At 69.7% G+C, this 57,671-nt stretch carries 45 protein-coding genes (2 of these 45 running past the window's edge); 26 read left to right on the top strand and 19 right to left on the bottom strand.

Annotated elements, in window-relative coordinates; all coding sequences use genetic code 11:
- The 3 genes in view from ABRP18_RS12635 to ABRP18_RS12625 are tightly spaced (each overlapping or abutting the next) and all read left to right on the top strand, a layout consistent with a single transcriptional unit that may run on beyond the window.
- On the top strand, positions 1 to 363 hold the 3' portion of the coding sequence (locus ABRP18_RS12635; protein WP_061018275.1) for a putative FMN-dependent luciferase-like monooxygenase. It extends 693 nt beyond the left edge of the window; 363 of the gene's 1,056 nt are visible here — the last part of the coding sequence; its start codon lies off the left edge, out of view; it ends in the stop codon at positions 361 to 363.
- Complete coding sequence (locus ABRP18_RS12630; RefSeq protein ID WP_193761558.1) at positions 360 to 1,001, top strand: CMD domain protein; 642 nt, start codon at positions 360 to 362, stop codon at positions 999 to 1,001. The genes ABRP18_RS12635 and ABRP18_RS12630 overlap by 4 nt, the downstream gene beginning before the upstream one ends.
- Entirely contained in the window at positions 998 to 1,606 is a 609-nt protein-coding gene (locus ABRP18_RS12625; protein ID WP_349884769.1) for an alkylhydroperoxidase domain protein, read from the top strand. The genes ABRP18_RS12630 and ABRP18_RS12625 overlap by 4 nt, the downstream gene beginning before the upstream one ends.
- Positions 1,607 to 1,641: 35 nt before the next feature.
- Here the strand turns inward: ABRP18_RS12625 and ABRP18_RS12620 are convergent, their stop codons facing one another.
- On the bottom strand, positions 1,642 to 2,586 hold the full coding sequence (locus ABRP18_RS12620; RefSeq protein ID WP_349884768.1) for an NADP-dependent oxidoreductase: 945 nt from the start codon (positions 2,584 to 2,586) through the stop codon (positions 1,642 to 1,644).
- A gap of 40 nt (positions 2,587 to 2,626) precedes the next feature.
- Positions 2,627 to 6,586: an ATP-dependent RNA helicase HrpA gene (gene hrpA, locus ABRP18_RS12615; RefSeq protein WP_349884767.1), complete on the bottom strand. Its 3,960-nt coding sequence runs from the start codon at positions 6,584 to 6,586 to the stop codon at positions 2,627 to 2,629.
- Between the two features lie 43 nt (positions 6,587 to 6,629).
- Between hrpA and ABRP18_RS12610 the strand changes: the two genes are divergently transcribed.
- Both ABRP18_RS12610 and ABRP18_RS12605 read left to right on the top strand, forming a co-directional pair.
- Positions 6,630 to 7,838, top strand: a complete 1,209-nt coding sequence (locus tag ABRP18_RS12610) for a heparan-alpha-glucosaminide N-acetyltransferase domain-containing protein (RefSeq protein ID WP_242868664.1) — start codon at positions 6,630 to 6,632, stop codon at positions 7,836 to 7,838.
- A gap of 320 nt (positions 7,839 to 8,158) precedes the next feature.
- On the top strand, positions 8,159 to 11,368 hold the full coding sequence (locus tag ABRP18_RS12605; protein ID WP_349884766.1) for a LamG-like jellyroll fold domain-containing protein: 3,210 nt from the start codon (positions 8,159 to 8,161) through the stop codon (positions 11,366 to 11,368).
- Positions 11,369 to 11,454: 86 nt separating this feature from the next.
- Here ABRP18_RS12605 and ABRP18_RS12600 read toward each other — a convergent pair whose 3' ends face one another.
- Positions 11,455 to 12,240 carry an SDR family NAD(P)-dependent oxidoreductase gene (locus ABRP18_RS12600; protein ID WP_058632388.1) on the bottom strand — a complete coding sequence of 262 codons (786 nt, stop codon included), beginning with the start codon at positions 12,238 to 12,240 and terminating at the stop codon, positions 11,455 to 11,457.
- 105 nt (positions 12,241 to 12,345) lie between these two features.
- On the opposite strand from ABRP18_RS12600, the gene ABRP18_RS12595 reads away from it, so the two are divergent.
- A complete protein-coding gene (locus ABRP18_RS12595) occupies positions 12,346 to 12,954 on the top strand; it encodes a helix-turn-helix domain-containing protein (protein WP_308431889.1) in 609 nt (202 codons plus the stop codon).
- Between the two features lie 36 nt (positions 12,955 to 12,990).
- Here the strand turns inward: ABRP18_RS12595 and ABRP18_RS12590 are convergent, their stop codons facing one another.
- Positions 12,991 to 13,743 (bottom strand): hypothetical protein, encoded by a 753-nt coding sequence (locus ABRP18_RS12590; protein ID WP_193761561.1) that lies wholly within the window; start codon positions 13,741 to 13,743, stop codon positions 12,991 to 12,993.
- Positions 13,744 to 13,845: 102 nt separating this feature from the next.
- Between ABRP18_RS12590 and ABRP18_RS12585 the strand changes: the two genes are divergently transcribed.
- The 7 genes from ABRP18_RS12585 (at position 13,846) to ABRP18_RS12555 (ending at position 21,681) form a co-directional block, all read left to right on the top strand.
- The gene (locus tag ABRP18_RS12585; RefSeq protein WP_046749735.1) at positions 13,846 to 14,682 is read left to right on the top strand and encodes an aldo/keto reductase; all 837 of its coding nucleotides are present in this window, start codon (positions 13,846 to 13,848) and stop codon (positions 14,680 to 14,682) included.
- Positions 14,683 to 14,771: 89 nt separating this feature from the next.
- The gene (msuE, locus tag ABRP18_RS12580) at positions 14,772 to 15,341 is read left to right on the top strand and encodes an FMN reductase (protein ID WP_058632391.1); all 570 of its coding nucleotides are present in this window, start codon (positions 14,772 to 14,774) and stop codon (positions 15,339 to 15,341) included.
- A gap of 34 nt (positions 15,342 to 15,375) precedes the next feature.
- Positions 15,376 to 17,178 (top strand): DUF255 domain-containing protein, encoded by a 1,803-nt coding sequence (locus ABRP18_RS12575; RefSeq protein WP_349884765.1) that lies wholly within the window; start codon positions 15,376 to 15,378, stop codon positions 17,176 to 17,178.
- A gap of 153 nt (positions 17,179 to 17,331) precedes the next feature.
- Positions 17,332 to 18,399, top strand: a complete 1,068-nt coding sequence (gene hisC / locus ABRP18_RS12570; protein ID WP_349884764.1) for a histidinol-phosphate transaminase — start codon at positions 17,332 to 17,334, stop codon at positions 18,397 to 18,399.
- On the top strand, positions 18,396 to 19,814 hold the full coding sequence (locus ABRP18_RS12565) for an amino acid permease (RefSeq protein WP_046749732.1): 1,419 nt from the start codon (positions 18,396 to 18,398) through the stop codon (positions 19,812 to 19,814). The genes hisC and ABRP18_RS12565 overlap by 4 nt, the downstream gene beginning before the upstream one ends.
- A gap of 2 nt (positions 19,815 to 19,816) precedes the next feature.
- Entirely contained in the window at positions 19,817 to 20,299 is a 483-nt protein-coding gene (locus ABRP18_RS12560) for an Lrp/AsnC family transcriptional regulator (protein ID WP_046749731.1), read from the top strand.
- 197 nt (positions 20,300 to 20,496) lie between these two features.
- Positions 20,497 to 21,681 (top strand): Cmx/CmrA family chloramphenicol efflux MFS transporter, encoded by a 1,185-nt coding sequence (locus tag ABRP18_RS12555; RefSeq protein ID WP_179515875.1) that lies wholly within the window; start codon positions 20,497 to 20,499, stop codon positions 21,679 to 21,681.
- Here the strand turns inward: ABRP18_RS12555 and ABRP18_RS12550 are convergent.
- Positions 21,636 to 23,189 carry a phospholipid carrier-dependent glycosyltransferase gene (locus ABRP18_RS12550; RefSeq protein WP_349884763.1) on the bottom strand — a complete coding sequence of 518 codons (1,554 nt, stop codon included), beginning with the start codon at positions 23,187 to 23,189 and terminating at the stop codon, positions 21,636 to 21,638. The two genes, ABRP18_RS12555 and ABRP18_RS12550, sit on opposite strands and share 46 nt — an antisense overlap.
- A 62-nt stretch (positions 23,190 to 23,251) precedes the next feature.
- Between ABRP18_RS12550 and rsmI the strand changes: the two genes are divergently transcribed.
- From rsmI to ABRP18_RS12500, 10 genes are all read left to right on the top strand, one after another.
- A complete protein-coding gene (rsmI, locus tag ABRP18_RS12545) occupies positions 23,252 to 24,079 on the top strand; it encodes a 16S rRNA (cytidine(1402)-2'-O)-methyltransferase (RefSeq protein WP_127012466.1) in 828 nt (275 codons plus the stop codon).
- A gap of 2 nt (positions 24,080 to 24,081) precedes the next feature.
- Positions 24,082 to 25,188 carry a LacI family DNA-binding transcriptional regulator gene (locus tag ABRP18_RS12540; protein ID WP_113680832.1) on the top strand — a complete coding sequence of 369 codons (1,107 nt, stop codon included), beginning with the start codon at positions 24,082 to 24,084 and terminating at the stop codon, positions 25,186 to 25,188.
- Between the two features lie 118 nt (positions 25,189 to 25,306).
- Positions 25,307 to 26,986, top strand: a complete 1,680-nt coding sequence (locus ABRP18_RS12535) for an ABC transporter substrate-binding protein (RefSeq protein ID WP_046749727.1) — start codon at positions 25,307 to 25,309, stop codon at positions 26,984 to 26,986.
- Complete coding sequence (locus tag ABRP18_RS12530; RefSeq protein WP_046749726.1) at positions 26,983 to 27,963, top strand: ABC transporter permease; 981 nt, start codon at positions 26,983 to 26,985, stop codon at positions 27,961 to 27,963. Before ABRP18_RS12535 ends, ABRP18_RS12530 begins: the two co-directional genes overlap by 4 nt.
- The gene (locus ABRP18_RS12525) at positions 27,960 to 28,874 is read left to right on the top strand and encodes an ABC transporter permease (RefSeq protein WP_046749725.1); all 915 of its coding nucleotides are present in this window, start codon (positions 27,960 to 27,962) and stop codon (positions 28,872 to 28,874) included. Before ABRP18_RS12530 ends, ABRP18_RS12525 begins: the two co-directional genes overlap by 4 nt.
- On the top strand, positions 28,871 to 30,598 hold the full coding sequence (locus ABRP18_RS12520) for an ABC transporter ATP-binding protein (protein WP_349884762.1): 1,728 nt from the start codon (positions 28,871 to 28,873) through the stop codon (positions 30,596 to 30,598). The genes ABRP18_RS12525 and ABRP18_RS12520 overlap by 4 nt, the downstream gene beginning before the upstream one ends.
- A 41-nt stretch (positions 30,599 to 30,639) precedes the next feature.
- A complete protein-coding gene (locus ABRP18_RS12515; RefSeq protein WP_349884761.1) occupies positions 30,640 to 31,809 on the top strand; it encodes a family 1 glycosylhydrolase in 1,170 nt (389 codons plus the stop codon).
- A gap of 19 nt (positions 31,810 to 31,828) precedes the next feature.
- Positions 31,829 to 33,370: a molybdopterin-dependent oxidoreductase gene (locus ABRP18_RS12510; protein ID WP_349884760.1), complete on the top strand. Its 1,542-nt coding sequence runs from the start codon at positions 31,829 to 31,831 to the stop codon at positions 33,368 to 33,370.
- Between the two features lie 39 nt (positions 33,371 to 33,409).
- Complete coding sequence (gene metG / locus ABRP18_RS12505) at positions 33,410 to 35,002, top strand: methionine--tRNA ligase (protein ID WP_349884759.1); 1,593 nt, start codon at positions 33,410 to 33,412, stop codon at positions 35,000 to 35,002.
- A gap of 3 nt (positions 35,003 to 35,005) precedes the next feature.
- Positions 35,006 to 35,899 carry a TatD family hydrolase gene (locus ABRP18_RS12500; protein ID WP_193761567.1) on the top strand — a complete coding sequence of 298 codons (894 nt, stop codon included), beginning with the start codon at positions 35,006 to 35,008 and terminating at the stop codon, positions 35,897 to 35,899.
- Here the strand turns inward: ABRP18_RS12500 and ABRP18_RS12495 are convergent.
- Entirely contained in the window at positions 35,878 to 37,164 is a 1,287-nt protein-coding gene (locus ABRP18_RS12495) for an MFS transporter (RefSeq protein WP_349884758.1), read from the bottom strand. The two genes, ABRP18_RS12500 and ABRP18_RS12495, sit on opposite strands and share 22 nt — an antisense overlap.
- Positions 37,165 to 37,217: 53 nt before the next feature.
- On the opposite strand from ABRP18_RS12495, the gene rsmA reads away from it, so the two are divergent.
- The 3 genes from rsmA to ABRP18_RS12480 are packed head-to-tail and all read left to right on the top strand — an operon-like array spanning position 37,218 to position 40,116.
- Entirely contained in the window at positions 37,218 to 38,099 is an 882-nt protein-coding gene (gene rsmA, locus ABRP18_RS12490) for a 16S rRNA (adenine(1518)-N(6)/adenine(1519)-N(6))-dimethyltransferase RsmA (RefSeq protein ID WP_349884757.1), read from the top strand.
- Positions 38,100 to 38,108: 9 nt separating this feature from the next.
- A complete protein-coding gene (mgrA, locus tag ABRP18_RS12485) occupies positions 38,109 to 39,176 on the top strand; it encodes an L-glyceraldehyde 3-phosphate reductase (RefSeq protein ID WP_058632402.1) in 1,068 nt (355 codons plus the stop codon).
- A 7-nt stretch (positions 39,177 to 39,183) separates the two neighbouring features.
- The gene (locus ABRP18_RS12480) at positions 39,184 to 40,116 is read left to right on the top strand and encodes a 4-(cytidine 5'-diphospho)-2-C-methyl-D-erythritol kinase (protein ID WP_058632403.1); all 933 of its coding nucleotides are present in this window, start codon (positions 39,184 to 39,186) and stop codon (positions 40,114 to 40,116) included.
- A 15-nt stretch (positions 40,117 to 40,131) separates the two neighbouring features.
- On the opposite strand, the gene ABRP18_RS12475 is transcribed toward ABRP18_RS12480, so the two are convergent.
- The 13 genes from ABRP18_RS12475 to ABRP18_RS12415 form a co-directional block, all read right to left on the bottom strand.
- Positions 40,132 to 40,593 carry an Lrp/AsnC family transcriptional regulator gene (locus ABRP18_RS12475; protein WP_349885358.1) on the bottom strand — a complete coding sequence of 154 codons (462 nt, stop codon included), beginning with the start codon at positions 40,591 to 40,593 and terminating at the stop codon, positions 40,132 to 40,134.
- Between the two features lie 285 nt (positions 40,594 to 40,878).
- A complete protein-coding gene (locus ABRP18_RS12470) occupies positions 40,879 to 42,549 on the bottom strand; it encodes a helix-turn-helix domain-containing protein (protein ID WP_046749717.1) in 1,671 nt (556 codons plus the stop codon).
- 124 nt (positions 42,550 to 42,673) lie between these two features.
- The gene (gene menC, locus ABRP18_RS12465) at positions 42,674 to 43,780 is read right to left on the bottom strand and encodes an o-succinylbenzoate synthase (protein WP_349884756.1); all 1,107 of its coding nucleotides are present in this window, start codon (positions 43,778 to 43,780) and stop codon (positions 42,674 to 42,676) included.
- A complete protein-coding gene (locus ABRP18_RS12460) occupies positions 43,777 to 44,679 on the bottom strand; it encodes a GNAT family N-acetyltransferase (protein WP_349884755.1) in 903 nt (300 codons plus the stop codon). Before ABRP18_RS12460 ends, menC begins: the two co-directional genes overlap by 4 nt.
- Positions 44,676 to 45,809 carry a M20 family metallopeptidase gene (locus ABRP18_RS12455; protein WP_193761998.1) on the bottom strand — a complete coding sequence of 378 codons (1,134 nt, stop codon included), beginning with the start codon at positions 45,807 to 45,809 and terminating at the stop codon, positions 44,676 to 44,678. Before ABRP18_RS12455 ends, ABRP18_RS12460 begins: the two co-directional genes overlap by 4 nt.
- On the bottom strand, positions 45,809 to 49,141 hold the full coding sequence (locus ABRP18_RS12450; protein WP_349884754.1) for a serine hydrolase: 3,333 nt from the start codon (positions 49,139 to 49,141) through the stop codon (positions 45,809 to 45,811). Before ABRP18_RS12450 ends, ABRP18_RS12455 begins: the two co-directional genes overlap by 1 nt.
- Before the next feature lie 18 nt (positions 49,142 to 49,159).
- Positions 49,160 to 50,203 (bottom strand): ABC transporter ATP-binding protein, encoded by a 1,044-nt coding sequence (locus ABRP18_RS12445; RefSeq protein ID WP_349884753.1) that lies wholly within the window; start codon positions 50,201 to 50,203, stop codon positions 49,160 to 49,162.
- Complete coding sequence (locus ABRP18_RS12440) at positions 50,200 to 52,191, bottom strand: dipeptide/oligopeptide/nickel ABC transporter permease/ATP-binding protein (protein ID WP_349884752.1); 1,992 nt, start codon at positions 52,189 to 52,191, stop codon at positions 50,200 to 50,202. The genes ABRP18_RS12445 and ABRP18_RS12440 overlap by 4 nt, the downstream gene beginning before the upstream one ends.
- Positions 52,188 to 53,186, bottom strand: a complete 999-nt coding sequence (locus ABRP18_RS12435) for an ABC transporter permease (RefSeq protein WP_058632408.1) — start codon at positions 53,184 to 53,186, stop codon at positions 52,188 to 52,190. Before ABRP18_RS12435 ends, ABRP18_RS12440 begins: the two co-directional genes overlap by 4 nt.
- A 20-nt stretch (positions 53,187 to 53,206) precedes the next feature.
- Complete coding sequence (locus tag ABRP18_RS12430; RefSeq protein WP_349884751.1) at positions 53,207 to 54,799, bottom strand: ABC transporter substrate-binding protein; 1,593 nt, start codon at positions 54,797 to 54,799, stop codon at positions 53,207 to 53,209.
- A gap of 64 nt (positions 54,800 to 54,863) precedes the next feature.
- Complete coding sequence (locus ABRP18_RS12425) at positions 54,864 to 55,790, bottom strand: serine hydrolase (RefSeq protein ID WP_349884750.1); 927 nt, start codon at positions 55,788 to 55,790, stop codon at positions 54,864 to 54,866.
- Entirely contained in the window at positions 55,787 to 57,175 is a 1,389-nt protein-coding gene (locus tag ABRP18_RS12420) for a serine hydrolase domain-containing protein (RefSeq protein ID WP_349884749.1), read from the bottom strand. The genes ABRP18_RS12425 and ABRP18_RS12420 overlap by 4 nt, the downstream gene beginning before the upstream one ends.
- 142 nt (positions 57,176 to 57,317) lie before the next feature.
- On the bottom strand, positions 57,318 to 57,671 hold the 3' portion of the coding sequence (locus ABRP18_RS12415) for a serine hydrolase domain-containing protein (protein WP_349884748.1). 993 nt of this gene lie beyond the right edge of the window; the window shows 354 of its 1,347 coding nt (coding positions 994-1,347); its start codon lies off the right edge, out of view; its stop codon occupies positions 57,318 to 57,320.

Here is a 57,671-nt window from a genome sequence, read left to right as displayed (position 1 = left end):
GCCTCGCGCACCGTGTTCGTCGCGGATGACCGCGCCGAGGCTCTGCGGTTCGCCGAGGTCGGGCTGCGTCGGGCGGCGGAGGGCTTCCGTCGGCAGGGCCAGACCATCCCCGGTGACGACATCGACGAGTTGATAGCCGCGCTCGACACGCATCTGGGCACGCCAGAGCAGGTTGCCGAGTCGCTCGCCGCCGACGCCACCCTCACCCGCGCGACAGAGGTGGCCTTCCAGGTGCACTCGGTCGATGCGCCGCACGAGCACGTGCTGCGCTCGATCGCACTGTTCGCCGACGAGGTCGCCCCGGCCCTCGGCTACGCCATCGCGGAGACAGCAAACACCGAGACGATCAAGGAGAACGCATGACCGACGACACCGTCCTCACCGACGACACCGTGGACCGGATCGTGGGGGTGACGCCGGAGCTGGACGAACTGCGCCGCCGCCGTCCGGTCACCAGAGAGCAGCTGCAGGCGAGCTTCGACGCCCTCTTCCGACCGGTCACGGTCGCGCATGTGTCGCAGGCGGAGCGCGAGCTCGTCGCAGCCTTCGCCACCGGACTCGCCGGCGTCGACGATGCGACAGCGGCGTTCTATGCCGCCCGCGCACGCGAGGCCGATCCGGAGCGGGCGGGAGCAGTGCTCGCCGAGGCAGCCGGGGCGTCGACGAGCGGTCCGTTCGGCGCCTACACCGAACTCGGCCTGCAGTCCGAGAACACGGAGGGCGAACGGTATGAGCCCGATGGTGCCGTGACCGCCGTCATCGGCGAGCGCCTCGCCGCAGCCCTCGCGCACACGCACCTGCTCGTGTTCCGGCCCCGTGAAGCGTCGGGCGCCGATCTCGGGCGACTGCTCGATGCCGGGTGGTCGACCGAGGGGATCGTCACGCTGTCCCAGCTGGTGTCGTTCCTCGCCTTCCAGCAGCGGGTCGTCACCGGACTCCGCGCGCTCGCCGCTGCAGGACTCACCGCCCAGACCGAGATCTCCGAGGAGGAGGCCGCATGACCGCCGCACAGACCGTGCTCCGGCACGACGACGCCCCGCACCCGCACGTCTTCACCCGCGGAGAGGTGGGCTGGGTCCCGCATCTCGAGCCCCTCGCGGAGGAGGAGCTGACGCCACGGCACTACGACGGACTCGTCGATGCCGCGCGGGCGAAGAACGACTACTTCCGGTTGCTGGCCCGTGACCCCGAGGTGCTCAAGGCGCGGACACTCGTCGACAAGGACATCTTCTACAACGTCGCCGAGGGTCTGCCGCGCGCCGACCGCGAGCTGGCGGCGACCGCAGCATCACGGCGCAACGGGTGCGTGTTCTGTGCCTCGGTGCATTCCCGCTTCGCCGCGCATCACAGCAAGCGGGTCGAGGACGTCGACCTGCTGCTGGACGAGGGGGTCGACGCCGATCTCGGCGAGCGCTGGAACGCGATCGTGGCCGCGTCGGTCGCGCTCACCGACACTCCGAGCACATTCGGGGAGCACGCGATCGCCCGGCTGCGGGCGGCAGGACTCGACGACCTGGAGGTCGCTGATGTCATCCACGGCGCGGCGTTCTTCAACTGGGCGAACCGCCTGATGCTGTCGATCGGTCGACCGGTCGCTCCCGCCTGACCCTCGCTAGCGGCTACAGAAGCAGCCGCTCTGCGCTACGGAAGCAGGATGATCTTGCCCGAGGCGGCGCCGGATTCCATGAGCTCATGGGCCTGCGCCGCCTCGGCGAGCGGCAGCTGAGGGCCGATCTCGATCGTGAAGTCGCCGGCGTCGAGGAGGGCGATCGTCTCGGGCAGGGCCTCGGCGCGCCAGGCGAGCTCCTGCGTGGTCAGCGGGACGGGCGAGCCGCCGGAGAACGCCCGGATGCCGAAGGATGCCGCATCCGGCCCTCGCACGATCGTCGCGATGCGCTCACGGTCGGCGACGAGCGCCAGCGACGCCTCGATCGCCTCATCGGTGCCGGCGCAGTCGAGCACCACGGTCACGGGTGACGGAGCGGCGGCTCGCACCCGGTCGAGCAGACCATCACCGTAGGCGACGGGGATCGCCCCGAGCTCGCGCAGCTGGTCGTGGCGGGCGGGGCTTCCTGTGGCGATCACGGTGGCACCCCAGGCGACGGCGAACTGCACGGCGGCCTGGCCGACGGATCCGGAACCGCCGTGCACCAGCAGCACGTCGCCCTCGGTCACTCCCAGCGACCGCAGCGACTGGTAGGCGGTGCCCGCGGGGATGCCGATCCCGGCGCCCTCGGCCGTCGTGACCGAGTCGGGGAGCTTCGCGAGCTTCTCGGTCGCGATCGCGAGCGCCGAGGCGTAGGTGCCGTTCCCGTCGCGGATGGCCACCCGGTCGCCGACGGCGAGATCGTCGACCCCTTCGCCCAGCACCTCGACGATGCCGGCGCCGTCGAAGCCGACAGGACGCGGCTCGGTGATCGGCGGGGACGGGCGCTTGCCGCCCCGCAGCTTGGCGTCGATCGGGTTCGCTCCCGCCGCCTCGATCCGCACGACGACCTCACCGCGTGCGGCGACCGGATCCGGGATCTCGATCAGGTGGAGGACAGCGGGGGAGCCGATTTCGGTGTAGACGATCGCGCGAGCCATGCGTTCAGGCTACCCGGGGTACGCGGGGCCCGGTCTCGGGTCAGCGGCCGGAGAGGACCTTCATGATGCGCTGAGGCGACACCGGCTGCGCGGTGCCCAGACGCTGTGCGAACACACTCACGCGATACTCCTCGAGCAGCCAGCGCACCTCGACGAGCGCGGGCGTCGCGTCGGGGGCGAGGGGGATGGTGCCGCCCGCGTCTTCGAACGCCTTCGCCATCCGCTCGCACTCGGTCATGCGCGCGCGGTCCTTGCCCGGCTCGCTCGCCAGAGTCTTCAAGCGGTCCAGCATCCCCTCCAGGTAGCGGGGGAAGTGCGCGAGGCGCTCGGCTCCCGCGGCGGAGACGAATCCCGGGTGCAGCAGGCCGCTCAGCTGGGTGCGGATGTCGTTCAGTGGTCCGAGCAGGGCGAGCGAGTTCTGCGACTTGATGCCGCGCTCGACGTCCCGGGACTTGGTGAGGATGCGTGCGACCAGCGACACGCAGGTGAACAGCTCGTCGACGAGCACGGCGGAGACCGCGTCCCGCACCCGGTCGAAATCGGCCTCGTTGCGCACGATCCCTTCCGGCACGAGGCTCTGGATGACCTTTCTGGCCACTGCCGCGCGGCAGTCTTCGATGAGTGCGGCCGCTGAGGGATACGGCGAGGCTGCGAGCGCCAGCTTCTCCTGGCTCGTGAGGTGCTCCTGCACGTACGAGGACGGAGAGGGGACGCCCAGCAGCACGAGCCGCAGCACGCCGTCGCGCGTCGCCGCTGCCGCCGCGTCGGGGGTGGATTCGACGCGCACCGACACGGTCTTGCCCTGATCGACGACGGCCGGGTAGCCGCGGACCACCCCTCCGGCGACGCGGGTGTCGAGCACCTCCGGCAGCTCCCCGAAAGTCCAGGCCGTGAGACCGGTCTGCTCGAGCGACGCGGCGGCGATGCGTTCGACGCCCTCGCCCGGGGTGCCGCGTTTCGCGCCGGGGGCGCCGGAGCGGGGAGGGGCGGCGATCGAGCGGGCGACGCTGCTGCGAGCGCGGTCGGAGAGCTGCGTCTGCAGGGCACGCAGATCGCGTCCGGAGCCGACCACCCTGCCGCGCTCGTCCACGGCGCGGAAGTTCATGCGCAGATGCGGGGGCACCCGTTCATCGTCGAAGTCGGAGGCGGAGACCAGTTGATTGGCGAGCGGCTGGATTCGACGGGCGAGGGCTTCCTTGAGCGTGCGCGGGGGCAGACCGCCGTGCGACTCCGGCCCCTCGTCGATGAGCTCGGCACCGAACTTCTCCGCCCAGTCGGCCGCGGGCACCACGTGGCGACGGATGGCCTTGGGGAGAGCGCGCAGCAGACCGGTCACGAGCTCGGCACGCAGGCCGGGAACCTGCCAGTCGAAGCCGCGATCCTCGATCTGGGCGAGCAGGGGCAGGGGCACGACGACGCTCACTCCGTCGTCGTCGGCGCCCGGCTCGAATCGATAGGCGAGGCCGAGCACCTGATCGCCCTGCGTCCACCGGGTCGGGAACTCGCGCTGATCCGCGCGCTCCTCGTCGTCGATCAGGTCGCTCTCGCGCATCACGAGCAGCTTCGGCGTGGCCGCCATGGCCTCGCGCCACCAGCTCTCGAACGAGCGCACATCGAAAACCTCGGCGGGGATGCGTTCGTCGTAGAAACGGAACACGGCCTCGTCGCCCGCGAGGATGTCGCGGCGGCGCTCGCGCTCCTCCAGCTTCTCGAGGCGCTTGCGCAGCTCGGCGTTGCTGCGCCAGAACGCACTCACCCTCTTGTCGATCCGCGTCGGATCCCACTCGCCCTCGACCAGCGCGTGCCGCACGAACAGCTCGCGTGAGGCGGCTCTGTCGATGCGCGCGAACTGCACGCGCCTGCGCGGGATGATCTCGAGCCCGAAGAGCGTCACCTTCTCGAACGCGACAGCGGCCCCCGCATCCTTGGACCAGTGCGGCTCGGTCACCTGGCGCTTGGCCAGATCCCCGGCGAGGGGTTCGGCCCAGGCCGGATCGATCGCGGCGACCGTGCGTGCGAACGTGCGGGAGGTCTCGACGATCTCGGCGGCGATCACCGCGCGCGGGCTCTTCTTGCGCAGCCCGGAGCCGGGGAAGATCGAGAAGCGGATACCTCGGGCTCCGCGATACTCCGCGATGCGCCGACCCTTCTGCTCCTTCGCGGGGGCGTGCGTCTTGCCGGCGGGGGCGGTGCGCTCGTCGAGGATGCCGATCTGCGAGAGCAGGCCGGAGAGCAGGGCGCGGTGGATCGCATCGGGGTCGCTGGCGCCCCCGCCCTCCCCGTCACGGTCGTTCGTCTTCACGAGGGTGCGGAGCTGGCGGTGCACATCGAACCACTCGCGCACCCGCACGTAGTTGAGGTGCTCGGAGCGGCAGAGTCGACGGAACGCGCTCGAACCGAGCGCGCGCTGCTGCTCACGCAGGTGGTTCCACAGGTTCAGCAGGGTCAGGAAGTCGCTGGTCGGGTCGACGAACCGCGCATGCAGGCGGTCGGCCTCCTCCCGACGCTCTTCTGGCCGCTCCCGCACGTCCTGGATCGTCATGCCGGAGACGATCGCGAGCACGTCGCGTGTCACAGACGAGTGGGTCGGCGAACCCGTCGAAGGGCGCCCCGCCTCGATCAGCATGCGTGCGAACCGCGGATCGATCGGCATGCGCGAGATCTCGCGGCCGATGCGGGTCAGGTGCGGGGATCCGTCCCTGCGCGACGCCTCGACGGCGCCGAGCTCGGTGAGCAGGTCGAACGCGGCCTTCACCCCACGGGAGTCGGGCGGGGTGAGGAACGGGAACGCCGTGATGTCGCCGAAGCCCAGCGACAGCATCTGCAGGATGACCGAGGCCAGCGAGGTGCGCAGGATCTCGGGCTCGGTGTACTCCGGCCGCCTGTCGTAGTCGTCCTCTGAGTACAGGCGGATCGCGATGCCGTCGCTCGTGCGGCCTGCGCGACCGGAACGCTGGTTGGCCGAGGCCTGCGAGACGGGCTCGATCGGAAGCCGCTGCACCTTGGAGCGGTTGCTGTAGCGGGAGATGCGCGCCGTGCCGGTGTCGATCACGTACTTGATGCCGGGCACGGTGAGGCTCGTCTCGGCCACGTTGGTGGCGAGGATCACCCGACGGCGCACGCCGGCCACCCTGCTGCGTTCGAACACCCGATGCTGGTCGGCGGCGGAGAGGCGGCCGAACAGCGGCAGCACCTCGGTGGGGGAGCGGTCGTTCGCGTAGGCGCCGCGCACCGCGTCCGCGGCGTCGCGGATCTCGGCCTCACCGGGGAGGAAGACGAGCACGTCTCCCGGCGGTTCACGGTCGAGCTCCCGCAGGGCGGAGACGATCGCCGACACCTCGTCCTCCGGCTCGGCAGGCGAGCTCTCGTCGTCCGCATCCTCGACCGGCCCGCGGTAACGGATCTCCACCGGATAGGTGCGGCCGGAGACCTCGATGATCGGGGCGGGGGTTCCGTCGCCGCCGGTCTCCGAGGGAGCGGCGAAGTGCTTCGCGAAGCTCTCCGGATCGATCGTCGCGGAGGTGATGATCACCTTCAGATCCGGACGCTCCGGAAGGATGCGGGCGAGGTAGCCGAGCAGGAAGTCGACGTTGAGGGAGCGCTCGTGCGCTTCGTCGATGATGATCGTGTCGTAGCGCGTGAGCAGACGGTCGCGGTGGATCTCGTTGAGGAGGATGCCGTCGGTCATCAGGGCGATGCGCGTGGCGTCGGACACCTTGTCGGTGAAGCGCACCTTGTAGCCGACGATCGTGCCGAGCTCGACCTGCAGCTCTTCGGCCACGCGCTCCGCGATCGTGCGTGCGGCCAGGCGACGGGGCTGGGTGTGCGCGATGCGCTCGCGCCCGAGCTCGAGAGCGATCTTCGGCAGCTGCGTGGTCTTTCCCGATCCCGTGGCACCGGCGACGATCACGACCTGATGGTCGCGGATGGCGTCGGCGATCTCGGCCCTCGCCGCACTGACCGGCAGCTCGGGGGGATAGGAGATCACGGGAGAAGACATAGCCCTCCATCGTATGCCGGGAATCGCCCCCTACGATCATGGGGTGATCACCGCTCTCGCTCCTGTCCAGTGGTTCCGCGAGTTCGGGCGGCCGCCGCGCATCCTCGGGCTCGACATCGCCAGAGGACTGGCGATCCTCGGCATGGCCGGAGCGCACATCGGCGAGACAGAGGCATTCGACTGGTTCGACCCCTCGACGTGGACCGACCTGGTGCACGGGCGGTCCTCGATCCTGTTCGCGGTGCTCGCCGGTATCTCGATCGCCCTGATGACCGGGCGCAGTGCCGGTCCCGACCGCGAGCGGATCCCGAGCATCCGCCTGCAGCTGATCGGGCGCGGTGCGGTGATCTTCGTGATCGGGCTGGCGCTGGAGATGCTGAACACCCCGATCGCCGTGATCCTGACGCTCTACGGTCTGCTCTACGTCGCGGTCATCCCGTTCCTGCGGTGGCGGCCCTGGCAGCTGCTGAGCGCCAGTGCGGTGCTCGCGCTGCTGGGCCCGTCACTGCTCGCCTTCCTGAACGCGGTGATGCTGAACCCCTACGGTTCCGGTATCGGATTCGTGCTCTACGGCACGTATCCGATCACGGTCTGGATGGCGCTGGTGCTCGCCGGCATGGCGTTCGGTCGCCTGCACGTCGAGCGGCTGCGCACGGCGGCGGTCGCGCTCGGGATCGGGTTCGTGCTCGCCGTGATCGGCTACGGCTTGGGCGGAATCGGTCAGGCAGCGGGACTCGCCGGGGGCTTCAGCAGCAGCTCCTTCTCCGACAGCAGCTCCTTCTCCGACAGCGGCTCCTTCTCCGACGGCAGCTCCGGCAGCGTCGTCTCCCCGCCCTCCGGGTGGGAGGGATACCCGCAGGCGCTGACCGAGACAGATCCCCTCCGCGCCGTGCTCACCGCGGTGTTCGCGGTCGAACCGCACAGCGGCGGCACCGCAGAGATCCTCGGATCGGGCGGCTTCGCGCTCGTGGTCATCGCGCTGTGTCTGCTGCTGAGCCGGCCGCTGCGCTGGGTGCTGCTGCCGCTCGGCGCGCTCGGCTCCATGCCCCTGACGGCATACAGCGCTCACGTCGTCTCCGTCGTGCTGGTGGCCGGGCCAGGAGGGTTCTTCTCGAGCAACGCCTTCTGGGCGGCCACCGCGCTCGGACTGCTGCTCCTGACGACGCTCTGGTCGATGTTCTTCGGACGGGGCCCGCTGGAACGCCTGGTCGGACGAGGGGCAGCGGCGATGGCGGCGGTGCCGCGGCGCTGATATGGCGGCGGTGCGGTGGCGCTGATCCGGCCGGCTTCGAGCGTTCCTCCGGATCGGGAGGCGCGATGTGTTACCGTGGGTGCGCAACGCCTGTCTGGCGTCTGCGACCGACTGGCATGGCTGGTCGGACTGGGGAGTTTCGAACTGGGGAGTTCACACCACCGCGTCGCGGCGATCTTTCGCCGCCTCGATGTCGTCGAGCGCGCGGGGGATGATCACGCCGCGTTCGGGACAGCATCGACTGGGGAGTCACGGTGGGGAACACGAGTTTCGGGCGACGGACACGCTTCGGGCGACAGACAAGGGGAGTCGTCGCATCAATGCTGACGGCCGGCCTGCTGATCGCGGGTCTGTCGGGTGTGGGAGCGACGGCGGCCGCCGCGGCGGATGTGCCGCCGACGATGCCGCCGCAGTTGCAGCGCGACGAGAACGTGGTGACGTCGGACCCGATCCCGACTGTGCAGATCGACAACGGCTACGTATGGGCGCAGACCACGATCGGCACCACGGTGTACGCGGTCGGCAAGTTCGACAACGCGCGGGAGCCGAAGGCGGCGCCCGGGACAGCCCTCACCGCCCGTTCGAACGTGCTGGCCTACGACATCGTCTCGGGTGCTCTGTCCTCGTTCGCCCCGACGGTCAACGGCGTCATCAAGGCGGTCGCCGCGTCTCCCGACGGGTCCCGCATCTACATCGGCGGCTCGTTCAACAAGGTGAACGGGAAGGACCGCTGGAACTTCGCGGCGCTCGATGCCAAGACCGGTGAGCTGGTCCCGCAGTTCGCGCCGTCGATCGGCGGCAGCGGCGTGTACGCCATCACGACCGACGGGTCGAACATCTACCTCGGCGGTCTGTTCACCCAGGCCAACGGCGTCGCCCGGAAGAACCTCGCGGCCTTCGACCAGAAGAACGGAGCGCTCCTGAGCTGGGCCCCGCAGGCCGACCGCCAGGTCGACGCCCTCGTCATGGACCCGGCGGGCACGAACGTCATCGTGGGAGGACGCTTCTCCGCGGTGAACGGCAGCAGCCTGCGCGGTTCCGCAGCGGTCGACAAGTCCACGGGTGCCGCCGACACCGCCTGGGGCATCTCCAAGGTCGTGAAGAACAGCGGCAGCAGCAGCAACTCCGGCATCTTCGCGCTCGCCACGGACGCGAACACCGTCTACGGCACCGGGTGGAGCTGGGCCGGCGGGGGCAACCTCGAGGGCACGTTCGCCGCTGAGGCCGGCACGGGTGCGGTGCGGTGGATCGCAGACTGCCACGGCGATCACTACGGCGTCTACTCGACCGGCAAGGTGGTCTACACGACCAGCCACATGCATTCCTGCAACACGATGGGGCTCCAGCCGCAGAAGAACCCGGCGGTGTACCAGTACGCCGAGGCCTACACGGCCGACGCGCGCGGAACCCTCTCCGCGAACACCTACTCCGGGTACGCCAACTGGGCCGGCACCCCCGCTCCGTCGCCGTACCAGTGGGCGCCCGACTTCGCGGTCGGCACCACGAGCGGCCTCGGCCAGGCGGGCCTGTCGATCACGGGCGCGGGCGACATGATCTCGATCGGCGGAGAGTTCCGCTCGGTGAACAACGGGCAGTTCGAGGGAATCGTGCGCTTCTCCACGAACCCTCCGGGTGGTGCGAAGGACGGGCCCCGGCTCTCCGACGCGGCATGGAAGCCCACGGCGGGCACCTCGCCCGTCCCCGGCAGCGCCCGGGTGTCGATCCCCACGAACTGGGACAGGGACGACCTGACCCTCACCTACGAGCTGCGCCGCGACGGTGCCACCGAGCCTGTGGCCACCGCGACAGCGGACGGCACCTGGTGGAAGCAGACGACGGTCACCCTCGACGACCCGACGGCGACCCCGGGAGCCACGCAGAGCTACACGGTGGTCGCGAAGGACCGTGACGGCAACATCGCCACGAGCGCGAGCGTGAACGCGAAGGCCACGGCGGGCACCGCCTCGGCCTACTCGAAGAAGATCCTCGCGGACAAGCCTTCGCTGTACTACCCGATGGGCAACGTCTCGAAGGACTGGGCCGGATCGAACAACCCGGTGAGCGGCACGGGAGCCTCAGCCTCGTCGTCGGGCATCGAGAACAGCGGCACCGGTTCGACAACGTTCAACGGCACCACGAACGGGCGGGTGTCTTCCGATGCGAAGGCACCGGTGTCGAGCGAGTTCTCCGCGGAGATCTGGTTCCAGACCACCACGAAGACCGGTGGCATGCTCATCGGCTCCGGAGCGGCCAAGACGGGGAGCTCCGCGAGCGTCGACCGGCAGCTGTACATGGCCAACAGCGGCACCCTGACCTTCGGCGTCTTCGCCGGGCAGGCCCGATCCACGATCGCCGGAACCAAGGCGCTGAACGACGGCGTCTGGCATCACGCTGTCGTGTCGCAGGGTGCGGCCGGGATGAAGCTGTACGTCGACGGCGAGCTCGTCGCGTCCGACGCCACGGTCACGACGGCCAAGACCGACCCCGCCTACCTCCGCATCGGGGGAGACGCGCTCACGGGCTGGCCCTCTGCTCCTTCGTCGAACTACTTCAAGGGATCGCTGGACGAGGCCGCGGTGTACCCGCTCGCGTTGAACGCCGACCAGGTGCGCTCGCACTTCCAGCTGGGCAAGGGTCTCAAAGCTCCGACGGCGGCCTTCACGGCCCAGGCGACCGACCTGACCGTCGCGGTCGACGGGTCGGGATCCACCGCAGACGGCGCAGCGTCGATCAGCGGCTACGCGTGGGACTTCGGCGACGGCTCGTCGGCGACCGGCGCGACGGCGACGCATGACTATGCAGCGGCCGGCACCTACACCGTGCGGCTGACGGTGACGGACAGCAGCGGACTGTCGGCGTCGAGCGAGAAGCAGGTCGCGGTGACGGCTCCCGTCGTGGCCGATGTCGTGGTGGCATCCGACCGGTTCGACCGTGCGGTGGAATCCGGCTGGGGCACTGCTGAGGTCGGTGGCGTATGGACGCCCATGCAGGGCAAGTCGACGGCTCTCTCGGTGGCCGACGGTGCGGGAGTGATCGACCTCGTCGCCGGGCAGACCAGGGAGATGCTGTTGGACGATGCGTCGGTGCGGGATTCCGCCACCACCCTGTCCTACACGCTCTCCGGCGGTCCGGAGTCTGGCACCGTCTACGTCGGAGCGGGTTCTCGGCGCAACGCGGACGCCGGCTACCGCGCCCTGGCGTGGCACCGCGCTGATGGGGCGACGTGGGTCGTGATCCAGCGCAACGGGACGGCCATCGCGAGCGCCGCTGTGCCGGGGCTGACCTGGAGTGCCGGCACCGTGTTCCATCTGTCGACCGAGACGACCGGGTCGTCCTCGACCACGATCCGCGCCAAGGTGTGGGCCGACGGGCAGCCGGAACCGGCGACGTGGCAGGTGTCCGCGAGTGACGCGACCGCGGCGCTGCAGAGCGAGGGCTCGCCCTCGGTGTTCTCCTACCGGGCCGGCACCGCGACCGGCACGAACGTCGTGCGGGTGAACGAGGTCAAGACCACCCGGATCGGTGGCTGAGCAGCCGCTGGGCTGAGCGCAGACGCAGAGGGGGCACCGGCATCGGCCGGTGCCCCCTCTGCGCCTCTCAGAAGTCTTCGGACCTCTCAGAAGTGGGTGCCGCCGTCGATGCGCACCTCGGTGCCGGTGATGAAGGCGCCGTCCTCGCTCGCGAGCATCGCCACGACACCGGCGACCGATTCCGGTCCGGCGAAACCCTCGCCGATCGCGGGTGCGAGCTTCATGAACAGGCTCATGTCGGCGTCGGCGGGGAGGCCGGGGCCGTTGCTCTGGTTGCTCCGTCCGGACCCGTCGGTCATGCCGGACGAGATCGACCCCGGCTGCACCGCGGTGAAGCGGATACCGCTCTTCGCGTACTCCGCTGCGAGCGCATGGGTCATCGACTGCACGCCGCCCTTGCTGGCCGCATAGGCCGCCATGTAGGGGTGTGCGAATCCGGCTGAGGTCGAGCTGAAGTTGACCACGGCGGCCGAGGAGCCCTCCTGCAGGGCGGGGATCGCCGCGCGGATGACGAGGAACGTGCCGACCAGGTTGATGCGGATGACCTGCTCGAACTGGTCGAGCGTCGTCTCGTGGGTGTGCGAGGAGCGGAGGATGCCGGCAGCGTTGACGAGCACGTCGAGTCCGCCCAGAGCGGCAACGGCTTCGGCGACGCCCGCGGCAACGGAGGCCTCGTCGGCGATGTTCATCGTGACGGTGGTGAGGCGTTCGGCGAGCGGCCCTGCCTTGGCGACCGTGTCGTCGAGGCCTTCGGTGCTGACGTCGGCGGCGACGACGCTGCCGCCTTCACGGAGCATCCGCAGCACGGTGGCCTGGCCGATGCCCGACCCTCCTCCGGTGACGAGAGCCCGACGTCCTTCATAGCGGTTCATGATCTTCCCTTCGTGACGAGTACTGGCAGGATATGCCTGTTTGGCATGTTGTGCCACCTAGTCCCAACCTGCCGGTGCGCGGATCTGTTCCCGTACGCTGTGACGGTGGAGACGTCGACCCTCACCGAGCGCCGCAAGGCCGCGACCGAGCGCGAGATCGCTGCCGCTGCGGCCGCGTTGTTCGCGGAGCAGAGCGTGGCGGGCGTCACCGCAGAGCAGATCGCGGCGCGTGCGGGCGTCTCGGTGCGGACGTTCTACCGCTACTTCGCACGCAAGGAAGACGCGATCGCCCCGATCCTCAGCGTCGGCGCGCAACGGTGGCAGGAGGCCTTCGCGCAGGTCGGAGAGGGGGCTCTGGGTGAGCAGATCCCGGCCGTGATCGAGGCGCAGCTCGCCGAGGGACAGTCAGGTGCGGGCATCGCCGACGGGCTCGAACTCGACACGATGCTCGGCGTGCTCCGCGGACTCGACGACGATTCCGCGATGCGCGACGTGTGGCTGCGTGTGAACGATGATTCCGAGCGCAGGTTGCGTGCGATCCTTCAGGAACGCGGCCTCGCCGTGTGGGATGCCGCATTGCTCGCCGCCGTCGCGACCGCCTCGATCCGTGTCGGGCTCGAACAGTGGGCGACGGATCCCGACGGCCCTCGTCCCGCCGTGCGCGCAGTCGACGCCTTCCGGTCGATGTCGCAAGGGCTGAGCGGACTCGATTGACGTCGTCCGCTCACCGGCCCGTGCGCGGCGCCGTCGCTACACGGGCAATGCCAGATACAACCGGTAGGCGGCCTGACCGGCGAAGCTGTCCGCGGCGTTCGCGGGCGCTTCGACGAGGTACAGGCGCCCGGGAGCATGCGGACGCGATTGCGCGTCGAGGTGCCACACCACCCGGCTGATCGTCGCTCCCTCGAAGTCGTATCGGGTGCCGGACCCGTCATCGAAGACCTGTTCCGTGTAGGTGGGGTCGCCGATCCTGCTCCGGATGTCGATGGCGGCCTGTGCTGCCTCCTCGTCGGAGGCGAACTGCAGCACGGTCAGCGTGGCGCGTCCGGTGTCGGAGCTGAACACGGCGGTCGTGGCGTCGCGGGAGCCGAGGTCGTTCGGAGTATCCGTCCACTCGCCTTCGAGCTTCCAGTCGCCGGCAGCGGTTCCGACCTCCGTCGAGGCCGCGGCGCACAGCTCACCGCACCCCGATGTCGGAAGGGCAGGGGGTGGCGTCGTGGTCGGGGTGGATTCCGGTGTCGCCGATGTCGATGGTGCCGTGGTCGACTGTCCGCGTCCCTCGCCGATCTCGGCGCGCAGACCGGCGGCGAGAAGGAGATTCGTCCCGATGGTTCCGAGAAGGAGGAAGGCGGCGACGACGATGACCAGGATGACGATGGTCCGACTGCGCCTCTTCGTCGCTGTGACGACCCGTGTCTCATCCTCGTCGGGATCATGCGTCTCGGCCGCGGGCGGCGGGGGCGGGAGATACTCCTCATCGCCGGACGTGTCGCGTTCATTCATCGACCTCAGCCTACGGAAGTCGGTCGGGCACTGCGGCGACCGCACCGACTTCTTTCGTCACCGGCCGGGTCCACCTGTCATCACAGGTCATAGGCTGGAGACATGACGATTCCTGCACTCGAACTGAATGACGGCAACTCCATCCCCCAGCTGGGCTACGGCGTCTTCAAGGTGCCGCCGGCAGAGACCGAGAAGGCGGTGAGCGAGGCTCTGGAGATCGGCTATCGCCACATCGACACCGCCGCGATCTACGGCAACGAGGAGGGCGTGGGTGCCGCCATCGCATCCTCTGGCATCCCCCGTGACGAGCTCTTCATCACGACGAAGCTCTGGAACGACCGTCACCATGACGACGAGCCCCGCGCCGCCATCGGCGAGAGCCTCGAGAAGCTGGGTCTCGAGAAGGTCGACCTGTACCTGGTGCACTGGCCCACCCCGGCCAAGGACGACTACGTGCACGCGTTCGCGAAGCTGATCGAGCTGCGTGAGGAAGGTCTCACCCGCAGCATCGGCGTATCGAACTTCCTGGTCCCGCACCTCGAGCGCACCGTGAAGGAGACGGGCGTGGTCCCGGCTGTGAACCAGATCGAGCTCCACCCCGCGTACCAGCGCCGCGATGAGGTCGCCTGGGCCGACGCGAACAATGTGCGCATCGAGGCGTGGGGTCCGCTCGGCCAGGGCAAGTACGACCTGTTCGGCATCCCGGCCGTCGCGGATGCCGCAGCCGCGCACGGGGTCACCCCGGCGCAGGCGGTGCTCCGCTGGCACCTGCAGAAGGGCATCATCGTGTTCCCGAAGTCGGTGCGCGCCGAGCGCCTGCGCGAGAACCTCGACGTGTTCGGCTTCGAACTGACCGACGCCGAGATCGCCGCGATCGACGCCCTCGACCCGCTCGACGGTTCCGGCCGCGTGGGCTCGCACCCGGACGAGGTCAACTGACCCTCTCGGGGAGACGGAGCCTCCGGGCCTACATGACGCCCCGTGTCGCCTCGCGCGACACGGGGCGTCGTCCTGAGTACCGTCGAGGCATGACAGCTCCGTACCGTGTCGTCGCCGTGTCGGGATCCCTGCACGAGCCCAGCAAGACGACCGCCCTCGTCCGCGCGATCACGGCCGCCATCGCCGAGCGCGCCGACATCGAGTCGCAGCTCATCGAGCTGACGCAGATCGGACCGGGGCTGGCCGGCGCGTTGCAGCGTGACCAGCTGCCGCCGGAGGTCGAGGCGCAGTTGCAGGCGATCGAGTCCGCCGATCTGCTGATCGTGGGCAGCCCCGTGTATCGGGCGTCGTTCACCGGGCTCTTCAAGCACCTGTTCGACTTCGTCGGTCAGTACGACCTGGTGGGAAAGCCGGTGCTGCTCGCCGCGACGGGCGGCGGCGAGAAGCACGCGCTCATCATCGAGCACCAGCTGCGTCCGCTGTTCGCGTTCTTCCAGGCGCTCACCCTGCCCCTCGGCGTCTACGCCAGCAACACCGACTTCGACGGCTACGAGATCACCTCCGAGGTGCTCGAAGCCCGCATCGCTCTGGCAGCCGAGCGTGCGCTGCCGCTGGTGGGGTACGCGGCCTCGCGTCCGGTCGAACTCCTCGTCGGCTGACCGCAGTCGCCACGCGCGGCGTAGCGTGGAGGCTATGACCAATCGGCTCGCGGACACCCTCAGCCCGTACCTGCGCGCGCACGCCGACAATCCGGTCGACTGGCACCCGTGGGGTGAGGAGGCCTTCGCGGAGGCCCGGCGGCGGGACGTGCCGCTGCTCATCTCGATCGGCTATTCGACCTGCCACTGGTGTCACGTGATGGCGAGGGAGTCTTTCGCCGATCCCGTCACCGCGGCGCTCATCAACGAGGGCTTCGTCGCCGTCAAGGTCGACCGTGAGGAGCACCCCCAGGTCGACGGTGCGTACATGGCGGCGGCCTCGGCCTTCACGCAGAACCTGGGTTGGCCGCTGACGGTGTTCGCCACGCCGCGCGGACGCACCTTCTACGCCGGCACGTACTGGCCGCCGGAGGCCCGTGCGCCGATGCCCGCCTTCCGTGAGGTCCTCGCCGCGGTGCGGGAGGCCTGGACGCTCCGTCGCACCGAGGCCGAGGAGTCGGCGGATGCCGTGACGGACGCACTCGCCCGAGCAGCGGAATCGGCGCCATCGGACGTCCCGGATGTCGTTGCGATCACGACGGCGGCGGAGGCGATCGCGCAGCGGGAGGACCGCCAGTTCGGCGGCTTCGGCGGCGCGCCGAAGTTCCCCGTCGCCACCACACTGCGGTTCTTGCAGCATCCCCTCGTGCGAGAAGGTGCGCCGGAGGCATCTGCCGCTGGTGCGCGCGCGCTCGCCGCGATGGCGGCCTCCGACCTTCGCGACGCCGACGGCGGGTTCTTCCGCTACGCGACCGGGCGCGACTGGACCGTGCCGCACTACGAGCGGATGCTGACCGACAACGCGCAGCTGCTCGACATCGCTCGTGACGGGGGAGACGAGCCGACCGTGCGAGGTATCGCCTCGTTCCTGACGGGCGTGCTCCCGCGCGACGGAGGCGGATTCGGCGCGGCGCAGGATTCCGAGTCGACGATCGACGGCGTGCGCTCCGAGGGCGGGTACTACCTCCGCCCGGTGGCCGAGCGCGCGGACCTGGAGCCCCCGGCAGTCGACGGCAAGGTGATCACCGGATGGAACGGACTCGCGATCGGTGCCCTCGCCCGCGCCGGAGCCGCGTTCGGAGAACGGGCGTGGATCGACGCGGCCGCCGCGGCTGCCGACCACGTGCTGCGCACCAATCGGGACGCCGAAGGCGCTCTCGTGCGTGCGTCGCTGGATGGACGGGCATCGACTGCCGTCGCGACCGCCGCCGACCTCGGCCTTCTCGCCGACGGCCTTTTCGCGCTCGCGCTGGCGACCGGCGAGACGGACTGGGCGATCACGGCGCGTGGCATCCTCGACGACGTCCTGTCGGGAGCGGGAGGCGACGACCCCCTGCTCTCGGCGCAGGGCATCGCGACCTCGCCCGATCAGACCGACGGCGATCTGCCGTCGGATGCCGCGGCGATCGCGAGCGCCGCCCTGACCGCGTGGTGGATGGGCGCGGGGGATCGGTATCGGGAAGCGGCCGTGTCGACGGTGAGCGCGCTCGCGACCAGGTCGCTGGAGCAGCCGTTCGCCCACGGCACCCTGCTGCGGGTGGCCGCCGGCCTCGCGGCTCCGCCCCGTCAGCTCGTCGTGGTCACCGGGGAGCCGGACAGTGCGCTCGCCGCCGCAGGCCGAGGCGCCGACGCCGAGGTCGTCGCCGTGGTCACCCCGGACCAGGCGCGGGCATTCGCGGATGCCGGGTTCGAGCTGTTCGAGGGCAAGGACACGTCGACGGACCGCGCCTACGACTGTCGGGCGTTCGTGTGCCGGCTGCCGGTCAGCGATCCTGCCGAGGTGTCGGTCGCGCGCTGACCTTCACACTGTGCAGTGTGTCCAGCCCATCCCGAGGGACGGGCGCTCGATTGCGCGAGATGCGCAGCTTCCGGTGCGCCGATTGCCCAGTGGTGGGATTCCGTTCTAGTGTTGCGCGACACCTCACCCGATCACAGCAAGGACGCTCTGACGATGCCCCTTCCCACTCGCGCCGGACTCGACGCCGTTCCCGCTTACCGTCAGGGGCGCTCCGCTCCGGCCGGTGCGTCCAAGCTCTCCTCGAACGAGTCCCCGCACCCGCCGCTCCCGTCGGTCGTCGAGGCCGTGCGTGAGCGCCTCGACGGAATCAACCGCTATCCCGATATGAGTGCCGCGAAGCTGCGCGAGCGACTCGCCTCCCGCTACGGTGTCGACGTCTCCGAAGTCACCGTCGGTGCGGGGTCGGTGGAGATCGCGGCGCAGCTCATCCACGCGGTCGCCGGTGACGGCGACGAGGTCATCTTCGCGTGGCGGTCGTTCGAGGCGTATCCGTCGCTCGTCCGCATCGCCGGGGCGACGCCCGTCCCGGTGCCGCTCGACGCGGACCACGCTCACGACCTCGACGCGATGCTGGCGGCGATCACCCCACGCACCCGCCTGATCTTCGTCTGCAATCCGAACAACCCGACGGGCACCGTCGTGAGTGCCGACGAGTTGGAGCGTTTCGTCGCGGCGGTGCCGCACGACGTGCTCGTGGTGATCGACGAGGCCTACGTGCACTTCGACCGCGCCGAGAGCAGGGGAGCCGGCATCGAGCTGTTCCGACGTCACCCGCACGTGGCCGTGCTGCACACGTTCTCCAAGGCCTACGGGCTCGCCGGGCTCCGGATCGGCTACGCCATCGCGCCGGCCGCCGTCGCCGAGAACCAGCGCAAGGTGGCGGTGCCGTTCGGTGTGACCGACCTCGCCCAGACCGCTGCCCTCGCGTCCCTCGACGCCGAGGAGGAGCTCGCGACGCGTATCGACGAGGTGGTCGCCCAGCGCGACCGCCTGCACGACGTGCTCACTGCCGCCGGATGGCCCGCCGTCCGCTCGCAGGCCAACTTCGTCTGGGTGCCATCCGGGGACCGCACACCGGAGCTCGAACGACTGCTCCAGGAGGGCGGCGTGGTCGCACGCGTCTTCCCCGGCGAGGGCGTCCGCATCTCCTCGGGCTCCGTGGAGGACATCGATCGGGTGCAAGCCGCCCTCGAGACCGAGCTCGCCGAGGTGAACGCATGACCGATGGACGCGTGACCAACGATCCCGTGACCGAGGTGCCCACCACCACGACGACCACCAAGGGTCTGCACCCGGGGCTGACGCGCCGTCAGATCTCGATGATGGGACTCGGCGGCGCGATCGGCGCCGGCCTGTTCGTCGGCTCGGGCCAGGCGATCAGCATCGCGGGGCCCGCAGTGCTGGTGTCGTACCTCGTGGCCGGCGGCATCGTCGTGCTCGTGATGGCGATGCTGGCCGAGATGGTCGCGGCGAGGCCGAGCTCCGGTGCCTTCAGCTCGTACGCGCAGAAGGCGATGGGCCGTAGCGCCGGCAGCGCGGTGGGCTGGCTGTACTGGATCCAGCTGGTCGTGGTGATCGCGGCCGAGGCGACGGGCGCCGGCGCGATCGTGGCGAACTGGACCCCCGGGATCCCGGCCTGGGTGTGGGTGCTGATCTTCGTCGTGGCGCTCACGGCCGTGAACCTGTTCGGCGTGCGCAACTACGGTCGCTTCGAGTTCTGGTTCGCGGCGATCAAGGTCGCGGCGATCATCGCCTTCCTCGTGGTCGGGGTGTGCGCGATCGTCGGCCTCATCCCGGGCGTGCCGGGTACCGGCATCTCGAACCTCGTCGACAACGGCGGGTTCGCCCCGAACGGCATCGCGGGCATCGCCGGTGCCCTGCTGATCGTGGTCTTCGCGTTCGGCGGCACCGAGGTGGTCGCCATCGCCGCCGCCGAGTCGAACGATCCCGCGCGCAACATCCGCCGCATCGTCCGCGAGGTGCTCGTGCGCATCATGGTGTTCTACGTCGGGTCGATCTTCGTGATCGTGGCGGTGCTGCCCTGGAACGATCCTGCGGTGAAGGCCGGCCCGTTCTCCGCGGTGCTCGAGACCCTGAACGTACCGGGAGTCGGCCTCGTGATGGACCTGATCGTGATCATCGCGCTGCTCTCGGCCATGAACGCCAACATCTACGGTGCCTCCCGCATGGCGTACTCGCTGGGGGAGCGGGGCCTTGCTCCGCTGGCTGCGACCCGGACGAGCCTCAAGGGCGTGCCGTTCGTCGCGGTGCTGGCCTCCGTCGCCTTCGGGTTCGTCACGGTCGGACTCAACTGGGCGTTCCCCGACGTCGTGCTGCCGGCCCTGCTCAACGTGGTCGGCTCGACGCTGCTGGTGATCTGGACCGCGACCGCGGTGGCGCAGATCATCCTCCGCCGTCGTGCGGACCGCGCAGGCGACGAGATGCCGATGCGGATGTGGGGCTTCCCCTGGCTGTCGTGGCTGTGTCTGGTGCTGCTCGCCGCGGTGATCGCCCTCGCGATGATCGATGAGGCCGCCCGCATCCAGTTGCTGCTGACACTCGGGCTCACCGCCGTGCTCCTGCTCGTCGCACGCGCGACCAGGAGCGTGGCGAGGCCCGGCGTCCCGCGGGAGTGACGATGCGCATCGATCGCCTCGACGCCCAGCTCATCCGACTGCTGACGGAGTCGCCGCAGCTGCCGATCCTGGAGTGCGCGCGGCGGCTCGGCATCGCGCGGGGAACGGCGACGAGCCGACTCGCGCGCCTGCACGAGGGCGGGGTGATCGAGGCGATCGTGCCGCGCATCGATCCGGCCGGATTCGGATACGGTGTCGTCGCCTTCTGCCTGGTCGAGATCGATCAGAAGGTCGGGCATGACGAGGTGGCGACGGCGCTGGCCGACGCCGTCCCAGAGATCGTCGACATGCACACCGTCACCGGAGCGAGCGACATGCAACTGCGACTGGTGGCGCGCGATGCCACGCAGTTGCAGGAGGTGCTCGACCGGGTCGCCCTGGTGCCGGGGGTCGCCCGCACCGCGTCGTCGATCGCGATGCGCACGCACCTCTCCGGTCGGGTGCTCCCTCTGGTCGAACACGTCGCGGCGGACGAGATGCCGTAGCGCGGTAGAGTTCGAGCATGTCGAGTCCCGAGTCAGACGAGTCGGGGGCCGTCGGTCACACCGCCGGCCCCGTGCGCCGATAGCTGCGATCCCGTAGCTGCGCCTCCCCTCCGCGGAGGCGCCTACTGGTGCATCCCCGGATGCCGGCCGTGGTGACGAGAAGCCCCCTTCTTGATCTCTCACCTCGGAGTACTGCCATGCCCTCTGCTCTCTACCTGCTCGCCCTTGCCGTCTTCGTCATGGGCACGTCCGAATTCATGCTCGCGGGTCTCCTGCCCGCGATCGCCGCCGATCTCGACGTCTCCGTCGGCACCGCGGGTCTGCTCACCTCGGCCTTCGCGGTCGGCATGGTGGTCGGCGCGCCGATGATGGCGGCCTTCGCACGCCGATGGCCGCCCCGACGCACGCTGGTCGCGTGTCTCGTGCTGTTCGCCGTGTGCCATGTCGTCGGGGCGCTGACCCCGATGTTCCCGGTGCTGCTCCTCACCCGTGTGCTCGCGGCGCTCGCCAACGCGGGCTTCCTCGCGGTGGCCCTGCGCGCGGCCACTGCCATGGTTCCGGCCGATCGGAAGGGGCGGGCGCTGTCGATCCTGCTCGCCGGCACGACGGTCGCCACGGTCGCGGGAGTGCCGGCCGGCTCCCTGCTCGGTTCGGCCCTGGGGTGGAGGGCCACCTTCTGGGCTGTCGCCCTCCTGTGCGCTCCGGCGATCATCGGCGTCGTGCGCGGCGTCGCGAACTCGGTGGGCTCAGCGGAGCAGGCCGCAGCCTCACCGCGCCTCCGCGCAGAACTCCGTCAGCTGGCGACGCCGATGCTCCTGCTGCCCATGGGCATCGGTGCGCTGATCAACGGTGGCACCTTCGCGGCTTTCACCTTCCTCGCCCCCGTCGTCACCGAGGCGGCGGGTCTTGCGGAGATCTGGGTGTCGGCGGCGCTGGTGCTGTTCGGTATCGGTTCCTTCCTCGGCGTGGCGCTCGCGGGCCGGCTCTCCGACCGGCGTCCCGGGCTCGTGCTCTTCGTCGGCGGACCGCTGCTGCTGACGGGCTGGGTCGGGCTGGCGGCGTTCGCCTCCGCCCCGGCTGCGCTCCTCGCGCTCGTCTTCGTGCAGGGCGTGCTGTCCTTCGCCGTCGGGAGCACGGTGATCACCCGCGTGCTCTACGCCGCATCGGGTGCGCCCACGATGGGGGGCTCGTACGCCACGGCGGCATTGAACGTCGGCGCGGCCGTCGGTCCGGTGCTCGGTGCGGTTGCACTCAGCGCGGGGTGGGGGCTGCTCGCCCCGATCTGGGTCGCGTCAGGCCTGACAGCCGCGGCTCTCGCGATCCTGCTGCTGACGCGTCACACCCAGCCGGGCAGCCAGTTGTGCAGCAGCCAGAAGTCGTAGGGCACACTCATCCCGGTCCACAGCGGCAGGAAGAACGCCGACACCAGCACGACGAAGGCGAGGAAGATCATCACGGTGCGCTCGCCCGACTGTCGACGGTGCAGCGGATCCTCGCGCTTCCCGGCGATGATCCGCAACGTCATCGCGAGGGCGATCACCAGGAACGGCATCATGACGACCGTGTAGAACTGGAAGATCGTGCGCTCGGGGAACATGAGCCAGGGCAGGTACGTCACAGCGAGACCGACCAGGGGGATGCTCAGCTCCGGGCCCACGGGCTGCTTCGTGATCCACCCCCGCACGAGGCGGTACACCAGGTAGATCGAGGCCGCGACGCTCGCGTACCAGATGAGGGGATTCGGGATCGCCGAGATCACGCCGATGCAGTGGTCGGTGCCGCATCCCGTGGGGTCGGAGTCGACCCAGACCGCGGTGGGGCGCAGCAGGAACGGCCACTCCCATGCGGCGCTCGCATACGGGTGCCCTCGGGTGAGACCGACGTGGAAGCCGAGCATCGACTCGTGGTACTTCCACAGGGCGATCAGCGGGTTGGAGTCGCTCTGCCGGTCGTACCCTCCGGCCGTCACGAGCCATCCGGTCCAGCTGACCAGGTACACGGCGAGAGCGGGGAAGACGAGCAGCACGAACGAGACGGGACCCTGGCGGAACGCGGCGGCAGTCGGCCACAGGACCACTCCGGCGCGGCGCCGCGCCAGCGCATCGGTGATGACGACGTAGAGGCCGAAACCCGCGAGCACGTACAGGCCCGACCATTTCACGGCCGAGGCCGCCCCGAGCGCCAGCCCTGCGGCGACGAGCCAGGGGCGACGCCAGAGCACCGGCCCCCAGAACGGGTCGGGACGCTCGGGGTCTCGCCTCTCGAGCACGGGGATCGTCCGCTGCCGGTCGATGATCACGAAGAGCACGCCCAGCAGGACGAAGAAGGTCAGGATGCCGTCGAGCAGGGCGATGCGGCTCATCACGATGCTCAGACCGTCGATCGCGAGCAGCGTCCCCGCCACGCTCGCGACGACGACGGAGCCGCTGAGGCGGCGGGCGATCAGGTAGACCAGCAGCACCGATGCGGTGCCGAGTACCGCGGTGGCGAGGCGCCATCCCGCGCTGTTGTCGGGTCCGCCGATCGCCATGCCGAGCGCGATGAGCCACTTGCCGAGCGGGGGGTGCACGATGAACGCGCCCTGCTCGGACAACGGCAGCTGCTGCAGCGTGACGAACGCATCGTTGGCGTTCTCGCCCCAGGTGCCCTCGTAGCCCAGGGTCCACAGCGACCAGGCGTCTTTGACGTAGTAGGTCTCGTCGAAGGCGAGCTGGTGCGGGTGGGCGACGTTGATCAGGCGCAGGAGCGCGGCGATCGCGGTGATGACGAGCGGCGCGAGCCAGCGGATCGCGCGACCCCAGTCGGGATCCAGCAGCAGACGATCGCGGAGCTGCCCGTAGCGCGTCGACCGCTCGGGGGGAGCGGGGAGCAATGGTTCGGGCGCGGTCACCGGTCCAGCCTAGACAACGTGCCTTCTCGTTCCGCTGCATCGCGCCCGCCTAAGCTGGGCGGGTGATCATCCTCGCCGCCACTCCGATCGGAAATCTCGGCGACGCGTCTCGCCGCCTCGTGGAGGTGCTGGAGAACGCCGAGGTCGTCGTGGCCGAGGACACCCGAACCACGCAGCGACTGCTCAAGGCGCTGGAGATCGACAACAGACCTCGCCTGATCGCCCTGCACGACCACAACGAGAAGCAGAAGGCGGCCGAGCTGGCGGCGCTCGCCGCGGAGACCGACATCGTCGTGATGAGCGATGCCGGGATGCCCACCGTGAGCGATCCGGGATACGGATTGGTCGCCGAGGCCGTTGCCCAGGGCGTGACGGTGACCGCGATCCCCGGGCCGAGCGCGGTGCTGATGGCACTGGCGATCTCAGGCCTGCCCACCGATCGCTTCACGTTCGAGGGCTTCCTGCCGCGCAAGCCGGGGGAGCGGCGTTCGACTCTTCGCGCCCTGGCTGCCGAACCCCGCACCATGGTCTTCTTCGAGTCGCCCGCACGTCTGGCCGGTGCGTTGACGGACATGGGAGCCGCGTTCGGCGACGAGCGGCGCATCGCCGTGTGTCGCGAGCTCACGAAGTTCTACGAGGAGGTACGCCGCGGCACTGCGCCCGAACTCGTCGCGTGGGCGGAGGACGGCGTCAAGGGCGAGATCGTGATCGTGGTCGAAGGGGCCTCCCGCCGAGACGCCTCTCCGGAAGACGCCCTCACCCAGGTGCAGACGCTCGTCGCGGACGGCGTCCGCCTGAAGGACGCCGCCTCCGAGGTCGCCGCCCTCACCGGTCTCTCCTCCCGCGACCTCTACCAGGCGGCTCTCGCCGCTCGCTCCGGAGGAGTGTGACCGTGAGCAAGGCGGCGACCGTGTACGACGTGGCCGATCGGGCCGGCGTCTCGATCGCCACGGTCTCGCGCGTGCTGCGCTCGCCGGATGCCGTGCGTCCGGTCACGCGGGAGCGCGTGCTCGATGCGGTGACCGCCCTCGGGTACGTCCCCAGCGGCAGTGCCCGCGGACTCGCCGAACGCCGCACCGGCGTGCTCGGGCTGTACTTCCCCGGCTTCGACGCCGCGGAGGATGCCCCGCCGCTCGACGCGCTCTCCGCCGCTGAGGAACACGCGCCTCCCTTCGCGATCGTCCGCGATGAGACCGAGTCCGACGGCGGGCACACCTCGATGCTGTTCCTCGACGAGGTGCTGCGCGGCGCCGAGCTCGAAGCATGGAAGCAGGGTTTCGTACTGATGGTCGGTGTCGGCCGCGATGATCCTGACCGTTCCACGGTGCGGGACATGGCTGGTCGGGTCGACGGCCTCATGGTGCTCGCGAGCAGCGTGCCGGACGACGTTCTGGCGCGACTGGCGCGACGCATCCCCGTGGTGGTGCTCTCCGGCCCGCCGCGCGGAGATCACTACGACCACGTGACGGTGAGCAACGCCGAGGCCATGGCGGAGCTGACCCGGCACGTGCTCGGGCAGGTGGGAGACGGGCGGCTCGCCTTCCTCGCGGGACCGGCGGACTCTCCCGACGGTCTGCAGCGCTGGGACGGTTTCGCCGCCGCGGTGGCGGGGGCGGGGCGGAGCCTCGACGACGTGATGGTGCTGCGCGGCGACTTCACAAGGGCGTCTGGTCGGAGGGCGGCCGAGGAGCTTCTCGCCACGGGTACGCCGGCCGCGCTGATCTCGGCGAACGATCAGATGGCGCTCGGAGCGCTCGACGTCTTCCGCGGAGCGGACGTCCACGTACCGGACGACATGCTCGTGACGGGCTTCGACGGCATCGAGGCCGCTGCCCTGTCGCAGCCCCCGCTGACCACGATACGTCAGCCGATGATCGATCTCGGACGCGCGGCCGTGCAGGTGCTGGCCCGCCGCCTCGAGCACGCCGAGGCGGAGCCCGTGGTGGCCCGTCTGCCGCTGCAGATCCTGCTCCGCGAGAGCTCGCAGCGCCCCGTCTGACCGGCCGGAAACGCTCGCCGCGCCGGTGTCAAGGGGTTGCGATCTCAAAATGTATGCGCTTACAATCTGGAAGGCGGCGTCGGTCGCCGGTCATGACAGAGACGACATGAGGTGGCAGATGTCAGAGGGCACAACGCCGAGAGGGCGCGTGATGCAGCGCTGGCGCAGAGCGGCGATCGTGGGCCTCGCGGCCGTGGCGGTCGCACTCAGCGGCTGCAGCATCCAGATCACATCCCAACCCGATCCCTCGATCGGTGCCGACACGATGCTGATCAATGCCGACAAGGGCAACCCGTTCTTCACGAAGAACTTCAACCCGTATCTCACCAACACGCGCACCGCGTCCCGGTGGATCTACGAGCCGCTCATCCTGATCAACCCGCTCGACGGCACGCAGAACCCCTGGCTCGCGTCCGAATGGACGCAGCCCGACGCCCGCACCATCGTCATGACGATCCGCGATGGCGTCACCTGGAGCGATGGGGAAGACCTGACGCCCGAAGACGTGGCGTTCACCTTCCAGCTGCTCAAGGACAACCCGTCCCTCGACATCAAGGGTGCGTGGCAGCACCTCGACAGTGTCGACACCTCGGGCGACGATGTGGTGCTGCACCTCAAGACCGAAGACGCCCCCTCGCTATCGATCCTGGGCCAGACCATGATCGTCCCCGAGCACCTCTGGGCCGACGTGAAGGATCCGGGCACATACCGCAACGAGAACCCGGTCGGCACCGGTCCGTTCGTGCTCGGCAACTACAACGACCAGCAGTACTCGATGGACAAGAACCCCGACTACTGGCAGGCCGACTCGATCGAGATCGAGCACATCATCCTCCCCGCCACGAACTCCCAGCTCGACACCGTCACCCGCGGCTATGACTGGGCCTACTCCTTCATCTCCGACGTCGAGGGCACCTGGGGCGCGGCGAGCGAGCACAACAACTGGTGGTTCCCGCCGGGTGGCGTGATCGCGCTCATGCCGAACCTGGAGGTGGCGCCCTTCGACGACGTGAACGTGCGCCGGGGCATCGCTCTCTCGCTCGACCGCGACGAGATCGCCGAGACGGCATCGGAGGGCTACATGAAGCCGGCCGGTCAGACCGGACTCATCCTGCCCAACCAGCAGCAGTACCTCGATCCGAGCATCCCCGACCAGGGCATGATCACGCAGGACAGGGACGCAGCGCTCGCCGCCTTCGCCGAGGCGGGGTACACACTCGACGGCGACCGGCTCATCGGGGCCGACGGCCAGCAGCTCGAGTTCGCCCTGACCACCGCGAACGGCTACTCCGACTGGACGCGCGCGGCGCAGACCGTGCAGAGCCAGCTCGCCGCGGTCGGCGTGAAGGTCACCCTCAAGCTCCCGCAGCCCGCGGGCTATCAGAGCGCGATCAGCAACGGCGACTTCGAGATGGCCATCGGCGGCATGGGGAACGGCGACATCTACCAGGCGTACAACAACCTGCTCTCCAGCGAGTTCTATGTGCCGTCCGGCGAGGCCACGGCGAACAACTTCGAGCGCTACAAGTCACCCGAGGTCGATGAGCTGCTGGCCGAGTACCGCGAGACCGTCGACACCGCTCGCCAGACCGAGATCGTCAAGGAGCTGCAGCGCATCGTCTACGACGAGATGCCCGTGATCGGCCTCTACTACGGCGGCATCTGGGGCCTGTTCAGCGATGCCAAGTTCACCGGCTGGCCGAGTGAGGAAGACCCGTACATGATCCCGCAGAACTACGACTCCGCGCCGCTGGGTATCTTCACCCGGCTGGAGCGAGTGCAGGAGGACGACAAGTGAAGTACGTGCTCCAGAAGTTCGGCCTGTTCGTGCTCACCCTGTGGGCCGCGGTCACCCTGAACTTCTTCCTGCCGCGGATGATGCCGGGCTCCCCGGCGGATGCCGCCATCGCCAAGCTGTCCCAGAACGGGCCGGTGTCGGATGCGACGCGTGCCGCCATCGAGGCGCAGCTGGGTGTTCCGACCGGGTCGCTGTGGGATCAGTACATCGCCTACCTCGGTCAGGTCGTGCGGCTCGACTTCGGCGTTTCGTACACGTTCTACCCGCAGTCGGTGTCGAGCATGGTCTCCACGGCCTTCCCCTACACGATCGGGCTGGTCGGCATCGTCACCGTGCTCGCGTTCGTGATCGGCACGCTCATCGGAGTGATGGCCGCCTGGCGCCGAGGGACGTGGCTCGATTCGCTGCCCACGCTGACCGGATCGTTCCTGAGCACGTTCCCCTATTTCTGGACGGCGCTGCTGCTGCTCTTCTTCTTCGGGTACGTGCTGCACTGGTTCCCGACGACCGGCGCCTACTCCGCGACGACGACCCCTGGCTTCACGTGGGAGTTCCTCGGTGATCTGATCAGTCATGCGTTCCTTCCGGCGCTGACGATCCTGCTCACCTCGCTGGGCGGCTGGATCATCGGGATGCGCAACGCCATGATCAACACCCTCGGCGAGGACTACATCACCTTCGGTGAGGCGAACGGTCTGCGGGGGCACACGATCGCCCTCCGGTACGCGGCCCGCAACGCGATCCTGCCGAACCTCACGGGCTTCGGGCTCACGCTCGGCGGTGTGGTGGGCGGATCGATCCTCGTCGAGCAGGTCTTCGGCTATCCCGGCATCGGATACCTGCTGTTCAACGCCGTGATCGGGCAGGACTACCCGCTCATGCAGGCGCTCTTCCTGATGATCACCGTGAGCGTGCTCATCGCCAACTTCCTCGTAGACATCCTCTACGGGGTTCTCGACCCGAGGACTCGCCGATGACCTCCACCATGAACGTCAAGATCCCCGCCGAGCGCATCGCCGCGCCCAGCCCGTGGCGCGCCTTCGGACGCATGGTCGCCACGCTCTGGAGCAACGGCAAGGCGCGGCTCGGGCTGTGCATCCTCGCCTTCTTCGTGCTGGTGGCGGTGTTCGCCCCTCTCCTGGCCCCGTACGGCGCGAAGGACAACGGCTTCGAGCGCAACGCCGATGCGTCGTGGGCGCACTGGCTCGGCACGACCGCTGCCGGGGAGGACGTGCTCAGCCAGCTCATCTACGGCGCACAGGTCAGCCTCCTGGTCGGCTTCGCCGCCGGAATCCTGTCCACGATCGTGGCCGTGCTCATCGGCCTCAGCTGGGGGTACATGCGAGGGTTCCTCGGCGAGGTGATCGGCTTCATCGTCAACCTCTTCCTCGTGATCCCCGGCCTGCCGCTCATGATCGTGATCGCCGCCTACCTGCAGAACGGCGGCATCCTGATGATCATCGCGGTGATCGTCGTGACCGGTTGGGCGTGGGGTGCGCGTGTGCTCCGCAGCCAGACGCAGTCGCTGCGGGGGAACGATTTCGTCACCTCGGCGCAGTTCTCGGGCGACAGCAGGACGCGCATCGTGTTCCGCGAGATCCTGCCGAACATGACCTCGATCATCGCGGGCACCCTCTTCGGTGCGGCGACTGCGGCGATCCTGGCGGAGGCGGGGCTGGAGTTCCTCGGCCTCGGCGACTCCAGCATCGTCAGCTGGGGCACCATGCTCTACTGGGCGCAGAACTCCAACTCGCTGCTCACCGGACAGTGGCTGCTGCTGTTCGCCCCCGGTCTGTGCATCGCCCTGCTGGCGCTCAGTCTGACACTGATCAACTTCGGCGTGGACGGCATCTCCAATCCGCGCCTGCGAGAGGGGAAGGGGCGATGACCGCCATGACGGAGAACATCGACATGCGCGAGAACGACATCCTGCTGGACGTGCAGAACCTCTCGGTGGAGTACGCCTCGCCGGGGACGACGCCGGTCACCGCGGTCGAGGACGTCTCGTTCTCCCTCCGCCGTGGGGAGTTCGTCGGACTGGTCGGCGAATCCGGCTCAGGGAAGTCCACGCTCGGATTCGCCCTCACACGACTGCAGAAGCCGCCGGCACGGATCAGCGCAGGACGCATCCTGTTCGGAGGACGTGACATCCGGGAGCTCGACGCCGAGGAGCTGCGCCGTCAGCGTCAGGGTGGGTTCGCGATGGTGCTGCAGTCGGGCATGAACGCGCTCAACCCGGTGCGCACGATCGGCAACCACTTCCGCGACATCTTCGCTGCGCACGGTCACGTGCCGAAGGACGCGCGCGAGGCGAGGACTCAGGAGCTCGTGGGCAAGGTGGGCCTCGATCCCTCGGTGCTCGCACGCTTCCCGGGCGAGCTCTCCGGCGGCATGCGCCAGCGCGCCTCGATCGCCCTCGCCCTGTCGCTCGAACCGCAGCTGATGGTGTTCGACGAGCCCACCACCGCGCTCGACGTGCTGGTGCAGCATGCCGTGATGGACACGATCAAGGACCTGCAGCGGGCCGAGCGCTTCACCGCGATCCTGATCAGCCACGACCTCGGCATCGTGCTGGAGGCGACGGACCGGGTGATGGTGATGCACGAGGGGCGCATCGTCGAGGACGCCAGGAGCATCGACATCCTGGAACGCCCGAAGGACGAGTACACGCGGATGCTGCTGAGCCACTACGCCGACCCCCGGGCCGAGAAGATCGAGATCCCCGGATTCCTCGACGCGGGCACCCGGCGTCGTGAGGGACGTTCGCGCACCGACGTCACCGAGACCCTGCCGACCGTGTCGTCGCGCGACACCCGTCGGGCGGATGCGGCGATCGTGGTCGAGGGCGTCTCGAAGCACTACCCGGCACCGCGTCGCGGACAGAGCGCCGTCACCGCGGTCGACGACGTGTCGTTCCGGCTGGAACCGGGGGAGTCCCTCGCCCTGGTCGGCGCATCGGGTTCGGGCAAGTCAACCATCGCCAAGATGCTCACCGGCGTCGAGAAGCCCACCTCCGGCACCGTCCGCTTCGGGGACACCGACGTGGCGACGCTCAAGCGCCGCGGTCTGCGCGATCTGCGCAAGGACGTGCAGATGGTGTTCCAGGATCCGTACGCGGCGCTCAACCCGCTGCACACGGTCGAGTACGCCCTGACCCGGCCGGTCGTGAACTACACGAAGCTGCGCGGTCCGGAGGCCAGAGCCCGGGTGTTCGAGCTGCTCGAGACCGTCGGCCTGACTCCCGTCGAGCAGTTCGCGGCCAAGCTGCCGCACCAGCTCTCCGGAGGACAGCGACAGCGCGTGGTGATCGCCAGGGCGCTCGCGAGCGACCCGCAGGTGCTGATCGCCGACGAACCGGTCTCGATGCTCGACGTATCGCTCCGCGCCGGAGTGCTGGCGCTGCTGGAGGACCTGCGCGAGCGGTGGGGCATCAGCATGCTCTACATCACGCACGACCTGCTGAGCGCGCGTCTCGTCACCGAGAACATCCTCGTGCTCAACAGCGGCCGAGTGGTCGAACGCGGTGAGACCTCGCAGGTGCTGCAGCATCCGGAGGACCCGTACACGGTCGAACTGCTCGACGCCGTGCCGAACCCCGCCCGCGCCCGCTGACGCGCGGACGACGCCTGCAAGAAAGAGAGAGGAGCGCATCCGTGCTCACATTCCCCGACGGCTTCCTCTGGGGTGCCGCGACAGCGGCCCACCAGGTGGAGGGCAACAACACCACGAGCAACTGGTGGGCGATGGAGCATGCTCCCGACTCGCCCATGGTGGAGCCCTCCGGTGACGCTGCCGACCACTTCCACCGCTACCCGGAGGACATGCGGCTGCTCGCCGAGGCGGGGCTGAACTCCTATCGCTTCTCGGTCGAGTGGGCGCGGATCGAGCCGGAGCGCGGGTTCATCTCGCGGGCGATGCTCGACCACTACCGCCGCATGATCGACACGGCGCGTGAGAACGGACTGGACCCCACCGTCACGCTCATGCACTTCACGGTGCCGCAGTGGTTCCAGAAGGACGGCTTCTGGCGCGCGGACGACGCGGTGGATCTGTTCTCCCGCTACGTCGAGACCGTGCTGCCGATCCTCGACGGCGTCGACTACGTGTGCACGATCAACGAGCCGAACATCGCCGCGATGCTGGCCGGGGGAGAGGACGCCGCGAACCTCGTCGCCTACGGCCTCCCGAACCCCGACCTCGCCGTGGCCGACACCCTGCTGGACGCGCACCACCGCGCGTCCGAGATCCTGCATTCGGTGCCGGGAGTCAAAGCCGGATGGACGATCGCCACACAGGCGTTCCACTCCACAGGTGAGCCCGGAGCCGACGAGATGCTCGCCACGTACGGCGATCCGCGCGACCACTGGTACCTGGAGCAGTCGGCCGGAGACGACTTCGTCGGCGTGCAGGCATACACCCGCACCTTCATCGGCCCGGAAGGTCCGCGTCCGGTGTCGGACGACGTCGAGACGACGCTCACAGGCTGGGAGTTCTTCCCCGATGCGCTCGAACTGGGCGTGCGCAGCGCGTGGGAGCGCAGCGGTGGGGTACCGATCCTCGTGACGGAGAACGGCATCGCGACCTCCGACGACACCCGACGCGTCGCCTACACGCAGGGAGCGCTGGAAGGCCTGCACCGCGCGATCGCCGACGGCATCGACGTGCGCGCCTACCAGCACTGGAGCGCGCTCGACAACTACGAGTGGGCCAGCGGCTTCCGGCCCACGTTCGGGCTGATCGGCTTCGACCACGAGACCTTCGAGCGGTTCCCGAAGCCCTCCCTCGCCTGGTTGGGAGAGGTCGCGCGGCGCAACGGGCTCTGAGCGGGGTTACCCTCGGGTCATGACGAACGCGCAGCACGCGACGAGGGACGACACGCTCCGCTCGGCTGCGGCCGGACTGAGCGCGTCGTTCCTCGCCGTCGGGCTGGCAGAGCTCGTCGCCGCTGTGGTCGAGCCGAGTGCGAGCCCGTTCGCGGTGATCGGGAGCGGACTCATCGACCTCGCACCGAGCTGGGCGAAGGACACCGCGATCGCGCTGTTCGGCACCGGCGACAAGGTGGCGCTGATCGTGGGCATCGCTCTCGTGCTCGTGGTCGTCGCCGCCCTCGCCGGCATCCTGGAGCGGCGACGGTCCGGTATCGGAGCGGTCATCCTCGGCGCACTCGGTGTGCTCGCGGTCGTGGCCGCGATGATCCGTCCGGGCGCTGGACCGTTCGCCTGGCTCCCGGGTCTCGTCGCCGGACTCGTCGCGGTGGTCGTGCTGCGTCTCCTCGTCGCTCGACTGCGTCCGGTCGCGGGCCTTGCGCCCGACGGTGAAGACCGCAGGCGGTTCCTGATGTGGACCGCCGGAGTCGCCGCAGCGGGTGCCGTCGCCCTCATCGTCGGTAATGTCGCGCGCGGAGCGAGCCGATCGATCGAGGCGGTCCGCGACGCCCTGCGGCTGCCGAAGGCGGCACGTGCGGCAGCGGCAGTACCTGCCGGTGCGGAGCTGGCGATCCCGGGCCTCGCTCCTGTCGTGACCCCGAACGCGGAGTTCTACCGCATCGACACGGCACTGATCGTCCCTCAGGTCGACCCCGCCGACTGGTCGCTGCGCATCCACGGCATGGTCGATCGCGAGGTGCGCATCACCTGGGACGAACTGCTCGCCATGCCGCTGCAGGAGGCGGACGTGACGCTCGCCTGCGTGTCGAACGAGGTGGGCGGATCGCTCATCGGCAACGCGCGCTGGCTGGGGCTGCCGATCCGCGAGCTGCTCGCGCGTGCGGGCGTCGACGCGGAAGCGGACATGGTGCTCTCCACCTCGGCAGACGGCTTCACGGCGTCGACGCCGCTCGAGGCGCTCACCGACGATCGGGACGCTCTGCTCGCGATCGGCATGAACGGCGAGCCGCTGCCGATCGAACACGGCTTCCCGGTGCGGATGGTGGTGCCGGGGCTGTACGGCTACGTGTCGGCCACGAAGTGGGTCACGCAGCTGGAGGTCACGAGGTTCGACCGCGCCACGGCGTACTGGACGAGCCGGGGGTGGTCCGATCACGGGCCCATCAAGCTGCAGTCGCGCATCGACGTCCCGCGCCGCGGACAGTCGATCCCGGCCGGGGACGCGGTGATCGCGGGAATGGCGTGGCAGCAGCATGTCGGGGTCGCCGGGGTGGAGGTGCGCATCGACGAAGGGCCATGGCGCAGGGCGGATCTCGCCACCGCGATCTCCGCCGACACGTGGGTGCAGTGGAGCCTCGAATGGACCGCCGAGAGCGGTTCGCACACCATCGAATGCCGGGCGCTGAGCGCCGACGGTGAGACGCAGACCTCGGATCCGGCCGCCCCCGCACCCGACGGTGCGCAGGGATGGCACCGCATCGACGTCTCCGTCGCCTGAGCGCGAAACCACCTCTCGTGCGGCACCTAGAATTGCTCCATGCCCGCAGGCGATTCCTTCTACATCACCACGCCCATCTACTACCCCTCCGACGTGCCGCACATCGGTCACGGGTACACGTCGGTGGCCGTCGACACCCTCGCACGGTGGCACCGCCAGGCGGGCGATGACACCTGGATGCTGACGGGCACCGACGAGCACGGTCAGAAGATGCTGCGCGCCGCCGCGGCGAACGGGGTCACTCCGCAGGAGTGGGTCGACAAGCTCGTCAGCGAGAGCTGGTTCCCGCTGTTGGAGACCCTCGACGTCGCGAACGACGACTTCATCCGCACCACGCAGGAGCGGCATGAGACGAACGTGCAGACGTTCTTCCAGCGCCTGTACGACCGCGGCTACATCTACGCGGGCGAGTACGAGGCGCTCTACTGTGTGGGCTGCGAGGAGTTCAAGCCGGAGTCGGAGATCGTCGACGGCACCGGACCCTTCGAGGGCCTGAAGGTCTGCGCCATCCACTCGAAGCCGCTGGAGCTGCTGCAGGAGAAGAACTACTTCTTCAAGCTCAGCGAGTTCCAGGACCGGCTGCTCGAGCTGTACAAGACCCAGCCCGACTTCGTGCGCCCCGACTCGGCGCGCAACGAGGTCGTGTCGTTCGTGAGCCAGGGCCTCAAGGACCTCTCGATCTCCCGCTCGACCTTCGACTGGGGAATCCCGCTGCCGTGGGACGAGTCGCACGTCATCTACGTGTGGGTCGACGCGCTGCTCAACTACGCCACGGCCGTCGGGTACGGCTCCGACGAGGAGACCTTCGAGCGCCGCTGGCCGGCGTACCACGTGGTCGGCAAGGACATCCTGCGCTTCCACGCCGTGATCTGGCCCGCGCTGCTGATGGCGGCGGGACTCGACGTGCCGAAGGGCGTCTTCGCGCACGGCTGGCTGCTGGTCGGCGGCGAGAAGATGTCGAAGTCGAAGCTCACCGGCATCGCGCCGACCGAGATCACCGATGTCTTCGGCTCCGACGCGTACCGCTTCTACTTCCTCTCCGCGATCGCCTTCGGCCAGGACGGCTCGTTCTCGTGGGAGGACCTGTCCGCTCGCTACCAGGCCGAGCTCGCGAACGGCTTCGGCAACCTCGCCTCGCGCACGACCGCGATGATCGAGAAGTACTTCGAGGGTGTCGTGCCGCCGGCGGCCGAGTACACCGAGAAGGACCTCGCGATCCAGAAGATCGTGGCGGATGCCGCGTCGAACGCGGATGCGGCCATCGCGAACTTCCGCATCGACGAGGCGATCTCGGCGATCTGGACCATCGTGGACGCGCTCAACGGGTACATCACCGCGAACGAGCCGTGGGCGCTGGCCAAGCAGGCGAACAGCGGCGACGAGGAACAGCGTGAGCGTCTCGCCACCGTGCTCTACACCTGTGCCGAGGGGCTGCGTGCGCTCGCCGTGCTGCTCTCGCCGGTGATGCCGCAGTCGACGGAGAAGCTGTGGATCGCCCTTGGCGCCGCCGAGACCCTGGGCCGTCTGCAGGACCAGCCGATCCGCGAGGCCGGAGCCTGGGGCGTGCTGCGCCCCGGCACCAGCGTCAACGGCCTGGCGCCGCTGTTCCCGCGGGTGGAGTCCGCGGCCTGAGCGATGTCGGGTACGTATGTGCAGCGCCGTGACGGTGACGGACGCAAGGATCTGAGGTATCCCGCCGCGCCCGAGCCGCTGGCCGTTCCGGTGTACGACAACCACGCGCACCTGGAGATCGTCGACGGCGACGAGCCGCTGAGCCTCACCGAGCAGCTCGACCGCGCGGCGGCCGTTGGCATCGCCGGCGTCGTGCAGGCCTCGGGCGACATCGAGTCGTCCCGGTGGGCGGTCGAGGCCGCGGAGTCGGATCCCCGCGTCCTGGCCGCCGTCGCCATCCACCCGAACGATGCCCCGACGTACGCGGAAGAGGGCCTGCGGGGTGGCGTGGGCCTTCACGAGGCCATCGAGGTGATCGACGAGCTCGCCGCGCACCCCCGCACCAGGGCGATCGGCGAGACGGGACTCGACTTCTTCCGCACAGAGCCCGAGCGCCGCGCGCCGCAGTTCGCCTCGTTCGAGGCGCACATCGCGCTCGCGAAGAAGCACGGCATCGCGATGCAGATCCACGACCGCGACGCGCATGAGGCCGTGCTCGAGACGCTCTCCCGTGTCGGCGCCCCGGAACGCACGGTGTTCCACTGCTTCTCGGGCGACGACGCGATGGCCCGCCTCTGCGCGGACGCCGGTTACCACCTGTCGTTCGCCGGCAACGTGACGTTCAAGAACGCGCAGAACCTGCGGGATGCGCTGAAGGTGACGCCGCTCGATCGCATCCTCGTCGAGACGGATGCCCCGTTCCTCACCCCCGTGCCGCTGCGGGGCCGCCCGAACGCGCCCTACCTCGTGCCGATCACCGTGCGTTTCATGGCCGCCGAGCTCGACATCGAGGTCGACGAGCTGTGCGCCCAGCTGGCCGAGAACACCCTGCGGGTCTACGGCTCGTTCGCCGACTGAGTTTCGGGTTCCACGTCTTCGGGCCCGGTCACGGCGACGGGCTTCGCGCTCACGATCTGCGAGATCGGCTTCCACACCAGCAGCAGGGTGAGGGCCGCCCCGACGAAGGCGAACCACCAGGGCGCGGTGAGTCCCCACACCTGGGCGATCACGCCGCCGAGCGCCTGCCCGACGACCATGCCGCCGAACACCCCGACCATGTTCACGGAGGCCACCCGGCCCTGCAGCTCGGCGGGCACCAGACGCTGTCGCACGGTCGTGGAGATCGTGCCCCAGACGAACGCGTACGCCCCGAAGAAGAACATGATGATCAGCGCGACCCATCCGGCGGTGGTGAGGGCGAACGCCAGGTGCATGAGCACCTCGAGCGACAGCACGACACGCATCAGGGTGGCGAAGGAGACGTGTCGCTCCAACCAGCCGAAGCTGAGCGTCGCGAGGATGCCACCGGCCGCCGACGCGGTCGTGAGGGCGCCGTAGCCCACCGCGCCCATCTGCAGGTGCTCCGTCGCGTAGAGCACGAGCACACCCCAGGGCGCCGCCCAGGTGATGTTGAACACCAGGATGATGAGCACCAGCGTGCGCACGGGCGGGTTGCGCCACAGCCAGCGGAGCCCCTCGGCGATGTCGGTGTGCACCGGCGTGTGCTCGTCGGTCGCGCGCGGCGGCACCGGGGTGCGAGCCATGCGGGAGATGAGCACGACCGCGAAGCTGACGCACACGACTTCGAGCAGGAACGGCCAGGCGGTGCCGGCGGCGAACAGGAAGGCGCCCAGCGGCGGACCGGCGAACTGGTTCGCCACCAGGTATCCGGCCTGCAGGCGTGCATTGCCGATGCCGAGGTCGGCGGGCTTCACCAGCATCGGCAAGAGCGTGCTGCCCGCCGTGTCGACGAAGACCTCGGCGGTGCCGTAGAGGAAGGCCACAGCGAGCACGATCCAGATGTTCGCGACGCCGGTGATCAGGAAGACGCACAGTGCGAGGAGCACGACAGCCCTGGCGGCGTTCGCGAACATGACCAGGCGGCGTCGGTCGAAGTGGTCGGCGATCGCTCCCGCATGCAGGCCGAACAGGAGCCAGGGGAGGAACTGCAGGATCGCGCCGGCCGCCACCAGGATCGGCGACGAGGTCATCGATGCGATCAGCAGGGGAGCGGCCGCGAGCGCGACGCCGTCACCGACGTTGCTCGTCCACGACGACGCGAGCAACCATCGGAAATCGCGGCCCATGCGACGGGGCGCGACGAGTTCTCCGAGGGAAGGCACCAGAGAAGACTACTGAGGAGGGGCGACATCGGAGTGTGGGGGAGAATGGGGGGATGACCGTCACCCTGCTCGGCGCCTCCGAGATCCGCCGCCTCGCCGCCGAGCTCGACGTCACCCCGACGAAGAAGCTCGGCCAGAACTTCGTCACCGATGCGAACACCGTGCGCAAGATCGTGCAGGCCGCCCGTGTGCAGCCGCACGAGCGCGTGGTCGAGGTCGGTCCGGGTCTCGGCTCCCTGACGCTGGCGATCCTCGAGACCGGCGCCTCCGTCACGGCCGTCGAGATCGACCACCGACTCGCGGACCGGCTCGCGCAGACGGCCGCCGAGCACGGTGTCGAGGCCGACCGCCTCACGGTCGTCGATGCGGATGCGCTGCGCATCACCGAGCTCCCCGGCGAGCCCACCGTGCTGGTCGCCAACCTCCCCTACAACGTCTCGGTGCCGGTGCTGCTGCACTTCCTGGAGAACTTCGCGTATCTCCAGCGCGGCGTGGTGATGGTCCAGGCCGAGGTCGCCGAACGGCTGGCCGCGAAGCCGGGCTCGAAGATCTACGGCTCGCCCAGCGTCAAGGCCGCCTGGTACGGCGAGTGGAAGCTCTCCGGAAACGTCTCCCGCCAGGTGTTCTGGCCGGTGCCGAACGTCGACAGCCTGCTCGTCGGCTTCGACCGGTCCGAGGGTGAGCGCGGCACGGAGGAGGAGCGCCGTCGCACGTTCCAGATCGTCGATGCGGCCTTCAACCAGCGCCGCAAGATGCTGCGTCAGGCACTGTCCGGGATCTTCGGCAGCTCGGCTGCCGCCTCGGAGGTGCTGACCGCCGCCGGTGTCGCACCGACGGCTCGGGGCGAGGACCTCACGGTCGAGGACTACCAGCGCATCGCGCAGCACGCTCCCGCGCTGGACGTGCTCTCCGACGATGTCGCTTCCACCCAGTAATCTGGCACCGTGACCGACTCCCCCCGCTTCCGTCCCGATGTCCCCGAGCTGCACCGTCCGTATGCCGCGGACGAGAGCCGCTACCAGCAGTTCGCCTACCGTCAGGTCGGCACGTCCGGCCTGTACCTGCCCCCGATCTCGCTCGGGCTGTGGTGGAACTTCGGCGACAACATCCCGCTCGACAACCAGCGCGCACTGCTGCGCCACGCGTTCGACCGGGGCATCACCCACTTCGACCTGGCGAACAACTACGGCCCGCCCTACGGCTCCGCCGAGAAGAACTTCGGCCGCATCTTCGCCGAAGACCTCCGCCCCTACCGCGACGAGCTGATCATCTCGTCGAAGGCCGGCTGGGACATGTGGCCCGGCCCGTACGGCGACTTCGCGAGCCGCAAGTACATCCTCGCGAGCGCCGAGCAGTCGCTGACGCGGATGGGCCTCGACTACGTCGACATCTTCTACTCCCACCGTGTCGACCCGGTCACCCCGATCGCCGAGACGGTCGGCGCGCTCGACACGCTCGTGCGCCAGGGCAAGGCCCTGTACGTCGGTATCTCCTCCTACAGTGCGGAGCGTACGGCCGAGGCCGTGGCCGTCGCCAAGGAGCTCGGCACCCCGCTCGTCATCCACCAGCCCGCGTACTCGATCCTGAACCGCTGGGTCGAAGACGGACTGACCGACACCCTGGAGCAGTCGGGCCTCGGCGCGATCGCGTTCACCCCGCTGGCTCAGGGCCTGCTCACCGACAAGTACCTCGGAGACGGCACGGCCGAGCGAGCGCAGAAGCGCGGCTCGCTGCCGGAGGGCCGGCTCACGGACGAGGCCGTGCAGACCCTGCGTTCGCTGAACGAGGTCGCTCAGGGGCGCGGCCAGTCGCTCGCGCAGCTCGCACTGCAGTGGACCTTGCGCAGCCCCGTCGTCGCCTCGGCGCTGATCGGCGCCTCGCGTCCTGAGCAGCTGGATGAGAACATCGCGGCCGTGAACGGTCCCGACTTCACGACCGAGGAGCTCGCCCGCATCGACGAGCTCGCCGGCGCCATCGACGTCAACCTGTGGGCGAAGTCCTCGGAGCTGTGACCCGATCATGAGCCATGCCGCGTTCGCCGATTCCGTGCACGTGCGCGCCCCGGGGAAGATCAACGTCTTCCTCGGGGTCGGCGGCCGGCACGACGACGGCTATCACGCGCTGGCGACGGTCTTCCAGGCGGTCTCGCTCTACGAAGACGTGATCGCGCGCCCCGCCGACGACTTCTCTGTGACGGTCTCCGGAGTGGAGGACATCGAGTCCGTGCCGCTGGACGACCGCAACCTCGCGATGCGCGCGGCCAAGCTGCTCGCCGTCGCGGTGGATCATCCGGGCGGGGTGGCGCTCGAGATCCGCAAGAGCGTGCCCGTCGCCGGCGGCATGGGGGGAGGGTCGGCGGACGCGGCAGCCGCCCTCGTGGCGTGCGATGCGCTGTGGGGTACCGGGCTGTCGCAGGCCCGACTGCACGACCTGGCCGCACGTCTGGGTGCCGACGTGCCGTTCGCGCTGCACGGGGGAACGGCTGTGGGCACGGGGCGGGGAGACCAGCTCAACCCGGCACTCGCCCGCGGACGCTTCGACTGGATCCTGGTGCCCAGCGAGCAGGGGCTGTCGACGCCCGTGGTGTACGAGCGCCTCGACCTGCTGCGCGAGGACGAGGGCGCCCTGGCCGACGACCCGCAGCTGTCGCTGGACGTGCCCATCCCCGTGCTCCAGGCGCTGCGTTCGGGGGACCCGGCCCAGCTCGCCGACACCCTGTTCAACGATCTGCAGGCCGCGGCGCTGTACGAACGGCCCGACCTCGCCGAGACGATCAGCCTCGGGGTCGCCGCCGGTGCGCTGCAGGGCATCGTGTCGGGCTCGGGGCCCACGATCGCGCTGCTCTGCCCCGACCCTGAGACGGCGCAGGACGTGCAGTCGTCCCTGCGGGAGAACGGGCTCGACCCGCTGCACGTGCACGGCCCCGTGCCGGGTGCCCGCATCATCGGCTGAGGATCGCGTGCCGGCTCAGTCGGCTTGCAGGAGCGCGCTCACCCGATAGGGGATCACTTCGCGCAGGAACAGGCTCGTCGACGTGCGGAGAATGCCGGGGCACAGCCGCACGACCTCGGCCACGCGGTAGAGGTCGTCGGGGTCCTTCGCGACGACACGCAGCAGCAGGTCGGTGTCGCCGGCGGGAGCGAAGCACTCCAGCACCTCGGGGACGCGACTGAGCGCATCGATCGCGTCCGTGATCTGATGCTGATCGAGTTCGACCAGGATCGAGGCCGCGACACCGCGCCCGAGGGCCTGCGGCAGCACTCGCGAGCTGTGCGCACGCAGGTATCCTCCGGATTCGAGGCGATTCAGTCGAGCGTGCACGGTGCCGCGGGCGAGGCCGAGATCCTGGGCGATCAGGGCGACCGGACGGCGGGGGTCACCGTCGAGCACGGTGAGGATCCTGCGGTCGGTCGCGTCGAGGTTGGCCATTTCGATCACCGTCGCCTTCTGTGCGGAGTCACGATTGATCGGATCGTTCAATCAGAAATCACTCTATGGTCTGAATGATTGCATTGTGGTCAAATCGGTGTCAGATACGCACGATGTCGGTCACGAGCGGACATCACGCGCACCCGAACGACAGGCCACGAGCCTCACGACCAGGGTGCAGAGGGCGACGGGCCACGAGCCTCGACCGGCCCCGTCCCTGCAGCCGCCTCGTTCAGCAAGGGGGCGGGGCGGGCGCACTCTCCGGATGTCAGGGCCGTCTGCGTCTCAGTCGCGGGGGACCAGCAGCCGCAGCTGCACCATGGCCGAGAACCGGGCTTCCGGGTCGGCGAGGTCGAGTCCGCTGATCTCCGACAGGCGACGCAGCCGGTAGCGGAACGTGTTGGGATGCGTGTAGACGCGGGCTGCGGCGACGGCCACATCTCCGAACGCGTCGAGCCAGGCGCGCAAGGTCTCCACCAGGTGCGTCCCCTTCTCCCTGTCCTGCGCCAGCAGCTGCGCGACCGGACCGGTGGGCTGATCGCCCCTGGCGCGGACGAGGTCGGCGAGTTCGACCAGCAGCGCCTCCATCTGCACCGAAGTGAACCGTGCGACCGGTTCGCCGGAAGGCGCCTGACGGACCACGCGCAGAGCTCGGTCGGCATTCGCGCGCGAGGAAGGGATGTCTGCGACCGCCTCCGCCACCGTGCCGACGCCGATGCGAATCTCAGCGGTCGCGCCGAGCCGGCCCAGGAAGTCCGTGGCGACGCGCGCGGCGCGGCTGTCCGCGTCGGGATGCTCCGATCCGGGATCGGCATCGCCCTGCTCTGGGCGGATCCCGACGACGGCGTACACGACATCGCCGATCACGGCCACAGCCGAGCGGAGGTACACGGCCCCCAGGTGCACGGCGAACGCGTCGGCGATCCGCTGCCTCTCCGCGACACCTCGTGCCCCGGCGGAGGGCTCGTCGTCGATGTCCTCCGTGGCGGACACGGCGAGCACGACGCACCGATGATCGCTCAGGCGCAGACGAGCCGTCGCATCCGCAGCCCCCGGCCCTCCCTCCAGGATCGTGGAGAGCAGGTCGGCGCGCAGTCGGCGCTCCACGTCGGCGCCGGCGCGCAGACGCAGCATGTGCAGGGCCACAAGCCCGGCAGAGTCCTTCAGCGCTCGCACGCGGTCGGGCGAGAGCGGTTCCTGCACAGCCGCCCAGATGGATCCGAGGATCTCGTCGCCCGCACGCACGGCCAGCGCCACGCGAGGGAACGACGGCAGACCCTCGGTGTTGGACACCGGTCCGACGTGGATCGGATCCTCGCTGCGGTACAGCTCCTGGAAGACGCCGCGCTCCTCGAGCTGCCGCGCGAACCGTTCGGGAACCTGCCGACCGAGCACCGTCTCGATGCGCGCCGGATCGGCCTCGTGCTGGCGACCCGAGAACGCGACGACCCGCGAGTTGCGGTCCTCGATCGTGACCGGTGCGTTCAGCAGTGTGGCGATCGCGTTGGCGAGGGCGAAGAGGTCGCCGGAGGGCATGCCGCCCAGCGTCGTCGTTCCCTGATCGCCGACGTCACCCTCGGCGATGAGCGAGCGCAGCATGGCAGCCAGTTGCGCCCACGACGCCCCGCGGGTGAGCGCGAGCACCGGGATGCCCGTGGCCTCGGACGCATCGCGCACCGGTTGTTCGGCCCGCACCGGAGCGCGCAGCACGAGGGCGGAGGCGTGCTGGGCAGCAAGGTTCTGCAGGAGTTCGGCGATCTCATCGGGATCGCTCAGCCCGACACCGAGCACGAGTGCCCCGCGCATCGGCATCGCGTCGTCGAGGACGTCGTGGATGACCACGGTCTCGATCTCGGCCTCGTCGTCGACGGCGCCGCTCACCACCTCGAGCAGGGTGGTGCCGAGGTCTTCGATGACCCGGCCGAGGCTGGCGCGGGGCCTGGTCGTCACGGACATGAGCACAGCGCCCAGGCTAGGGGGCGACCACGGGTGGGGGAGCTGTGGGGCACGACGAAATCGTATCGACTCTTGGTCGATCTCGACAGGATCGTCGTGCCCCGCACGGGCCGTCAGCCCGCTCTCAGAAGGTGATCCACTCGGTGCGGATCGTCACCGCATCCAGCGCTTCCAGATCAGGGATGACCCCGATCCCCGGGCCGGTCGGCACCGTGAGCGTGCCGTCCTCGACGACGAACGGCTCGGTGATGTCGTGCGCGTAGTACCGTCCGGATCCCGAGGTGTCGCCGGGCAGGGTGAAACCGGGGAGGGCTGCGAGGGCGACGTTCGCCGCACGCCCGATCCCGGTCTCGAGCATGCCGCCGCACCACACCGGGATGTCGTTCGCCGCGCACACGTCGTGGATGCGTCGTGCCTCCAGGTACCCGCCCACACGGCCAGGCTTGATGTTGACGATCGAGCAGGCGCCGAGGGCGATCGCGTCCGCCGCGGCCCTGGCCGACACGATCGATTCGTCGAGGCACACCGGGGTGGTGATCGCCCGGGCGAGCTGCGCGTGTCCGAGAAGGTCCTCCTCGTCGAGCGGCTGCTCGATCAGGAGCAGGTCGAACGGATCGAGCTTGGCGAGGTGCCGCGCATCACCGCGGTGGTACGCGGTGTTCGCGTCGACCTGCAGCAGCACGTCGTCGCCGAAGCGCTCGCGCACTGCACGCACGGGGTCGATGTCCCAGCCCGGCTCGATCTTCAGCTTGATGCGCACGTAGCCTTCGTCGAGGTAACCGCCGACGGCGTCGAGCAACTCGGGGACGGAGTCCATGATCCCGACGGACACGCCGCAGTCGACGCGCTCACGCACTGCTCCCAGCTCGCGCGAGAGCGGAACTCCGGCGGCCCGCAGCTCGGCATCGAGGATCGCCAGCTCGACCGCGGCCTTCGACATGCGGTGACCCTTGAACTTCGCCAGGGCCGGGGCGACGCCGCTCGCATCGAGGTCCTCGACCTGCGCGAGCGCGGGCAGCAGGAACCGGGTGATCACATCGACGCTCGCCTCCACGTACTCGGAGGAGTACAGCGGGTCGTTCATCGCGACACCCTCGCCCCAGCCCTCCGCCTCGTCGGTGACGGCGCGGACCACCAGGGCCTCGCGCACGGTCTGCACGCCGAACGACGTCCGGAACGGCGACACCAGCGGCATCTCGATCACGCGCAGCTCGAATCCGGTGAGCTTCATCCCTGTTCTCCTCTGTCGATGGTGTAGGCGCCGGAGCGGTCGAACGAGAGCACGCGCCCTCCACCCTCCAGCGATAATCCGAGCGTCTCGCGCAACGCCAGACGCCATGCGGTCGCCCGTGCGGGTTCGGTCAGGCGCAAGGTCTCGATGTCGCGTGGCAGCGCCACCCGTACCAGGCGCGCGTCGGTGCGATGCCGCAGCGGCCCGAGGTCGCCGCCCACGCTGAGCAGCGGCTCGACGGACATCTCCTCGGCGTTGATCTCCTCGGTGTCGATCTCCACGATCTCAGGCACCGGCTCCCCGTGACAGGCGGCGACCACCCTGGGGTCGCGCACGTACCAGGTCACGAGCATCCGATCGGTGTCGTCCGCCCCGTTGAGCGCATCGGCCATGTGTCCGTAGAAGTTGCGGTGATACGACGTCGGGGTCGCGGCGAGCTTCACGAGGTTGAAGTGCGCATTGCGGCTGATGAGGGGATCGAACGTCCAGGAGATCTCGTCCAGACCCTCCTCGAGCGCCCACGCGCGCTGGTGCACCTTGAGGGCGAAGCCGACGCTGCGACCGCGCATCCGCGAGGAGACGCCCGCGATGTGGCTGTGCAGCGCACGCTGCTCGGGAGCGGCGAAGAAGCCGAAGCATGCGCCGACGAGCTCGTCGTGCTCGAATGCTCCGCCCACGTAGCTGCCGGCCTTCGACAGCGCCCGCAGCGTCTCGACGTTCACGGGGGAGGCTTCGCCCTGCTTGGTCCAGATGCTCTGGAACAGCTCGGCGACCAAGGTGAAGTCGTCCACATCCTCCAGCAGGCGGATCTCCACCCCCGCTTTCGACGCGGCGGCGTTCGCGGCATCGGCGGCTTCCTCCGGCGACGCGGGGAAGGCCGCGGCGTCCGTCAGGCTCATGCCCGTCCTCCGTTCCGCGCCGGCGTGCGTTCTCTGACGGCGAGGATCAGCTCCTGCAGCAGCACGATACGCTCCGGGATCAGTGCGACGATCACGTGCTCATCGTCGGCATGGGCGCCGCCGCCGACCGCGCCGAGCCCGTCCAGCGTCGGCACCCCGAGCGCGGCGGTGAAGTTGCCGTCGGACGCGCCGCCGACCTCGACGCCGTGGAACGGAGTGAGACCGGCACGCTCGGCGATCTCGAGCGCCAGCGCGAACAGCGGTGCCGAGGATTCGGGCTCGAGTGGCGGACGATTCGCACCGCCGTCGACGCGTACGGAGGCACCGGGGACGGTGGCAGGGATCGCACGGAGGGCGGCATCCACCCTGTCCTGCTCCGCGACCGTGCGCACGCGCACGTCGACGGCGAACTCCGCCTCGGCCGGCACCGTGTTGGTGGTGCTGCCGGCGCGCAGGAGCGTGGGCGTCACGCTGGTCCCCACCGACTGGTCGCCGAGCCGCGCGATCGCGAGCACGAGGTGGGCCGCCTCGACGGCAGCGTTCACCCCGCGCTCCGGTTCGAGCCCGGCATGGGCGGCACGCCCCGTGACATGCACACGGTAGAGCGAGACGCCCTTGCGTGCGATCTTCACGGCACCGCCGTCGGCCGAGGCCTCGAGCACGAGCGCCGCAGCGCAGCCGATCGCCTCCTGCTCGATCAGGGCGCGCGAACTCGGAGAACCGAGTTCTTCATCACCCGTGATCAGGATGCTGATGCCGGTGCGATCGGACAGTGCGGCGACGGCATGCAGCGCCATCACGACGCCCGTCTTCATGTCGAAGCATCCGGGTCCGCGGAGCACACCGTCCTCGGCGGTGAACGGCAACCGCCGCAGCGAGCCGAGCGGCCATACCGTGTCGTGGTGGCCGAGGAGCAGCACGACCGGATCGCCGAATCGCCAGCGCAGATGCGTGCGCCCGTCGATGACGATGCGTTCCGGGGCGACCCCCAGCAGCCTCTCACCGAGGGCGGCGACGACGTCGGCGCTGCGGGAGACGGCTTCGAGGTCGTCCGACGGCGACTCGCAGGAGACGAGGGTCTCGATGTCGGCGAGGACCAGGTCGAGGTCCGCGTCCGCCTGCACGCGCATCACGACACCTTCGGCGCTGCGCGCACACCGTGGTGCAGGTAGCGCTCGCCGCTGGGCAGGGAGTAGAAGACCACAGCATGCCACCCCTGCTCGCCCTCCGGTCGCATCACGAACTCGCCGTGACGCACCGGGACCAGAGGGTGCTCCTGCACCGGATCGGGGAGGAGGGCGGCGAGCGGGCCGTTGAGCGTGGTGCGCATGCGCAGGCCCTCGTCGTCGCGGAAGATCTCGGTACGGACCCCTGAGCGGTCGTAGATGCCCTCGAACTCGGAGAAGTCGTCGGCGAACGGCTCCGCAGGCGGGGTGAGGCCCGCCGGCACGTGCACATCCGCGAGCTCGGAGAAGATCTCGTCGAACAGTTCGGCGTACAGGTCGTGCGTGTTGCCGCCGTTGGTGAGCATCGTCACCGCGAGCTGCTCGTCCGGCAGGATGCGCAGGAACGCCGCCTGGCCGATGGTGTTCCCGTCGTGGCCGTAGAGTCGGCGCCCGTCCCAGTCGAACAGGATCCACCCCACGCCCCAGGCATCGCCGAGGGAGTACGGGTCGGGCATGTCGACCTCCCGCTGCTGCATCCGTCGCACGCTCTCCTCCGACAGCACCCGTGTGCCCTCGGCTGCGAGTCCCCCCGTGAGGTGCATGCGGGCGAAGGCGAGCACGTCGGCGGTCGTGGAGTTCACCAGTCCCGCCGGACCCATCGCGCGCGGGAGCATCCAGGCAGGGGCGAGGGTCGGTCCGTCATCACCCACTTCGGTGTGGCCGCTGGCGGCACGGAACATGATGGCCTCTTCGGGGAGCGTGCAGGAGTGCGTGAGACCGAGGGGCGTCATCAACAGGTCGCGCATCGCCTGGTCCCAGCTAGTACCCGTGATCTTCTCGATCACCCGACCGGCCAGCACGAATCCGGAGTTGCAGTACGACATCGTGGCACCGAGCGGGTGGTTCTGCGCGATGCCGTCGAGCAGCGCGACGTACTTCTCCAGGGTGTCGTCTCCGCGGCCGGTATCGGTGAACACGTCGCCGTCGATCCCGCTCGTGTGGTTGAGCAGGTGACGCATCGTCACGGTGCGGGTGACCTCGGGATCCGACGAGGCGAACTCCGGGACGTACTCCACGATGGGGGTGTCGAGGTCGAGCCTGCCCTCGTCGACGAGCTTCATCACCACCGAGGTGGTCCACACCTTGCTCATCGAGCCGATCTGGAACACCGAGTCGTCGGTGGTCTCGATCCCCGTGCGCACGTTGAGTATGCCGTGGTGCGCATACACGGGCTCCTCCCCGAGACGGAGGATGCCGAGGGTCGCCCCGGGAACCTTGTGCGCCTCGGCCAGGGCGCTCAGTCGCTGCTGCCAGTGCCGGGCGTCGAGTCGTGCGCGCACCGGCTTCCCCGCTGGCGGGGCGTACTGCTCCACCCAGTCGATCACCCGCTGCGAGAAGTCGGCGCGGTGCGACGGCGGACCGGAGAGCACGAAGAGGTGCGAGCCACCGGGGTAGAGCACGAGACGGGTCGGCACCCCGCGCTCGCGCAGCGCCGTGAACCACTGCTCCGCCTGACCCACCGGGCAGCGGTCGTCGGCTGCGCCGTGCAGGATCAGCGTCGGCGTCTTCACCTGATCGACCCGCGTGAACGGCGACTGCGCGGAGATGCGCTCCTCGTCGCGCCACGGCAGACCGCCGTTCTCCTTGGAGGAGAGGTAGTGGCCGAAGTCCGACGTGCCGCCCATCGAGAACAGGTCGGTGACGACGCCACCGGCGACAGCGGCGGCGAAGCGGTCATCGCGCGAGGTGAGGAAGCACGTCATGAAGCCGCCGTAGCTGTAGCCCGTGACGGCGAGGCGCGCCGGATCCGCGACGCCTTCCGCCACGAGAGCGTCGATCGGCTCCAGGAAGTCGTTCGCGTCGTTGACTCCCCAGCCGCCGGACACCGCCGAGAAGAACGCGTCGCCGTAGCCGTCGCTTCCTCGGGGGTTGACGGTCAGGACCGCCCAGCCGCGTCGCGTGAGCACCTGGTGATAAGGGTGGGCGATGTCCGCTGCCCCGTTCCAGGCGTTGTGCGGCCCGCCGTGGATGTCGAGCAGGAGCGGGAGCGGGCCAGCGGCGTCGGGGTCGCGGCGCAGCCAGCCGGTGACGACCGTGCCGTCGGAGATCGTGAATCGGCGCTCCTCCGCGGGCACGAGCTCGAACTCGGGAGTGCCGTAGTCGGTGAGGGTGCGCGCCGTGCCGTCGGAGAGGTCCAGGAGCGAGACATCGCCGAACGACTCCGGTGTGGCGAGCACGATCGCGGCGGACGATCCTGCGACCGACAGCCCCGAGACGTTCGCGGTGCCGTCCACGAGAGGCGCGGCACCGGAGCCGTCCTGCGCGACCCGGTACACGTGCGAGTAGCCGTTGTCGCGAAGGCAGAACACGATGTCGCCGTCCTCCGTGAACTGCGGCATGCCGCCGGGGTAGCCCGGACCACCGGGCATCACGTTGCGGTCGAGGCCGGCGGTGAGGTTCCGCGGGTCTCCGCCGTCGACGGGGAACAGCAGCAGGTCCGCGTTGCCGACCTTGGTGTCGGTGCGTCCGGCCGCGAGCACGTGGCGACCGTCGGGGGTCCAGCCCACCGCCGTCGCCTGCACGTCGGCGGCGCTGACCTGCACCGGGGGGCTGTTCGGGTCGGTGGACGAGCACACGAGCACGGGGATCCGCATCGTCAGGTCCGCATCGTCCTCGACGCTCGCGGAGTAGGCGATGCGGGTGCCGTCCGGCGACCAGAAGGGCTCGGAGGCGTGCGAGCGTCCATGCGTGAGCACGGTGATCTTCCCGGAGGCGACGTCGAGCACGTGCAGCTGCTGCACGAGAGTGCCGAGGTTTCCGGCGCCGTCCGCCTTGTATCCGAGACGGTCGGTGCCGGTCGGAGCCGAACGACGGGCCAGGATGGTGTCCTTGTCCTCGCCGGGGAGGGCCGCACTGTCGACCGGGGCGGTGAAGGCGATGCGGGCACCGTCAGGGCTCCAGGCCGCGGCGCCGGCGCCGAGGGGGAGAGCGGTCAGACTGCGGGCCTCACCTCCGCCTGCAGGGAGGACCCAGAGCTGCGCGGGTCCGTCCTGTGCCCGCAGGAACGCCAGCTGCGCGCCGTCGGGGCTCCACACGGGGGCAGAATCCCCTGTGCCGTGCGTCAGCGGGGAGGGGGCTCCGCCGGAGGACGCCACCTGCCAGAGCGCGCGGGTGTCGCGGTCGCCGTCGCGGTCGGTCGTCCGCAGCACGTAGGCGATGCGGGTGCCGTCCGGAGACAGCGCGGGCTGCTCCGGTGTGCGGACGGAGAGCAGGTCGTCGACGGTGACGCGGTTCATGAGAGCTCCAATCGATGGTCAGTTCACTGTGTCCGCTGAGAGCGGGGACGGTGTTGTGGTCGCGGCCGAAACCAGGGGGATGCTTTGGGAGGTGGGCACAGTTCCGAGCGCGAGGTCCGCGTGCGTGCCGGCGAAATGGCATGCGGCTCCGGCTGAACCGGAGGGCAGGGGAGGATCCGCGGTCACGCAGATCTGACGATCGGGTCGTGCCGCGGGACCGATCGGGCACCGCGGGTGGAACCGACATCCGCGGGGAGGCGCATGCGGGTCGGCGGGCTCCACGTCGACCGGGGCGAGCGGGTCGACCGCCAGCAGGTCGCCGTTCCTGGTGGGCGCCGCCTGCAACAGGTCCCTCGTGTACGGGTGCTGCGGGTCGGCGAGCACCTGCTCGGTGGGGCCGAACTCCACGATCCGCCCGAGATACATCACGGCGACGTGGTCGCTCAGATAGCGCACGACCGAGAGGTTGTGCGAGATGAACAGCATCGTGAGGTCGAGTTCACCGCGCAGCTCCCGCACGAGGTTCAGTACCGAGCCCTGCACCGACACATCGAGCGCCGAGGTGATCTCGTCGGCGATCACGACCTCCGGCCTCGCGGCAAGGGCTCTGGCGAGGGCGATGCGCTGTCGCTGACCGCCGGAGAGCGCTGCCGGAAGAGACGGGGCGCGGTCGGCGTCCAGGCTCACCAGGTCGAGCAGTCTGGCGACCTCCGCGCGTCGGGCAGCGGTGCCGCGGATGTCTCGGGGGAGCGCCTCGGCGATGGACTCGCCGATCGTCATCCGGGGGTCGAGTGAGGAGAACGGATCCTGGAACACCATCTGGATGGGGCGCCGACGACGGAAGCTCCGCACATCCGCACCGTCGAGCGTGATCGTTCCCTCGCTGATCGGCGCGAGGCCGATCGCCGCGCGAGCCAGCGTCGATTTGCCCGACCCCGATTCGCCGACCAGCCCGACCACGGAGCCGGACGGCACGACGAGGGAGACGTCGTCGACGGCCGTGAGACCGGCGCGGTGCGTTCCGTAGCGCACGCTGACCCGATCGAATCGCAGTTCGCTCATCTCAGGACCGTCTCTTCCTCTTCAGTGCTCGTCTCGTCAGCAACCGTCTCGTCAGCAACCGTCTCGTCAGCAACCGTGGCGATGGCCACCGGCACCGGAGCCTCGCCGTCGACCGGGTGCCAGCACGCGACCCGGTGTCCCGCTGCGTCGGCCACCAGTTCGGGGTCGCTCTCGCGGCAGAGATCGGTGGCGAGGGGGCACCGGGCGGCGAACGCGCATCCGACGGGGAAGGCCCCTGGCGCCGGCGGGCGGCCGGGGATCATCTTGAGCGGCTCGCTGCGGTCGGCGTCGAGCTCGGGTACGACCTCGAGCAGTGCCCGGGTGTAAGGGTGCCTGGCGTCGGTGTGCAGGGTCGCCGCGGGCAGGTCTTCGACGATGCGGCCCGCGTACATGACGAGCACCCGGTCGCAGGTCTGCGCGACCACGGCGATGTCGTGGCTGATCAGCAGGATCGCGGCATCGGTGTCGCGCCGCACTCCCGCGAGCAGCTGGAGCACCTGTCGCTGCACCGTCACGTCGAGCGCCGTCGTCGGCTCGTCGGCGATGATCAGCCGCGGGTGGTTCATGAGACCCATCGCGATCATCGCGCGCTGCCTCATGCCGCCGGAGAACTCGTGCGGGTACTGGTGGGCGCGGCGGGCGGCCGCGGGCACCCGCACCGACTGCAGGCGCTCGATCGCCCGGTCCATGGCCTGCTTCCGCGTGATGTCCTGGTGCTCGGAGGCTGCCTCGGCGAGCTGCGATCCGATGCGCCTGGTCGGGTTGAACGACGTCATCGGGTCCTGGAAGACCATCGCGAGCGACGTGCCCAGCAGGCTTCGCACTGCCCGATCCGTGCTGGTCAGCAGCGGAGTGCCGCAGAAGTCCAGCTGCGCGGCGGCGACATGGCCGGGACGCTCGATGAGCCGGGCTGCGGCGAGGGCGGTCAGGCTCTTGCCGGATCCGGATTCGCCGACCACGCCGATCGCCTCGCCGCGCGACACGGTGAACGAGACGCCGCGCACCGGGGTGACCCACCCGGCGGCCGTGGGGAAGGAGACGCGCAGGTCGTCGACGAGGAGCACCACTTCTTCACCGTCGACCTGCGCGGGCTTGCTGGCATCGAGTCCGGTCGCTCCGGGGAGCGCGACGGCGGGAAGGCGATGGCGGCGCCGAGCCGACCGTCCGCCCAGGGCTGCAGCCGCCGTCTCTCCGAGGAGGTTGAAGGCGAGGCCGGCGATCACCACGGCCACGGCCGGTCCGAGCGCCGCCGCGGGGTTGAGGTAGATGCGGTTGAGGCCCTCGCCGAGCAGGCGGCCCCAGTCGTACTCCGGCACCTGCACGCCCAGACCGAGGAACGAGAGTCCGGCGAAGGCCAGCAGTGCCGAACCGGCCGCGACGGTCGCGTTCACGATGAGAGGCTCGCCGATGTTGGGCAGGATGTGGCGGATGAGGACCCGCAGGCGCGAGACTCCGGCGACCCGGGCGGCGGAGATGAAGTCGCGACCGGCGATCGCCGCCGACAGGGTCTGGGTGAGACGGGCGAACTGCGGCGCCATCGCGAAGCCGATCGCGAGCACGGCACCGGTGGAGCCGACGCCGAAGATGACGGCGAAGAACAGGGCGAGGAGGAGGCCGGGGAAGGCCACGGCGATGTTGACGAAGCCGACGATCGGGCGTCCGACCCATCGGGGGAGCACCGACGGTGCCGTGCCGAGCAGCGTTCCGGCGACCACGCCGATGACCACCGCGACCACGGCGAGCACCACAGAGAGTCGGGTCGCGACCAGTACGCGGGCGAGCACGTCGCGGCCGAGGGCGTCGGTTCCCAGCAGATGCTCCGCGCTCGGTCCCTGCGTGATCGCGGTCGGGTCCACCTGCTCGGCCTGGGCGCCCCAGATCATCGGGGCGAAGATCGCGCCGAGCGTGACGAGCAGGATCAGACCGAGGGCGGTGATGCCGAGGGGCGAGCGGACGATGCCGGACCATGCCGTGCGTGCGGACATCATGCCTCCCTGATGGTGGAGCGAGGATCGAGGAGCGCGAGGATCACGTCGATCACGAGGTTCACGACCAGCACCCCCACGCCGTAGACGAGCACGATGCCCTGCACGACCGAGTAGTCCTTGGTGAGGATCGACTGCACGATCATGGTGCCGAGCCCCGGCCAGGCGAAGACGTTCTCGACCAGCACGGTGCCGGCGACCATCCCCGTCAGGAGCAGTCCGGTGAGGGTGAGGGTCGCGGTCATGGCGTTCGGCAGCGCATGGCGGGAGTAGATGCGGCGCGGGGCGAGGCGCTTGGCCCGCGCGGTGCGGATGAAGTCCTGGCCGAGCACGGAGAGCACCTCGACCCTGATGATGCGTGAGAACACCGCGATCGGGCCGACCGCGAGCGCCACGACCGGCAGCACGAGCGCGAACGGAGCGGTGTTCCCGGCGACGGGGAACCACCCGAGCGACACCGCGAATACGTACACGAGGCCGACAGCGAGGAGGAACTCGGGGATCGCGGCGAGGATGACCGAACCGGTCGCGAACGCCAGCTCCAGCCCGCGTCGGCGACCGCCGCGGGTGGCGACGGCCATGGTCACCCCGAGCGGGACCGAGACCAGCAGCACGAGCACGACCGCGAGCAGGGCGAGCTGGAGAGTCGCGGGGAGCCGGGTGGCGATGATCTCGGAGACGGGCTGGCTGGTGATCATCGAGGAGCCCATGTCGCCGGTGAACAGCCCCCCGATGTAGCGGAAGTACTGCACGATGAGCGGCTGGTCGAGGCCGAGAGCCGCGCGCCGGGCCTCGACGAGCTCGGCCGGGGCGTTCAGCCCGAGCGCCGCGCGCACCGGGTCGCCCGGCACGAGGTGGATCATGAGGAAGGCAGCCGTGACCAGCACCCACACCGAGAGCAGGAACTGCCCTCCGCGCCGGACCAGGAAGGACAACCAGGGGTTGTCCGACCGGGCGGATCTGATCAGTATCGCCTGCGTGGCGGTGGTGCTGGCCATCGGCTGTCTCCGGTCTCCGATTACTCGTACATGCGGATCGACGTGGGGTCGATGCCGTCGCCCTCGGTGAACGTCGCCTTGGTCGCGAAGGTCGACCGGTCGATGTTCGCGTACGGCATGACACTGGTCGTCGCGTACAGGGCCTGCTCGGCGGTGCCCCAGTCGTCGCACCCTTCGCTGCCGGCCTTCGCGGATGCCGCGGTGACGGCCTCCGTGTACTCCGGATTGTCGATCGAGGCGAAGTTGGTGCCGTTCGGCGGCGTCGGGCCCGAGTAGAACGGCACGAGCATGCTCGGCAGCGAGACGGTGAGCGGCGCGGCCGAGATGTCCCAGTCGCCCGTGGAGAACAGGGTCTCGCTCAGCGTGGGCGAGTCCACGGCGGCGACCGTGATGTCGACGCCCAGCTCCTTCCAGGCGGCCTGGGCGAGCTCCGCTGCGGCGTTGCCGGCGTCGCCGAGCTGCGAGGAGTAGATCATGCGCAGGGTCAGCGTCTCGCCGTCCTTGGTGCGCACGCCGTCGCTGCCGGCCTTCCACCCCGCGTCGTCGAGCGCTGCGGCTGCGGCCTTCGCGTCGAATTCGGGCATGAAGCCCTTCAGCACGTCCGCACGGCAGGGGTTCGGCGACACGGTCACGAGCCCGGTGGGCACGCTGGCGGATCCGCTGCCGAGAACCTGGCGCATCTGGTCGAGGTCGAGTGCCTCGAGCAGCGCCTCGCGCACGGCCTGGTCAGCGGTGGGGCGTCCCTCCGCCTGGTTGAAGATGAACTGTCCTGCCGGGGTCGGGATCTCGGTGTGGAACAGCCCGGCGTCCTTGAGGCGCTTGTTGTCCGGACCGATCACGAGGGCGGCGTTGACCTCGCCGGAGAGCAGCAGGTTCGTGGCGGTCGTCTCGTTCGGGATGACGCGGAAGACCACAGAGTCGGGGAGCCCCTTCTGCTTCGGGTCCCAGTCGTCGGGGCCCCAGGCGAAGTCGTCGCGACGGGTCAGCGTGTACTGGCTGTTGGGGACGACTTCGGCCATGGTGAACATGCCGGTGGCCCCTTCGCCCTTGGCGAGCGCATCCGGGTCGTCGATCACCGATCCGCAGACGATCGAGATGCTGCCGATGTTCTCGATCAGGAACGAGTCCGGTCGTCCGCTGGTGACGGTCACCGTGCCGGCGGTGTCGTCGCCCACGGCACTGGTGCCCGGCTGCACCTGCAGCCCGACCAGGGGCGAGCCGTTGGCCGGGTCTCCGATGTGGGTGATGTTCGCGGCCACGTCGGTGGCCGTGAGCGGGGTGCCGTCCTCGCACGTGAGACCGTCACGGAGCGTGAAGGTCGCGGTCGTGGTGTCCGCCTCCCAGGAGTCGGCGAGGCCGGAGGCGATGCTGCCGTCCTCCAGCACCTCGACGAGCCGCGCGTACAGGAAGCGGTCGATCGAGCGCGCGACGGACATCACGGTGACGAAGGGGTCGAGGCTGCCGGGATCGGTGGAGATCACCGAGGTGAAGGTCTTGCCGTCGGCGAGCACGCCGTCCGTGGCATCCCCGCTGGGCGGGGCGCCTCCGGCGCAGGACGTCAGGGCGAGCGCCGCAGCGCCGAGCAGCGCGACCAGCGGGGTACGAGAACGCATCAGAAGCCTCCAGCAGTGTTCGGGATGGTGCAGGTGGGTGGTGCAGGGGGATACGGGTCGGGGATCAGCGCGCGCGCAGGTCTTCGACGGCGGCGAAGGCGGCGCGTCCGATCGAGGCGTCCACGAGCGGCTGTCGGTCGCTGAGCGATGCTGCTCGAGTGAACACGGCCACCGCGTACTGACGGCCGTCGGGGTAGGTGACCACACCGGCTTCGTTGCGCCAGGTCGGGAGTGTGCCGGTCTTCGCGGCGATGCGCACCTCGGCAGGGAACCCGGAGGTGAGTCGGTGCGGCCAGATCTGCAGTGCCATGATGTCGCGCGCCTGACGACAGGCCTCCGGTGCGGCGGCGGCGTCGGTCCACAGCGCGTTCAGCACGGCGGTCACCTCGCGCGGCGTGGAGTGCGACGTCCGCAGCGGCTGCACGGCGTCGAGGGCGAGGATCTGCTCCGCGTTCGCTCCGGTCAACAGGTCGTCCAGGTCGCTGTCGGCCGCGCCGCCGAGGTCGGCGACCACCGAGGCGAACAGGTCTTCGCAGCACCCCACGAGCTGGGTCTGCCGCAGCGCGAGGTCGGAGATGACGCGATCGATGGCCTCTGCGCCCAGGCGGTGGTAGATGACGTCGGTCGCCGCGTTGTCGCTCATGGTCATCATGTTCAGGGCCAGATCGCGCCAGCTCATCTCCACGTCGTCCGCGAAGCCGGCCGTGCCCACCCCTCCGATGCGGTAGCGCGCCGTCACGGTCGTGCGCGCCGCGGGGTCGAGCTCTCCCGCGGCGACCGCGCGGACGAAAGCGGTCAGCACCAGGATCTTGAAGACCGAGGCGAGCACCACCGGCTCATCGGCGCCAACGGTCACTTCAGGACCGCCCTCGACACCGATCTCCCTGGCATGGAGGAAGCCCGTGGCTCCTGCCTCTGCGAAGATCTCGGCGATCCGTCGTTCGACGCCCGTCGTGTCCGTTTCCGGTACGGCGGCCGCGATGCTGCTCATGCGTCCACCCGGCGGTCGGCTCGTCCGGTGTGCAGGTACAGAGCACGTCCGCTGCCGTCGTCGCCGACGAAGGCGTGCGGCATGCGCATCCCGTTCTGCGCTTCGCGGGGGAGCAGGGTGTCGCCGGCCCAGCCGATCAGCTCGACGGGCTCCGGCGCCGGCCCCAGTTCGGCGAAGATCCCCTTCATGGTGCGTTCCAGCCAGATGCGGCCATCGTCGTCGACCCGCACGGTGGAGTCGGAGACCGACGACGAGTACGTGCCGAGGATGCGCTCGAGGTCGATCGCGACCGGGGAGTCGGGGATCGACGGCAGCTCCGGGACCGTGACCCCGGCGAGGGCGGCAAGCACCTTCGATGTGATGGCATGGTACGCATCGACCGTGCGTCCGCCGTTCGTGAGCACCGCCACCGCGACTCCGGCGCCCGGCACCATGCGCAGGAATGCGTTCTGGCCGATCGTGCCGCCGTCGTGGCCGATCACGGGTCCGCCGTCCCAGTCGAAGATCTCCCAGCCCAGACCCCAGGCGTCGCCCATCAGGCCGAGTTCGGGCAGGTCGACCTGCCGTTCCTGCATGGCCAGCACGCTCTGCTCCGAGAGTACCCTGGTGCCGTCGGCGGCGACGCCGCCGTCCAGATGCATGCGGGCGTAGGTCACCAGGTCTCGCGCCGTCATGGCGAGCATCGATCCCGCGGGGGCGTTCGAGCGCACCAGGCTCCACACCGGCGCCGGCACGGGCTCGTCGCTGCCCTCCGCGGGGATGTGCCCGAGCGCCGCGCGGAACATGATCGCCTCCGCGGCCGTGGTGGCGACGTGAGTGAGCCCCAGGGGAGCGGCGAGGTGGGTACGCAGCGCCTGATCGTAGGACGTGCCGCGCAGCACTTCGACGATGCGGCCGAGCACCACGAACGCGGCGTTGTTGTACGAGAACCGCTCGCCGGGAGCGAAGAGCTGCGGGGCGTCGGCGATCGTCGCGAGGTACTTCTCCACCGCGTCGTCGCCCACCCCGGTGTCGTTGAACAGGTCGCCCTCGAACCCGCTCACGTGGCTCAGCAGCTGACGAGGGGTGATCGCGCTCGCCGCCGTGTCGTCGCCGATCGTGAACTCCGGCACCACCTTGCGCACCGGGGCGTCGAGGTCGAGCAGACCCTCGTCGACGAGCTGCATGATCAGCGTGGCCGTCCAGGTCTTCGTGATGGACCCGATCTGGAAGACCGAGTCCTCGTCGGCTTCGACGCCGGTGTTGCGATTGAGGATCCCGGCTGCGGTGGTGAAGATCTCGCCACCGGCCAGGATCGCGACGGATGCGGCAGGGATATGCGCGTCGGCCAGCATCGTGGGAAGGTTCTCCCGCACCCAGCTGCCGATTTCGTTCAGGTCGGACACGTGCGCTCCTCTTCGTCGAGTAGGCCGTCGTCTTCGGGCGACGGCGATGGGGCCGAGACTATTCGGGCGATCCGACGCCTCGTTGGTTCCCGGCGACGAGACTTGCGCAGACCTTGGTGCGGCCGGACGAACGTTCCCCGAGTCAGCGCCGCCGCACGGCGCGCAGACCCACATGGAGCAGTTCGGGGCCGCCTTCCGTCTCGTCGAGGAGACGACCGACGGGCTGGGCGGCATCCGTGATCAGGGCGCCGTCGGCACGCACACGCAGTCGCAGGGGCGGCCGCGGAGGGATGCCGAGCGCGGCGATGTCCGCACGCAGCACCATCGCGAACTCGAGAGCATCACCCGCGCGGGTCACGTCGTAGTGCCACTGCCCGGCGTCGTAGATGCCCACCACGTCGTCGAGCCTGTCCGCGGGGCCGAGCTCGACCTTCTCCGGCGCCTTCTCGATGCCGCGAAGGTTGCGGAAGCACCAGTCGACGACGGCCGTCCCCAG

The sequence above is a fragment of the Microbacterium sp. WHRI 7836 genome (assembly GCF_040223885.2).
Taxonomy (GTDB): Bacteria; Actinomycetota; Actinomycetes; order Actinomycetales; family Microbacteriaceae; genus Microbacterium; species Microbacterium oxydans.
This window is presented reverse-complemented; position numbering and strand designations above follow the sequence as displayed.

Coding starts and splice junctions, on each gene's coding strand:
- ABRP18_RS12475 (WP_349885358.1), bottom strand. CDS start 40,593: ATGGCCAACCTCGACGCGACCGACCGCAGGATCCTCACCGTGCTCGAC.
- hisC (WP_349884764.1), top strand. CDS start 17,332: ATGCCCCTTCCCACTCGCGCCGGACTCGACGCCGTTCCCGCTTACCGT.
- ABRP18_RS12625 (WP_349884769.1), top strand. CDS start 998: ATGACCGCCGCACAGACCGTGCTCCGGCACGACGACGCCCCGCACCCG.
- ABRP18_RS12460 (WP_349884755.1), bottom strand. CDS start 44,679: ATGAGCCTGACGGACGCCGCGGCCTTCCCCGCGTCGCCGGAGGAAGCC.
- metG (WP_349884759.1), top strand. CDS start 33,410: ATGCCCGCAGGCGATTCCTTCTACATCACCACGCCCATCTACTACCCC.
- ABRP18_RS12500 (WP_193761567.1), top strand. CDS start 35,006: ATGTCGGGTACGTATGTGCAGCGCCGTGACGGTGACGGACGCAAGGAT.
- ABRP18_RS12575 (WP_349884765.1), top strand. CDS start 15,376: ATGACCAATCGGCTCGCGGACACCCTCAGCCCGTACCTGCGCGCGCAC.
- ABRP18_RS12435 (WP_058632408.1), bottom strand. CDS start 53,186: ATGGCCAGCACCACCGCCACGCAGGCGATACTGATCAGATCCGCCCGG.
- ABRP18_RS12520 (WP_349884762.1), top strand. CDS start 28,871: ATGACCGCCATGACGGAGAACATCGACATGCGCGAGAACGACATCCTG.
- hrpA (WP_349884767.1), bottom strand. CDS start 6,586: ATGTCTTCTCCCGTGATCTCCTATCCCCCCGAGCTGCCGGTCAGTGCG.
- msuE (WP_058632391.1), top strand. CDS start 14,772: ATGACAGCTCCGTACCGTGTCGTCGCCGTGTCGGGATCCCTGCACGAG.
- ABRP18_RS12555 (WP_179515875.1), top strand. CDS start 20,497: ATGCCCTCTGCTCTCTACCTGCTCGCCCTTGCCGTCTTCGTCATGGGC.
- ABRP18_RS12430 (WP_349884751.1), bottom strand. CDS start 54,799: ATGCGTTCTCGTACCCCGCTGGTCGCGCTGCTCGGCGCTGCGGCGCTC.
- ABRP18_RS12525 (WP_046749725.1), top strand. CDS start 27,960: ATGACCTCCACCATGAACGTCAAGATCCCCGCCGAGCGCATCGCCGCG.
- ABRP18_RS12445 (WP_349884753.1), bottom strand. CDS start 50,203: ATGAGCGAACTGCGATTCGATCGGGTCAGCGTGCGCTACGGAACGCAC.
- rsmA (WP_349884757.1), top strand. CDS start 37,218: ATGACCGTCACCCTGCTCGGCGCCTCCGAGATCCGCCGCCTCGCCGCC.
- ABRP18_RS12630 (WP_193761558.1), top strand. CDS start 360: ATGACCGACGACACCGTCCTCACCGACGACACCGTGGACCGGATCGTG.
- ABRP18_RS12565 (WP_046749732.1), top strand. CDS start 18,396: ATGACCGATGGACGCGTGACCAACGATCCCGTGACCGAGGTGCCCACC.
- ABRP18_RS12605 (WP_349884766.1), top strand. CDS start 8,159: ATGCTGACGGCCGGCCTGCTGATCGCGGGTCTGTCGGGTGTGGGAGCG.
- ABRP18_RS12560 (WP_046749731.1), top strand. CDS start 19,817: ATGCGCATCGATCGCCTCGACGCCCAGCTCATCCGACTGCTGACGGAG.
- ABRP18_RS12425 (WP_349884750.1), bottom strand. CDS start 55,790: ATGAGCAGCATCGCGGCCGCCGTACCGGAAACGGACACGACGGGCGTC.
- ABRP18_RS12455 (WP_193761998.1), bottom strand. CDS start 45,809: ATGCGCGTGCAGGCGGACGCGGACCTCGACCTGGTCCTCGCCGACATC.
- ABRP18_RS12480 (WP_058632403.1), top strand. CDS start 39,184: ATGAGCCATGCCGCGTTCGCCGATTCCGTGCACGTGCGCGCCCCGGGG.
- ABRP18_RS12450 (WP_349884754.1), bottom strand. CDS start 49,141: ATGAACCGCGTCACCGTCGACGACCTGCTCTCCGTCCGCACACCGGAG.
- ABRP18_RS12600 (WP_058632388.1), bottom strand. CDS start 12,240: ATGAACCGCTATGAAGGACGTCGGGCTCTCGTCACCGGAGGAGGGTCG.
- ABRP18_RS12535 (WP_046749727.1), top strand. CDS start 25,307: ATGTCAGAGGGCACAACGCCGAGAGGGCGCGTGATGCAGCGCTGGCGC.
- ABRP18_RS12620 (WP_349884768.1), bottom strand. CDS start 2,586: ATGGCTCGCGCGATCGTCTACACCGAAATCGGCTCCCCCGCTGTCCTC.
- ABRP18_RS12590 (WP_193761561.1), bottom strand. CDS start 13,743: ATGAATGAACGCGACACGTCCGGCGATGAGGAGTATCTCCCGCCCCCG.
- ABRP18_RS12585 (WP_046749735.1), top strand. CDS start 13,846: ATGACGATTCCTGCACTCGAACTGAATGACGGCAACTCCATCCCCCAG.
- menC (WP_349884756.1), bottom strand. CDS start 43,780: ATGAAGCTCACCGGATTCGAGCTGCGCGTGATCGAGATGCCGCTGGTG.
- ABRP18_RS12470 (WP_046749717.1), bottom strand. CDS start 42,549: ATGTCCGTGACGACCAGGCCCCGCGCCAGCCTCGGCCGGGTCATCGAA.
- ABRP18_RS12510 (WP_349884760.1), top strand. CDS start 31,829: ATGACGAACGCGCAGCACGCGACGAGGGACGACACGCTCCGCTCGGCT.
- ABRP18_RS12440 (WP_349884752.1), bottom strand. CDS start 52,191: ATGATGTCCGCACGCACGGCATGGTCCGGCATCGTCCGCTCGCCCCTC.